The organism is Mucilaginibacter boryungensis (assembly GCF_015221995.1).
GTDB lineage: Bacteria > Bacteroidota > Bacteroidia > Sphingobacteriales > Sphingobacteriaceae > Mucilaginibacter > Mucilaginibacter boryungensis.
In genome coordinates this window covers 1,152,209-1,209,879 of the sequence record NZ_JADFFM010000002.1, presented here as the reverse complement: position 1 = coordinate 1,209,879, position 57,671 = coordinate 1,152,209, and the positions used below count along the sequence as shown (strand labels likewise).

52 protein-coding genes, 1 tRNA gene and 1 pseudogene (2 of these 54 running past the window's edge) are annotated in these 57,671 nt (G+C 41.9%); 32 read left to right on the top strand and 22 right to left on the bottom strand.

The window, feature by feature from the left end:
* Both IRJ18_RS18245 and IRJ18_RS18240 read left to right on the top strand, forming a co-directional pair.
* Positions 1-655, top strand: partial view of a hypothetical protein gene (locus IRJ18_RS18245; RefSeq protein WP_194107727.1) — the 3' portion only. It extends 47 nt beyond the left edge of the window; the window shows 655 of its 702 coding nt (coding positions 48-702); its start codon lies beyond the left edge, outside the window; its stop codon occupies positions 653-655.
* A gap of 174 nt (positions 656-829) precedes the next feature.
* Positions 830-2,269: a DNA/RNA non-specific endonuclease gene (locus tag IRJ18_RS18240; RefSeq protein ID WP_194107726.1), complete on the top strand. Its 1,440-nt coding sequence runs from the start codon at positions 830-832 to the stop codon at positions 2,267-2,269.
* A 50-nt stretch (positions 2,270-2,319) separates the two neighbouring features.
* On the opposite strand, the gene IRJ18_RS18235 is transcribed toward IRJ18_RS18240, so the two are convergent.
* Together IRJ18_RS18235 and IRJ18_RS18230 are read right to left on the bottom strand one after the other, a co-directional pair.
* Complete coding sequence (locus IRJ18_RS18235; protein ID WP_194107725.1) at positions 2,320-3,345, bottom strand: ligase-associated DNA damage response exonuclease; 1,026 nt, start codon at positions 3,343-3,345, stop codon at positions 2,320-2,322.
* 114 nt (positions 3,346-3,459) lie between these two features.
* Positions 3,460-5,634, bottom strand: coding sequence for a carboxy terminal-processing peptidase (locus IRJ18_RS18230; RefSeq protein ID WP_194107724.1), 2,175 nt, complete (start codon positions 5,632-5,634; stop codon positions 3,460-3,462).
* 368 nt (positions 5,635-6,002) lie between these two features.
* Here IRJ18_RS18230 and IRJ18_RS18225 point away from each other — a divergent pair, with 368 nt between their 5' ends.
* The 7 genes from IRJ18_RS18225 to IRJ18_RS18195 all read left to right on the top strand — a co-directional run bounded on the left by IRJ18_RS18225 (position 6,003) and on the right by IRJ18_RS18195 (position 12,041).
* Complete coding sequence (locus IRJ18_RS18225; protein WP_194107723.1) at positions 6,003-6,470, top strand: response regulator transcription factor; 468 nt, start codon at positions 6,003-6,005, stop codon at positions 6,468-6,470.
* A 113-nt stretch (positions 6,471-6,583) separates the two neighbouring features.
* Positions 6,584-7,096 carry a DUF4199 domain-containing protein gene (locus IRJ18_RS18220; protein WP_194107722.1) on the top strand — a complete coding sequence of 171 codons (513 nt, stop codon included), beginning with the start codon at positions 6,584-6,586 and terminating at the stop codon, positions 7,094-7,096.
* Between the two features lie 11 nt (positions 7,097-7,107).
* The gene (locus IRJ18_RS18215) at positions 7,108-7,488 is read left to right on the top strand and encodes a VOC family protein (protein ID WP_194107721.1); all 381 of its coding nucleotides are present in this window, start codon (positions 7,108-7,110) and stop codon (positions 7,486-7,488) included.
* 118 nt (positions 7,489-7,606) lie between these two features.
* Positions 7,607-8,980: a DNA recombination protein RmuC gene (gene rmuC, locus IRJ18_RS18210; protein ID WP_194107720.1), complete on the top strand. Its 1,374-nt coding sequence runs from the start codon at positions 7,607-7,609 to the stop codon at positions 8,978-8,980.
* Positions 8,981-9,677: 697 nt separating this feature from the next.
* Entirely contained in the window at positions 9,678-10,745 is a 1,068-nt protein-coding gene (thiL, locus tag IRJ18_RS18205) for a thiamine-phosphate kinase (RefSeq protein WP_194108278.1), read from the top strand.
* A gap of 72 nt (positions 10,746-10,817) precedes the next feature.
* Complete coding sequence (locus IRJ18_RS18200) at positions 10,818-11,534, top strand: TMEM175 family protein (RefSeq protein WP_194107719.1); 717 nt, start codon at positions 10,818-10,820, stop codon at positions 11,532-11,534.
* 9 nt (positions 11,535-11,543) lie between these two features.
* Positions 11,544-12,041 (top strand): GNAT family N-acetyltransferase, encoded by a 498-nt coding sequence (locus IRJ18_RS18195; RefSeq protein ID WP_194107718.1) that lies wholly within the window; start codon positions 11,544-11,546, stop codon positions 12,039-12,041.
* A 68-nt stretch (positions 12,042-12,109) separates the two neighbouring features.
* Here IRJ18_RS18195 and IRJ18_RS18190 read toward each other — a convergent pair whose 3' ends face one another.
* Both IRJ18_RS18190 and amaB read right to left on the bottom strand, forming a co-directional pair.
* Positions 12,110-13,789 carry a S8 family serine peptidase gene (locus tag IRJ18_RS18190; protein WP_194107717.1) on the bottom strand — a complete coding sequence of 560 codons (1,680 nt, stop codon included), beginning with the start codon at positions 13,787-13,789 and terminating at the stop codon, positions 12,110-12,112.
* Positions 13,790-13,883: 94 nt separating this feature from the next.
* Positions 13,884-15,428: an L-piperidine-6-carboxylate dehydrogenase gene (gene amaB, locus IRJ18_RS18185; RefSeq protein WP_194108277.1), complete on the bottom strand. Its 1,545-nt coding sequence runs from the start codon at positions 15,426-15,428 to the stop codon at positions 13,884-13,886.
* Between the two features lie 230 nt (positions 15,429-15,658).
* On the opposite strand from amaB, the gene IRJ18_RS18180 reads away from it, so the two are divergent.
* Both IRJ18_RS18180 and IRJ18_RS18175 read left to right on the top strand, forming a co-directional pair.
* Positions 15,659-17,065 carry a tetratricopeptide repeat protein gene (locus tag IRJ18_RS18180; RefSeq protein ID WP_194107716.1) on the top strand — a complete coding sequence of 469 codons (1,407 nt, stop codon included), beginning with the start codon at positions 15,659-15,661 and terminating at the stop codon, positions 17,063-17,065.
* 149 nt (positions 17,066-17,214) lie between these two features.
* Positions 17,215-17,982 (top strand): phosphosulfolactate synthase, encoded by a 768-nt coding sequence (locus IRJ18_RS18175; protein WP_194107715.1) that lies wholly within the window; start codon positions 17,215-17,217, stop codon positions 17,980-17,982.
* Positions 17,983-18,032: 50 nt separating this feature from the next.
* Here IRJ18_RS18175 and IRJ18_RS18170 read toward each other — a convergent pair whose 3' ends face one another.
* The 5 genes from IRJ18_RS18170 to IRJ18_RS18150 form a co-directional block, all read right to left on the bottom strand.
* Positions 18,033-19,478, bottom strand: coding sequence for a hypothetical protein (locus IRJ18_RS18170; RefSeq protein WP_194107714.1), 1,446 nt, complete (start codon positions 19,476-19,478; stop codon positions 18,033-18,035).
* On the bottom strand, positions 19,459-20,034 hold the full coding sequence (locus tag IRJ18_RS18165) for a hypothetical protein (RefSeq protein ID WP_194107713.1): 576 nt from the start codon (positions 20,032-20,034) through the stop codon (positions 19,459-19,461). The genes IRJ18_RS18170 and IRJ18_RS18165 overlap by 20 nt, the downstream gene beginning before the upstream one ends.
* A complete protein-coding gene (locus tag IRJ18_RS18160; protein WP_194107712.1) occupies positions 20,031-20,609 on the bottom strand; it encodes an RNA polymerase sigma factor in 579 nt (192 codons plus the stop codon). The genes IRJ18_RS18165 and IRJ18_RS18160 overlap by 4 nt, the downstream gene beginning before the upstream one ends.
* A 157-nt stretch (positions 20,610-20,766) precedes the next feature.
* A complete protein-coding gene (locus IRJ18_RS18155) occupies positions 20,767-23,097 on the bottom strand; it encodes a TonB-dependent receptor (RefSeq protein WP_194107711.1) in 2,331 nt (776 codons plus the stop codon).
* Positions 23,098-23,164: 67 nt separating this feature from the next.
* Entirely contained in the window at positions 23,165-23,482 is a 318-nt protein-coding gene (locus IRJ18_RS18150) for a hypothetical protein (RefSeq protein WP_194107710.1), read from the bottom strand.
* A gap of 244 nt (positions 23,483-23,726) precedes the next feature.
* On the opposite strand from IRJ18_RS18150, the gene IRJ18_RS18145 reads away from it, so the two are divergent.
* The 4 genes from IRJ18_RS18145 (at position 23,727) to ruvC (ending at position 29,021) form a co-directional block, all read left to right on the top strand.
* A complete protein-coding gene (locus IRJ18_RS18145) occupies positions 23,727-25,718 on the top strand; it encodes a DUF3857 domain-containing protein (protein WP_194107709.1) in 1,992 nt (663 codons plus the stop codon).
* A gap of 13 nt (positions 25,719-25,731) precedes the next feature.
* Entirely contained in the window at positions 25,732-27,669 is a 1,938-nt protein-coding gene (locus tag IRJ18_RS18140) for a DUF3857 domain-containing protein (RefSeq protein ID WP_194107708.1), read from the top strand.
* 11 nt (positions 27,670-27,680) lie between these two features.
* Positions 27,681-28,307: a leucyl/phenylalanyl-tRNA--protein transferase gene (aat, locus tag IRJ18_RS18135; RefSeq protein ID WP_194107707.1), complete on the top strand. Its 627-nt coding sequence runs from the start codon at positions 27,681-27,683 to the stop codon at positions 28,305-28,307.
* A gap of 123 nt (positions 28,308-28,430) precedes the next feature.
* Positions 28,431-29,021 (top strand): crossover junction endodeoxyribonuclease RuvC, encoded by a 591-nt coding sequence (gene ruvC, locus IRJ18_RS18130; protein ID WP_194107706.1) that lies wholly within the window; start codon positions 28,431-28,433, stop codon positions 29,019-29,021.
* A gap of 160 nt (positions 29,022-29,181) precedes the next feature.
* Here the strand turns inward: ruvC and IRJ18_RS18125 are convergent, their stop codons facing one another.
* From IRJ18_RS18125 to IRJ18_RS18115, 3 genes are all read right to left on the bottom strand, one after another.
* A complete protein-coding gene (locus tag IRJ18_RS18125; RefSeq protein WP_194107705.1) occupies positions 29,182-29,595 on the bottom strand; it encodes an HIT family protein in 414 nt (137 codons plus the stop codon).
* 87 nt (positions 29,596-29,682) lie between these two features.
* Positions 29,683-30,156: a transcription elongation factor GreA gene (gene greA / locus IRJ18_RS18120; protein WP_194107704.1), complete on the bottom strand. Its 474-nt coding sequence runs from the start codon at positions 30,154-30,156 to the stop codon at positions 29,683-29,685.
* Positions 30,157-30,358: 202 nt separating this feature from the next.
* Positions 30,359-31,294: a 2-hydroxyacid dehydrogenase gene (locus IRJ18_RS18115; protein WP_194107703.1), complete on the bottom strand. Its 936-nt coding sequence runs from the start codon at positions 31,292-31,294 to the stop codon at positions 30,359-30,361.
* A 78-nt stretch (positions 31,295-31,372) separates the two neighbouring features.
* On the opposite strand from IRJ18_RS18115, the gene IRJ18_RS18110 reads away from it, so the two are divergent.
* On the top strand, positions 31,373-31,930 hold the full coding sequence (locus tag IRJ18_RS18110) for a penta-EF hand family protein (RefSeq protein ID WP_194107702.1): 558 nt from the start codon (positions 31,373-31,375) through the stop codon (positions 31,928-31,930).
* On the opposite strand, the gene IRJ18_RS18105 is transcribed toward IRJ18_RS18110, so the two are convergent.
* Both IRJ18_RS18105 and rsmA read right to left on the bottom strand, forming a co-directional pair.
* Positions 31,923-32,678, bottom strand: a complete 756-nt coding sequence (locus IRJ18_RS18105) for a hypothetical protein (RefSeq protein ID WP_194107701.1) — start codon at positions 32,676-32,678, stop codon at positions 31,923-31,925. The two genes, IRJ18_RS18110 and IRJ18_RS18105, sit on opposite strands and share 8 nt — an antisense overlap.
* A complete protein-coding gene (gene rsmA, locus IRJ18_RS18100; protein WP_194107700.1) occupies positions 32,675-33,454 on the bottom strand; it encodes a 16S rRNA (adenine(1518)-N(6)/adenine(1519)-N(6))-dimethyltransferase RsmA in 780 nt (259 codons plus the stop codon). The genes IRJ18_RS18105 and rsmA overlap by 4 nt, the downstream gene beginning before the upstream one ends.
* 173 nt (positions 33,455-33,627) lie before the next feature.
* On the opposite strand from rsmA, the gene pdxA reads away from it, so the two are divergent.
* The gene (pdxA, locus tag IRJ18_RS18095) at positions 33,628-34,680 is read left to right on the top strand and encodes a 4-hydroxythreonine-4-phosphate dehydrogenase PdxA (RefSeq protein ID WP_194107699.1); all 1,053 of its coding nucleotides are present in this window, start codon (positions 33,628-33,630) and stop codon (positions 34,678-34,680) included.
* Between the two features lie 81 nt (positions 34,681-34,761).
* Positions 34,762-36,222: a cysteine--tRNA ligase gene (cysS, locus tag IRJ18_RS18090; RefSeq protein ID WP_194107698.1), complete on the top strand. Its 1,461-nt coding sequence runs from the start codon at positions 34,762-34,764 to the stop codon at positions 36,220-36,222.
* A gap of 79 nt (positions 36,223-36,301) precedes the next feature.
* On the opposite strand, the gene IRJ18_RS18085 is transcribed toward cysS, so the two are convergent.
* Positions 36,302-36,745 (bottom strand): LIC_13387 family protein, encoded by a 444-nt coding sequence (locus tag IRJ18_RS18085; RefSeq protein WP_194107697.1) that lies wholly within the window; start codon positions 36,743-36,745, stop codon positions 36,302-36,304.
* Between the two features lie 246 nt (positions 36,746-36,991).
* Complete coding sequence (locus tag IRJ18_RS18080) at positions 36,992-37,636, bottom strand: hypothetical protein (RefSeq protein ID WP_194107696.1); 645 nt, start codon at positions 37,634-37,636, stop codon at positions 36,992-36,994.
* Positions 37,637-38,066: 430 nt separating this feature from the next.
* Here IRJ18_RS18080 and IRJ18_RS18075 point away from each other — a divergent pair, with 430 nt between their 5' ends.
* The 4 genes from IRJ18_RS18075 (at position 38,067) to IRJ18_RS18060 (ending at position 42,610) form a co-directional block, all read left to right on the top strand.
* On the top strand, positions 38,067-38,936 hold the full coding sequence (locus IRJ18_RS18075) for a hypothetical protein (protein WP_194107695.1): 870 nt from the start codon (positions 38,067-38,069) through the stop codon (positions 38,934-38,936).
* 195 nt (positions 38,937-39,131) lie between these two features.
* Complete coding sequence (locus IRJ18_RS18070) at positions 39,132-40,583, top strand: circularly permuted type 2 ATP-grasp protein (RefSeq protein ID WP_194107694.1); 1,452 nt, start codon at positions 39,132-39,134, stop codon at positions 40,581-40,583.
* An 87-nt stretch (positions 40,584-40,670) separates the two neighbouring features.
* Entirely contained in the window at positions 40,671-41,609 is a 939-nt protein-coding gene (locus IRJ18_RS18065; protein WP_194107693.1) for an alpha-E domain-containing protein, read from the top strand.
* Positions 41,610-41,638: 29 nt separating this feature from the next.
* The gene (locus tag IRJ18_RS18060) at positions 41,639-42,610 is read left to right on the top strand and encodes a transglutaminase family protein (RefSeq protein WP_194107692.1); all 972 of its coding nucleotides are present in this window, start codon (positions 41,639-41,641) and stop codon (positions 42,608-42,610) included.
* Between the two features lie 658 nt (positions 42,611-43,268).
* Here the strand turns inward: IRJ18_RS18060 and IRJ18_RS18055 are convergent.
* Positions 43,269-43,760 (bottom strand): annotated as a pseudogene (locus IRJ18_RS18055) (magnesium chelatase subunit ChlI family protein); the annotation flags it as partial.
* Here IRJ18_RS18055 and IRJ18_RS21245 point away from each other — a divergent pair.
* Complete coding sequence (locus tag IRJ18_RS21245; protein WP_317174102.1) at positions 43,664-44,194, top strand: helix-turn-helix domain-containing protein; 531 nt, start codon at positions 43,664-43,666, stop codon at positions 44,192-44,194. The pseudogene IRJ18_RS18055 and the gene IRJ18_RS21245 overlap by 97 nt on opposite strands.
* 79 nt (positions 44,195-44,273) lie before the next feature.
* Entirely contained in the window at positions 44,274-44,441 is a 168-nt protein-coding gene (locus IRJ18_RS21310; protein ID WP_194108276.1) for a helix-turn-helix domain-containing protein, read from the top strand.
* Positions 44,442-44,627: 186 nt separating this feature from the next.
* Here IRJ18_RS21310 and IRJ18_RS18040 read toward each other — a convergent pair whose 3' ends face one another.
* The 3 genes from IRJ18_RS18040 to IRJ18_RS18030 form a co-directional block, all read right to left on the bottom strand.
* On the bottom strand, positions 44,628-44,990 hold the full coding sequence (locus IRJ18_RS18040) for a hypothetical protein (protein WP_194107690.1): 363 nt from the start codon (positions 44,988-44,990) through the stop codon (positions 44,628-44,630).
* A gap of 23 nt (positions 44,991-45,013) precedes the next feature.
* The gene (locus IRJ18_RS18035; protein ID WP_194107689.1) at positions 45,014-45,760 is read right to left on the bottom strand and encodes a hypothetical protein; all 747 of its coding nucleotides are present in this window, start codon (positions 45,758-45,760) and stop codon (positions 45,014-45,016) included.
* A 141-nt stretch (positions 45,761-45,901) separates the two neighbouring features.
* Positions 45,902-46,960 carry a hypothetical protein gene (locus IRJ18_RS18030; protein ID WP_194107688.1) on the bottom strand — a complete coding sequence of 353 codons (1,059 nt, stop codon included), beginning with the start codon at positions 46,958-46,960 and terminating at the stop codon, positions 45,902-45,904.
* Between the two features lie 273 nt (positions 46,961-47,233).
* Here IRJ18_RS18030 and IRJ18_RS18025 point away from each other — a divergent pair, with 273 nt between their 5' ends.
* The 8 genes from IRJ18_RS18025 (at position 47,234) to IRJ18_RS17990 (ending at position 52,715) form a co-directional block, all read left to right on the top strand.
* Positions 47,234-48,190, top strand: a complete 957-nt coding sequence (locus IRJ18_RS18025; protein WP_194107687.1) for a fibronectin type III domain-containing protein — start codon at positions 47,234-47,236, stop codon at positions 48,188-48,190.
* A gap of 7 nt (positions 48,191-48,197) precedes the next feature.
* Positions 48,198-48,695, top strand: a complete 498-nt coding sequence (locus tag IRJ18_RS18020) for a hypothetical protein (protein ID WP_194107686.1) — start codon at positions 48,198-48,200, stop codon at positions 48,693-48,695.
* On the top strand, positions 48,692-49,303 hold the full coding sequence (locus tag IRJ18_RS18015) for a toxin-antitoxin system YwqK family antitoxin (protein ID WP_194107685.1): 612 nt from the start codon (positions 48,692-48,694) through the stop codon (positions 49,301-49,303). Before IRJ18_RS18020 ends, IRJ18_RS18015 begins: the two co-directional genes overlap by 4 nt.
* A gap of 5 nt (positions 49,304-49,308) precedes the next feature.
* Entirely contained in the window at positions 49,309-50,562 is a 1,254-nt protein-coding gene (locus IRJ18_RS18010; RefSeq protein ID WP_194107684.1) for a hypothetical protein, read from the top strand.
* Positions 50,550-50,906, top strand: a complete 357-nt coding sequence (locus IRJ18_RS18005; RefSeq protein WP_194107683.1) for a hypothetical protein — start codon at positions 50,550-50,552, stop codon at positions 50,904-50,906. The genes IRJ18_RS18010 and IRJ18_RS18005 overlap by 13 nt, the downstream gene beginning before the upstream one ends.
* A 22-nt stretch (positions 50,907-50,928) precedes the next feature.
* The gene (locus IRJ18_RS18000) at positions 50,929-51,402 is read left to right on the top strand and encodes a hypothetical protein (protein ID WP_194107682.1); all 474 of its coding nucleotides are present in this window, start codon (positions 50,929-50,931) and stop codon (positions 51,400-51,402) included.
* A complete protein-coding gene (locus IRJ18_RS17995; RefSeq protein ID WP_194107681.1) occupies positions 51,389-52,534 on the top strand; it encodes a type II secretion system F family protein in 1,146 nt (381 codons plus the stop codon). Before IRJ18_RS18000 ends, IRJ18_RS17995 begins: the two co-directional genes overlap by 14 nt.
* 109 nt (positions 52,535-52,643) lie before the next feature.
* Positions 52,644-52,715 (top strand) — tRNA-Phe (locus IRJ18_RS17990).
* Positions 52,716-53,880: 1,165 nt separating this feature from the next.
* Here the strand turns inward: IRJ18_RS17990 and IRJ18_RS17985 are convergent.
* Together IRJ18_RS17985 and IRJ18_RS17980 are read right to left on the bottom strand one after the other, a co-directional pair.
* The gene (locus tag IRJ18_RS17985) at positions 53,881-54,180 is read right to left on the bottom strand and encodes a hypothetical protein (RefSeq protein ID WP_194107680.1); all 300 of its coding nucleotides are present in this window, start codon (positions 54,178-54,180) and stop codon (positions 53,881-53,883) included.
* 13 nt (positions 54,181-54,193) lie between these two features.
* Positions 54,194-57,671: the 3' portion of a DUF6443 domain-containing protein gene (locus IRJ18_RS17980; protein WP_194107679.1), read on the bottom strand. Its footprint extends 68 nt past the window's final position; 3,478 of the gene's 3,546 nt are visible here — the last part of the coding sequence; its start codon lies off the right edge, out of view; it ends in the stop codon at positions 54,194-54,196.

The following is a 57,671-nucleotide window of genomic DNA, read 5'->3' as shown; positions in this document are numbered from 1 at the left end:
TGCTTTGGCGCAAGGAAAAATAGGACAGTTTAGATATACAACAAGCGATGGAATATCTTTTGCCACTTTAAGTATAAGCGATAAGGGCTTTCTTGTTGATGGGATTACTTCGCTTCTTAAGCCTGAAAATAGTAGTAATATTTATGATTTTGCAACTGATGGTACCAACAGTGTCGCCATGTTATCAAGTATACCAAACTACCTTGGTTCCGATATGTTCCGCGTTGATACCGCTCATTTATTACATAATTGCGTTATGATAAAAATAGATACAATTTATCATCCGGAAGATATTGTGATAAACGGATTTCACTGCCATAAAGTAAGTATCAATTATTTGTTCCATCCTAATCTTGATGCACCTGGTGCTAAGCAAATAATTACTACAGAACTTTGGGTTAGTGAGGCCTATGCACTCAATAATCCATTTGCTTTCCAGTCAAAAAATTTGAATGGGCTGATATTGCGGTTCGAGCGACGCTATGAACGTGGCGGTGATTATTATAATATCACAACGGAAGCATTACCAGGTGTTGAAGATCATGCTCTATTACAATTACCTCCTAATTGTAAAATTTGCAAAACAGAGTCTGATTTTGATAAAATTAGCGAACCGATATTAATGCAAAAAATAACTCAGCTTACTAAACCGTAATTATATCTTCACCTTATTCAGCGCCCTGCAATCCATATCGTAACCAGCGAAAATACCAAACCGTTTATTTGCTTCTGGAAGATAACTTCTGAGCAAATTAAACGCTCGTAATTTTGTTAACAATAAGTTAATTTTAAATTCCGACCTTTGCATGAAAAATTACTATACGTAAATATGAAAAAAGTATTACTCATTTGTGTTGCGGCTGTTATGGTGCTTGCTATTGGTTGTAAAAAAGGCAACGATGGCTTTATCAGGTATACCGATACTGCTAAATTTGTTATCCCTAAGGCGTATGCCATAACCGAAAATTTTGAGCAAGGCTCAAAAGGCGCTTATGCTGCCGGCGATGTACAGCTAAGCACCGGATCGTGGAACTTTGACGACGCCCTGATAGGCAACCTGTCTACCGACTTACGAAACGGCACATGGAGCGTTAGGCTGCGTAACGGTAAGATCACCATGAACTTTGACGTTTCAGGTGTTTCTAAGCTGATCATTAAACACGGCAAATACGGCGCTGACCCGGCTGCCGGCTGGACACTTTATATCTCACGTGATAAAGGGGCAACCTATACACAAATGGGAGCGGAATTTAATGAGGCGAGTACTACACTTGTAACCGACTCATTCAACGTAGCTACTAACGGCCCGGTACGTTTCCAGATACGCCGCACTTCAGGTGCGACTACTTCGCGCACCAATTTTGATGATATTACTTTTAAAGGCATAGGTGATGCCGGTGTTGTAGTCGGTACTCCAGATACGCCACCGGTTGATACTACCGGTACATCAAAAGCTGCTACCGGCAGGGCAATTGTTGTTGGTCCCGATGCACCACCAGCAACTGGTGATAATAGCAACCTGCTGTTTGGCAATCCCTCGGGGGCGGTAACAGCTTTAACATCCAGCGATAATTATTTGATAGATGCAGGTTATTACGTAGAATCGTATAGTGCAAGCCGCGGAGAACCCAACTGGGTAAGCTGGCACTTAGATGCAAGTAATACCACTAACGCAACAAGCCGTTTAGATAATTTTGCGGCATGGAGCGGCTTACCTGCTACTTTCTTCGCAGTACAAAGCAATAGCTATTCCGGTTCGGGATTTGACCGCGGACACAATTGCCCGTCGGCCGATAGGACAAGTTCGGTAGCTGCCAACAGCGCAACCTTTCTGATGACCAACATGATACCGCAAGCGCCGCAAAATAACCAGCAAACCTGGGCAAACCTGGAAAATTACCTGCGCCAGTTAACCGTACAGGGTAACGAGGTTTATATTATTATGGGTAGCTACGGTGCCGGCGGTGTTGGTTCATTAAACACAACCGTTTATAACAGCATAAAAAACGAGGGGAAAATAACCGTACCCGCGTATGTTTGGAAAGTAGCGGTAGTTATACCGGTTGGTAACGGCGATATTTCACGTGTTAGCGCTACTACACGGGTAATTGCAGTCAACACACCAAACATCAACAGCATTAATTCCGACTGGACCAAATATATTGTTACCGTGCGCGATATTGAACACGCTACGGGTTACAACCTGCTATCGGCTTTGCCGCAGTCTGTACAGGATATTATTGAGAATGCAAGGGATTCGGGGATCTAATAAAAATCTGAACCATTAACAAAAGGCCTGGTATTAATACCAGGCCTTTTTTATGCAGTAATATCCCCGGCCTGCTCTATTAGTTCTTCCTCTTCTGCACCATACAGGGTGTGCACCTCGTGAGCGTCGAAACCTATAGTGTTAAGGTAGCGCGAAAAGCTGGCGGTATAGCCGTGGGTGAGGTAAACTTTCTCGCAGCCAGTGGCATCTATAGCACTGATGAGGCCATCCCAGTCCGCATGGTCGGAGAGGACGAAACCCCGGTCGGCAGCGCGGCGGCGTTTAGCGCCGCGTATAGCCATCCAACCCGAGCAATAACCAAAACTGTAGGGCTGAAACTTCCGCATCCATGGCGTGCCAACCGATGATGGCGGTGCTATGATAATACCTTTACGAACTTCTTCTTTATTCGATTCGGGTATAATGCGCTCGGTAGGGTGCAGCACAACCCCGTTGCGGCGTAATGCCTCGCAAGTGTTTTCTATTACGCCGTGGGTGTATACTTTGCCTATGGTCAGATCAAGGTTTTGCAATATGCGCTGCGCCTTGCCCAATGAATATCCCACAATCACTGTCGCCAGGTTATGTTCAACATTGTGCCGCCACCAGCTGTTTACTTCATTAAACACCTGGAGCTGTGGTTTCCATTTATAAACCGGCATGCCAAAAGTACATTCGGATATAAAATGATGGCAGGGCACAGACTCGAAAGGAGTACAAACCCCATCATCTTCTACTTTATAATCACCGGATACTACCCAAGCCTCTCCCTGACTAACCACCCTAACCTGTGCCGAACCTATTACATGCCCCGCTGGGAATAAAGTGACCTCCACCCCGTTCTTTGTTATAGTTTCGCCATATTCAATGGTCTGCAAGTTAATTTCGCCCAAGCGGTAGTACAACACCTCGCGCGATAGATGGTGCGCCAGGTAGCGCTTATGCCCCCAGTACGCATGGTCGGCATGGGCATGGGTGATCACTGCATCATCCACCGGTTTCCACGGGTCGATATAGAATTTCCCCTTGTCACAGTAAATCCCCCGGTCGGTAAATTCAAGCAGTGGTTTTTTCATAGTCGGTGGTTAGAGATTGGTTAACGCCTGAATATGATTTTAGTTTAAAACAAAATCCCGCCGAAGCGGGATCTCTGTCTTGTTTCTTGAACCTTAACTCCTTGACTTTATAAATTACGGGTGCATTACGCGTGTGTATTTATTATCAAAGGTAATATAGTCGGTCAGTATTTGGCCGGCCTCTGTTTTCAGAAAGTCAAGATCAGTTTTGTTTTTGGCGCTTGGCATGGCTTTGTCGGCTTGCTTGGCAGTTTCGCCTTTTTTAAGCGGCGGTAATCCTAAAGCTATGCGTTTTAAATTAGTGCGTTCAAACGTTTTTTGGTCGTCGGCTTCGCGCTCTTTTTTCAAAGCAGCTTCGTTCAAAGTGGTGCTTTTTTCCTCATCGCGCTTTTTGTAATCCGCAATGTCTTCCAGCAGGTACTTATAGTTAGGGTTTGTAGCCATACGTTCCTCGTGCTGTTTATTCAGTTTAGGCAGTATGCTTGAAAAATCGCCAACTTTAGTATAATTACTTTTGTTGATCATATCAAAAGGCAAGGCTGATGGTTCGGTATCCTCACCATACTTATCCATTGGGATAACCGAAGGGAACGTTACATCGGGCATTACGCCTTTGTGCTGGGTTGAGCTGCCGCTAATGCGGTAAAACTTAGCGATAGTGAGGTTCAATTGACCAAAATTGCTTTGGCTGCCAGTTGCAACCTTCGCCGGTGTGCCCGACCCTTTTCTGATCAAACTGGACAATAGGTTTTTAACATCGGGACTGATCACCTTATCCAGGTCGATAGCATTTTGTACGGTACCCTTGCCATAGGTTTGTGTGCCGATGATCAATCCCCGACCGTAATCCTGTATCGCGCCCGAGAATATTTCTGATGCTGAAGCACTAAAGCGGTCAACCAGTACAGCTAATGGGCCGTTCCAGGCTATAGCCGGGTCCTCGTCTTCATCTACTTCTACCTTATCGCGTGTATCGCGCACTTGCACAACCGGGCCCGTTTTAATGAACAGGCCTGTTAATTCAATGGCTTCCATTAACGATCCGCCACCATTCTGGCGCAAATCTATCACTACACCGTCAACATTGGCCTTTTTCAGGGTGTCCAAAATCAGGCGCACATCGCGGGTGGTGCTTTTATAGTTAGGGTCGCCGGCTTTATAGGCGTTAAAATCTACATAAAATGCCGGTACGGATATAATACCAATTTTAACCTGCTTACCATTGCTGTTGTAGGTTTTTATCTCTTTTTGTGCCGATTGGTCTTTAAGGATGATCTTCTCGCGCACCAGTTCAACGATCTTAGGTTTATCCGTTGCCGATTTACCCTTTGGTAAAATCTTCAGGCGTACAATGGTGCCTTTGCTGCCACGTATTAAAGCAATGGCATTCTCAATCCGCCAGCCAATAACATCGCTAAACTCGCCGTCTTTACCCTGGGCTACCCCAATTATACGGTCGTCAATATCAATCTGCTTGCTTTTATCGGCAGGGCCACCCGGAACTATGGTTTTAATCGTTACATAATCGTTAACGGTTAATAGTGTAGCACCAATACCTTCCAGCGAGCGCGACATATCGATATTAAAATTGGCTGCGTTGGCCGGGTTAAAATAGTTGGTATGCGGGTCGATAGTTTCGGTGAAAGCATCCATAAAAATCTGGAACACATCCTGATTATTCAGCTTGTTCGAATTGCTTAACAGGTCTTCATACCGTTTTTTCAATTTGGTGCGGTTAGCTGCCATATCAGGGCTGGCCAGCTTCATGTTCAACAAGTCGTATTTTACGCGCTGGGTCCATAAAGCATCCATATCGGCTTGCGATGCAGCCCAGGGCAATTTATCCCGATCATAAGTAAATGTTTCATTTTTATTAAAATCAAAGTTTTTATCAACCTGCGCCAGCGAGTATTTTACACGCTCGTTATAACGCTTTTGGTAAACGTTAAAAATATAGAAGGCGTCGTTCAGGTTACCTTCTTTCAGGTCGTCATCCAGCACGGTTTTGTACTTTTGAAAATCGGCAATGTCCGATGCCAGCAAATAGTTATGGTTCTCATCCAGCGATTTAACGTATTTATTAAAGATCAGTGTAGAGATAGAATCGTTCAGCGGTACCTTCTTGTAATTATAGCCCGATATTAATTGGGTTACCGTTTTACAAACTACGCTCTGCTGCTCATCCGGCTGTATATCGTTTGATCCGGGTACTCTGACAACTTTGTGCGGCGCCGCTTTACATGCCAATGCTGCGCCAAGTATCAGTACTATATATAATTTCTTAAACATATCCTTTGTTGTCTTTAAATCAGGGTTAATATTAAACATCAATAGTTGTGCCTTTATTGTTACTTGCTAATGTAAAAAAAGAAAGACAGCCTGTTAGCGCCGTCTCTACATTCAATAACAATAATACAAATTATGTTTTATTATTTTAATAATGGCAAAAGTATTTTACACAGGGATAACCAATGCCAATACTGTGTAGCATAACCTTTACACGGTTTAGCAGATAACCGGTAAATTTTGATGTTTTTCGCATACAACTTTATAAAATGGAAGCCAGCGAATGATCGGGAAAAACAGATTTGGTAATGTCTGAAAATAGATAGAAATTGCTGGAAGATAACACGTTTTACTGTCACTCCAAATCACGTATGGCTTTCCGGATAATAACAAAGAACAGGCAAATTATACTTTATGGGGTATCGCTTGCGCTGTTATTAGTGTTATTGAAATGGCTGGAATGGCACTTTATTATTATTGGCCATGCTTTTGAAATTTATGCCAGCGCTATAGCTGTTATTTTTACCGCGCTGGGCATATGGCTGGCTATCAAGTTAATTACCCCCAAAGTAAAAACGGTGATAGTTGAAAAAGAGGTATTTGCAAATACGGATTTTGTTTTAAACCAGGCCGAAGCAACCCGCCTGCGCCTAAGCACCCGCGAACTGGAGGTTTTGCAATTAATGGCCAATGGTTTAAGCAACCAGCAAATTGCGGAGCGGTTGTTTGTATCGTTAAACACCATAAAAACGCATGCCTCAAATTTGTTTATCAAACTGGAAGTAGAGCGCCGTACACAGGCTATTGAGACAGCAAAACGCTTAGGACTGATACCCTGATACGCATCATTCTTTAGTATGATAAACTGCCTTTTTTTAAAATCACCCGAAAGTATGACCCGAAAAACTATTGCATAACTCAACTTTGACTGAAATTTAAACCCAATAACAAAATGAAAAAATTAATAATTACCTGCGGCATCATCAGCGGTTTGATAGCCGGACTTTGGGGCACATTTAGCGAACTCGTATTACCTAAAAGTACCAGTATGGATATGAGGCTGCTGCTGGGGTATACCTCAATGATTGTGGCCTTCTCACTCATTTTTGTAGCCATTAAAAATTACAGGGATAACTTCGGCAGCGGTCATATCAGTTTTGGCAAAGCTTTAAAAATAGGCTTGCTCATCACCCTCATCGCATCTACCGTATACTTAATAGTATGGCTGGTGGGTTCACACTTCCTTTACCCCAACTTTTTAGAGAACTACATGGCGCAGTTAAAACACGAAATGCAGGCCCAGGGAAAAAGCGCGGCAGTTATTAACCAAAAGATGGCCGAAATAGCCCAGTTCAATAACCCGGTATATAAAGTGCTGGGGATTTATGCCGAAATTGTACCGGTTGGTGTGGTAATATCATTAATAGCCGCACTTATCCTTAAAAACAAACTGAAAACAACCTAACATATAAATTTATGAAAAAAGTAACAGGCATTGGCGGTGTATTTTTTAAAAGTGATAATCCCAAAAGCATGAACGAATGGTACGCCAAAAACCTCGGCTTGCCTACTGGCGCATACGGAACAACCTTTGAGTGGCTGGAGGCCGACGATCCATCTAAAAAAGGTTCTACCTCATGGTGCGCGTTTCCGCAGGATACCAAATATTTTAATCCGTCGGTAAAACCGTTCATGATCAACTACCGGGTAGAAAACCTTGTGGCGCTGTTAGACGAATTAAAAAAGGAAAACGTGACCATTGTTGACGAGGTTGCCGAATATGATTATGGCAAGTTTGTCCATATACTTGACCCGGAAGGGAACATTATTGAGCTTTGGGAGCCAAAAGATGATTAGCGTACAGTAACCGGCTTATTACCCCTGGTATAATCAGCTAAAAATGCGATTACTATAATTAATAGCACGCGTGGTATTTTCAACTTTCTTTGTTAAATTTGCTAATATTTTTATCAAAATGGATGCGATAATATTGGCGGGTGCTATTGTTATTTTACTAATTGCGGTAGTACTATTTATAAAAAAGCCGAAAGCAATGGACAGTCTTTCGGCAGATGAGTTGTTACGTTTAAAGGCCGAGAACGACCAGCTTAAAATAAGCGTAGCCCGTGCCGAAGAGCGCGCTACGAGCTTAACGCTTGAACGGGATAAAACCGACTTGCACCTGCAGGATGAACGCCTGCGCTACGAGGCCAACCTGCGCGAACTGAACCAGGAACTGGTAGCTGAGAAGGGCCGGATGGCTAAAGCCGAAGAATCGTTTAAAGCCCAGCGCGAACGGTTGGCCGAGCAGGAATTGTACATGCAGGAAATTCAGCAAAAGTTTAAGCTGGAGTTTGAAAATGTGGCTAATAAGTTGCTGGAAGAAAAATCGCAAAAGTTTACGGAGACGAATAAAACCAATCTCGATCTGTTGTTAAACCCGTTAAAGGAAAACATTAAGCAGTTTGAAGAGAAAGTGGAAAAGGTTTACAAAGCCGAATCGGACGAGCGAAATGTATTGAAGGGGGAAATTTCCAAACTGATGGAGCTGAACAAACAGATAAGTGAAGAGGCCAATAACCTTACCCGCGCGCTGAAAGCTGACACCAAAAAACAGGGCAACTGGGGCGAGGTGATACTTGACCGCCTGCTGGAAGCATCGGGTCTGCTGGAAGGTGAAAGCTATACCAAGCAGGGCAAAGGCCTTAATTTGGCTGATGAGGAAGGCAACCGTTTCCAACCCGATGTAATTATTAACCTACCGGATAACAAACACATTGTTATTGACTCGAAAGTATCCTTACTGGCTTACGAACGCCTGGTAAACTGCGAGCTTGAGGAAGAGCGCGAAACACATTTAAAACAGCATATCATTTCTATTAAAAGCCATATTAACGGACTTGGTGGTAAAAATTACCAAGACCTTTACGGCATTAACTCGCCCGATTTTGTTTTGCTTTTTGTGCCGATAGAATCATCCTTTGCCATAGCTATACAAAAGGATATTGAACTTTTTGACTTTGCCTGGAACAAAAAGGTAGTGCTGGTTACGCCTTCAACCCTGTTAGCTACCCTGAAAACGGTAGCCTCTATTTGGAAGCAGGAACAGCAAACCCGCAACGCTATTGATATTGCCACCAAAGCAGGCGCGCTGTACGATAAGTTTGTAGGCTTTATTAACGATCTGAAAAAGATTGGCGATAACATAGACCGTTCTAAAGATGCTTACCAGGATGCTTTTAATAAACTATCTGCAGGTAGCGGCAACCTGATTGGCCGTGTGGAAACATTGCGCAAGCTGGGGGCCAAAACAACCAAGCAAATAGACCAGAAGTTTATTGAGGAATAATTAATTCATATTACCGTTGACTTTAGTCAACGGTAATTATTTGGCATGCCGTTGTTGTCACTAACAACTAACCCATGGGCCACGGGCATGCTATTGGAGGCAACTCCAACAGCTGCTTACACCATCTTGAATTTCTATTCCTCCTGGGCATTACCGTGCGGGCATATCTTTTACAGACACTGATGCCATTGTTGGTGTTGTCACCAACAACTAATTCACCGCGGCATACAAAGCTGTTGGAGACAACTCCAACAGCGGCTACAGCAAATAGACCAGAAATTTATTGAGGAATAATATTTTTATATAAACACAAGCAGCTGATTTATTGTAGCATCTGTACAAAAAGTAATTACTTAAATTTATTTATTATTATTCGATAAGCCCGGTAATTTATTCCAAATTATTCAAAAAATTCGCTTTTTATTCGCCCTGAAATTTAGTATATTGTAGTAAGTTCTTTGAAAGCTAACCGCGTGTTTAAAAGGCCGCCTGATACTCAAATTTAACCGGAATAGGCCGATACTTCACCCAATAGACGAGGTTAAGGCCGCATAAATATTAGCGCTGAACACCGGTTATTTACAGTCAACCATCAGAAAAATCTTATAGCGACACCTGGATTTTAAGTCAAGGGCAATGATTTTTATAACAGCCAAATTAAAACGCCTCTTAAGTTTTGTACTTTTGCCAAATGGATATGTTTAATAATAAAGGAACAACAGGGATTGAACAATTAGGCGAGTTTGGCCTGATAGACCACCTGACCAAAAATATAGAAATAAAGCAAAAGGGCACTATAAAATCGGTTGGCGATGACGCCGCCGTGCTTGATTTTAGCGGCAAAAAAGTATTGGTATCCACCGATATGCTGCTGGAAGGCATCCACTTCGATTTAGCTTATACCCCTTTCAAGCATTTGGGCTACAAAGCCATACAGGTAAACCTAAGCGACGTGTACGCCATGAACGGCACGCCGGCGCAGGTAACAGTTTCTATCGCAGTATCCAGCAAGTTCCCGCTGGAGGCTATTGAGGAATTATACCAGGGCATTTACCTGGCCTGCGATAAATATAATGTTGATCTGGTAGGTGGCGATACCTCTGCATCAAAACAGGGGCTCATTATCAGCGTAACCGTTTTAGGTTATGCCGATGAAAAGGATATTGTTTACCGCAACACCGCGCAGGAAGGCGACCTGATCTGCGTATCGGGCGATTTAGGCGGGGCCTACACCGGCCTGCAATTGCTGGAGCGCGAAAAACTGGTTTACCTGGAAAACCCGCAAATACAACCCGACCTGGAAGGCAAGGATTACATTATAGAGCGCCAGCTAAAACCTGAGGCCCGAAAGGATATTATTGAATTGCTGAAAGCCTGGGAAGTATTGCCAACTGCTATGATCGACGTATCGGACGGATTGGCATCAGAAATTCTGCATATCTGCACCCAAAGTAATAAAGGCTGCAATTTATACGAGGAGAAGATACCTATTGACCCGATGACCTATGATACGGCACGCGATTTTAACCTTGACCCCACCGTGTGTGCCTTAAGCGGCGGCGAAGACTACGAATTGCTGTTCACTATAAAACAAGCCGACTACGATAAGATCAAAAACCACCCCGATATCAGCATCATCGGCCATATTACCGAGGCCGCAGCCGGCCGCAACCTGGTTACAAAAAGTGGCATGGTACATGAATTGAAAGCACAGGGATGGAACGCGTTTAAGGGGCCGCAAACAAATACCCAAGGGGCAGAATAGGAATAAATGGGTTGCTGGACAAATTGCCACTTTTCCAAAATCGAACAATAAATATTATCTTCCCGCTACGTTATGAAAACTGTAAAGCACGAAGATAAAGATCTGAAGAAGGAGTTCCAGATTGAGCGGCTGGTGTTGTTTAGCGATGCTGTATTTGCCATTGCAATTACCTTGTTGATTATTGAAATAAAAGTACCGGAGCTTAATCTTGCCGAGTTAAGAAGAAACAACCCCGAGTTTATCCAGCATCCGGATAGGGCTTTGCTTGAACTGCTGAGCAGCGAAATGTTGGCCAAGTTTATTGGCTTTGTAGTAAGTTTTGTTGTAATTGCTTTATACTGGATAAACCACCACCTGTTGTTCGGTATGCTGCACAATTATAGCCGTAAGTTAATTTGGGCTAACCTGCGTTTTTTGTTCACCATTGTGCTGATGCCTTTTACTTCGGCATTTTACAGTGATTATTGGATGAGCGGACTAATTACCCCTATCGCATTTTATTCCATTAATATTTTACTTAGCGGGTTAACCATTTTGCAATTATGGCGCATGATAACCAACCCGGCTAATAATTTATGTGTTTCGCCGCCGCCACCCGCATTGGTATCGTATTACAAGGCGCGATCTTTAACTGCCGCTATCGTATTTATGGTATCGTTTGGCATTGCCTATATTAGTGTAAACTGGGCTTATGGTACGCCTATCATTATCCCGCTTGTAATGTGGGGGATCAAAGCATATTATCGTAAAAAAGCCCCCCAAATTTTCACTAAAGGATCAGACCATTAACTTTTTATAATGTATACTATACGAAAGGCCACCGTTGCAGACACCGAGACCATCCGGCACCTTGCCGAAGAAACCTGGTGGCCCACTTATGGCCCAATATTAGCCAAAGAACAGATTGCCTTTATGCTGACTGAAATATACTCAGCTGAGAAAATAAGCAGGCAGCTGGAAACAGGCGAGCAAACCTTTTTATTATTACTGGAAGATGATGAGCCCGTGGCTTTTGCCGCTTATTCGCCACGAGAAGAAGACCCCGAAATATTTAAACTACACAAACTATACTGCCTGCCCAAAACCCAGGGCAAAGGTTATGGCAAGGTTTTAATTAACGCGGTTATTGAACAGGTGCGTAAAGCCGGTAAACACACTTTGGATTTGAATGTAAACCGCCATAATAAAGCATTGACCTTTTACCAGAAAATGGGTTTTGAACCGGTGTATGAAGAAGATATCGCCATTGGGCCATATTGGATGAACGACTTTGTTATGCGCAAACACTTACCTTAGTAAGCAGTCTCTATACCCCAAGCATAAAAAAGCCCCGGTAGAAATTTGCCGGGGGCTTTTATAACAGCCTATCGTTCTGCCGGTAATTTAATGTTGGTTTTGCTAATATCTTTCCGCTCGCCTTTCATTTTCGAGGCTGCAAGCAATGCGTCGTACGCATTTACAATGCCCCCGGTTTTGCTCAGGGTGCTAAAATCAACTTTTTCGGTTTTACTACCGGGTTTCAATACCATTAAGCCCGTTAACGGGTGTGCCGATTGCAGGATAGCTTCTTTAATTTGTTTAGAACTTAAATTTGGATAGTGCGCTAATATTAGCGCAGCAATACCTGCGGTAATTGGCGATGCAAAGCTGGTGCCGTCCTCTGTATTTGTTTCATCATCCATGGTAACCGATGTTACCTTTACGCCCGGCGCGAAGATATCTACATTCTTTTTGCCGTAGTTACTAAAATCGGCAGCCAGCTTCTCATTCTTACGCGGGCCAGAGGCGCCAACGTTAATTACGTTATCAGCGTCTGCGGATGACCCATCTTCAAAAGTATCGTTCGGGTAATCCGGTTTAGCGTCTACATCTTGATTATCATTGCCTGCAGCCGATACCAGCAGCACATCGTGCGCGGCGGCATATTTAAATGCGGCATCAACCCAATCTTTATGTGGTGATATCTTTTTACCGAAGCTCATGTTGATGATCTGTGCGCCGTTATCTACCGCGTAGCGGATGGCGTTGGCAATATCCTTGTCATACTCGTCCCCGTTAGGCACAGCTTTAATGGCCATAATACGCACGTTATCGGCCACACCATCAATACCATAGCCATTGCCCCGCACAGCGCCTATAAAGCCCGCTACCATGGTACCGTGCATAGCGTCGGCAAACTTTAGTTGGTTGCTGCCATATTTCTTATCATTGAAATTATCCGGATCATCGCCTACTATGCGTTTGCGCGCGTCAAGATCGGGCGTAATATCGTTGTTCAGCTTGGTCATATAGTCGTTCAAATCTTTAATGATCTTGGCGCTGTTTGAAGTTGGGCCTTCTTCCTGAAAGAAAGACGCCCAAACATTCTTGCATTCCTTAACCGTATCATTAGGGTTGGTGATCTTGTCCAGATCCTTCATGTTAAAGGTATCGCCGGGTTTTAAATGCAATTCGCGTTTAATATAGCCACTGGTGCCTACCAAAACATTCATTAGCGGGGCAAGTTGCTGCAATTCATTTGTCGATTTTGCCAGGGTCGAATCGTGCGTGGCTTTTACTTTCAACCAGTAAGCATATTCTTTAGTGTTTGCTGCTGTTGTAGCCGCATTTAAATATTTACCCTTTAGTTTGTTGTACTCGCGTATCTCTTCAGTAGTCTCGGTGTAATCGCATTTACCGCCGGGGCCACCTAAAAAGTTCCAGCCGTGTATGTCGTCGATATAACCATTGTGATCGTCGTCAATACCGTTGCCGGGAATTTCCTTTGTATTAGTCCAAAGTATACTTTTCAGGTCTTTTTGCAAGGTATCTATACCGCTGTCAATAGTAGCTACAACAATAACTTTGCTTTTTTTGCCTTTCAAAAACTCGTACGCCCGGTTAAGACTGATACCATAGTAGCCATCAGCTTTCAGGTCCATCGTATGCCAGTTTTTGAGTGCTGGTGGCGGGAGGACAACAGGTATTGCCTGTGCTTTTACGCTGATATTTATAGATAGCGCGGCAATAAAAGTGCCCGCTAAAACACTTTTTATTAAATTCATTTATACGTTTTTAGTCAGTTAATCAATTATCTAAAAATAGGTGATATCCCTATTCCTGTTATCACCCTAATCAGGGGAAATTTGTTTTTTATGCTTACAGGTCAAATTTTATACCCTGTGCTAAAGGTAACGTAGTGCTGTAATTTATAGTATTGGTTTGCCTGCGCATATAAACTTTCCAGGCGTCCGATCCGGATTCCCTGCCGCCACCTGTTTCCTTTTCACCACCAAACGCCCCGCCAATTTCCGCACCCGATGTGCCGATGTTCACATTAGCTATCCCACAATCTGAACCTGCATAGGACAAGAATTGTTCGGCCTGGCGTAAATTATTGGTCATTATAGCCGATGATAAACCCTGCGGCACACCGTTTTGCAGCGCAATGGCTTCATCCAGCGTTTTGTATTTGATGAGGTATAATATCGGTGCAAAGGTTTCGTGCTGCACAATAGCAAAGCTGTTCTCTACCTCGGCAATGCAGGGTTTCACATAACAGCCAGATTCATATCCCGCACCTTCCAGTTTACCGCCTTTAACCACAAACTTGCCCCCCTCGTTTTTGCATTTGACAATGGCATCCAGGTATAGTTTAACCGCATCTGCATCAATCAGCGGGCCCATGTGATTATGTTCATCCAGCGGGTTTCCTATGCGTATCTGGGCGTAAGCCTTAACTAATTTCTGCTTAAAGCTTTCGTACACACTTTCGTGGATGATCAACCGGCGGGTAGTTGTACACCGTTGTCCGGCAGTACCCACCGCGCCAAACACTGCCCCTATCAGCGCCATATCCAGGTTGGCATCCTCTGTAATAATTATCGCGTTATTGCCACCCAGTTCCAGCAGGCTTCTACCTAACCTGCCCGCCACTGCAGTCGCCACAGCCTTACCCATGCGGGTCGATCCGGTTGCCGACACCAACGGTACACGGGCATCATTAGCCATCAGTTCGCCAACCTCGCGGTCGCCAATTACCAGGCACGATACGCCGTCGGGTATGTTATTCTGTTTAAACACCTCCTGTACAATATGCTGACAGGCTATAGCAGTTAATGGTGTTTTTTCCGATGGTTTCCAAATGCAGGTATTACCGCAAACCCAGGCCAGCGCCGCATTCCAGCTCCACACTGCTACCGGGAAATTAAAGGCCGATATAATGCCTACCACACCCAGCGGATGGTACTGTTCGTACATGCGGTGTTGTGTCCTTTCCGAATGCATAGTCAATCCATATAACTGGCGGCTTTGCCCAACAGCAAAATCGCAAATATCTATCATCTCCTGTACCTCGCCCCAGCCTTCCTGCAGGCTTTTGCCCATCTCGTAGGATACCAGCCGGCCAAGGTCGTCTTTATATTTTCGCAAGGCATCGCCTACCTGGCGAACGATCTCGCCGCGTTTAGGTGCAGGCATTGTTCGCCATACTGTAAATGCCTGCTGTGCGGCGTTTACTGCTTGCTCATAATTGGCTGTTGTAGCCATTTTTACAGAGGCAATAACCTTTCCATCAACCGGCGAGGTTATTTTTTTAACAGTTGCACCGGCGCTGCTGCCCCAGGTGCTGCCGCCTATACTAAATGCGTCGTTTTTGGCGTTAATATGTAAACGCTCTAAAATGGTGGATATATTAAAATTCATCATAGGTCAATTTTTCAAAGTTAGAATCTTACCCGCAAATTGCTGACCGTTTGCACGGCAATATCCTAAAATACTTTGCATTTATTATCAATTAGTTAACAATTTTACTTGTTAAAAACGTTGACATGTTGAAAACTTATTCATCCAAATGGAGCTTATTTAAGTAATTTAATCACAGGGAAGACTTCTAAATAAACTTTTCTGTTGTTTTTATATCTAATTAACGTTGCATGGAAGAAGATTTTGAATTTGATTTTAGCGAGGATCCGAAGTTCTCTGTCGAACGTTACGAAGAGATGATCCGAAATCATGATCAGTATTTTTTTGACGCGCAGGCGTTTGAAAACATTATTGATTATTATATCGAAAAGAACGATCCGGCCCGCGCCCTGCAGGTAACAGAATATGCCCGCAACCAGCACCCATTTGCCGCCATTTTTCTGATTAAACAGGCCCAGCTACTGGTAGTAAGCAACCGCATTGCCGAGGCATTAACCTGCCTTGAAAAGGCTGAGATGCTGGAAGCCAGTGATGCCGATATTTATATCATCCGTGGTAATTTATTTGAGAACCTGGAGCGGTTTAGCGAAGCTTTAGAGAACTACGAAAAAGCGCTTGACCTGGCCGAAGAAACCGACGATATTTTACTGCACATTGCCTACGTTTATCAAAACATGGGCGATTATGATACCGCCATTACCTACCTGAAACTGTGTTTGGAACAAAACATGGAGAACCAGGATGCTTTATACGAGCTGGCTTTCTGTTACGATGTGATGGACAACCAGGAGGAAAGCGTGCAGTTCTATCAGCAGTATATTGATAACGAACCGTACAGCTATGCGGCCTGGTATAATCTGGGCAATGCGTTTACCAAGTTAGGCCTGTTTGAAAAAGCGATAGATGCTTATGATTATGCCATCCTGATCAAGGACAGTTTTGCATCGGCTTATTTTAATAAAGGCAATGCGCTGGTAAACCTGGAGAAATACCAGGAAGCTATTGACGTGTACCGTCATACTTTTGAGTACGAACAACCCAATGCCGATACTTACTGCGCCATTGGCGAATGTTACGAGAAGCTGGAACAGATGGACGAAGCCCGGGCTTTTTACAAAAAGGCGGTAAAGATGGATAATAAGCTGGCCGATGCCTGGTTTGGGATAGGTGTAACGCTTGATTTTGAAGAGCGTTATTTTGAGGCTTTGCATTTCTATAAAAAAGCCTTAGACCTGGATATTGCCAATGCCGACTACTGGTTTGCCATTGCCGATGCCGAGTATAAATTAGGCCACTTGCCCGAAGCTGAAGCAGCTTACGAAAAAGTAGTGGAACTTAACCCGCTTGATGTGGACGCCTGGCTGGATTATTCATCTATCCTGTATGAACAAACCCGATTGGTTGATGCTATTGAGGTGATTGCCCAGGCTATAAAAAACAATCCCGAAGCGGCCGAACTGTATTACCGTATGGTAGCCTACCTGTTTGCCAAAGGCGAGTATAACGAGGCACTTAGTCAGTTGGAACTGGCCCTGGCATCCGACCCTGAGAAACATTATATATTGTTTGACTACTTGCCCCAATTGCAAAAAAATAAAGTGATACTGGATATTATTAACCGGTACGCCAATAAGTAGCTTTCCATAAAAAGCCTCCAGTTTAGTGGAGGCTTTTTATCTATAATCCTCGTTTATATAAGCCCTGTTACATCGTGCTTTCTTGTAAAGAAATAAAAGATATTTTATCTAAATTTGTTCAGTAAAACTTATTGTTATAGCTTATAACCATGAATTATATTATTAATAACTTGCCTGAGCGTACCGTTAAGCCGCGCCAAAGCGGCCTTACAATGGTAATGGATAAAGGCCTGAGCTTGCGTGGAGTGGAAGACCTGATAGAAACTGCTGGTGCTAATACTGATATTGTAAAGCTGGGTTGGGCTACATCCTACGTTACTCCAAATCTTGATGAAAAACTAAAGCTTTATCGCGAAGCTGGTATCCCTGTATATTTTGGCGGAACACTATTTGAAGCATTTATAGTACGCAACCAGTTTGATGACTATTGCCGCTTACTGGATAAATATAAATTGCAGCACGCCGAAGTATCTGACGGATCGATCACCATCCCGCACGATGTGAAATGTGAATATATCCACAAGCTAAAAAATCAGGTTACCGTAATATCTGAAGTAGGATCAAAAGACGTGCAAAAGATATTTGCCCCATACAAATGGATCCAGCTGATGAAGGCCGAACTGGAAGCCGGTAGCTGGAAAGTAATTGCCGAAGCCCGTGAAAGCGGCAACGTAGGCATCTACCGCGATTCAGGCGAGGTGCGTCAGGGCTTAGTGGATGAGATACTTACGCAAATACCCGAAGAAAGTATTATCTGGGAAGCTCCGCAAAAGCCACAGCAGGTGTGGTTTATTAAGCTATTAGGCGCCAATGTAAACCTGGGTAATATTGCTCCTGCCGATATGATCCCTCTGGAAACAATTCGTTTAGGGTTACGTAGCGATACTTTTGATCATTTTTTGGGGCAGGAGGTATAAACACAAAGGGCCGCATTTGCGGCCCTTTGTGTTTTATATAATGGAACGTATTATTGATCAAACTTTACGCTGCTGTAATTTGATTTGATAGTGATCACTTTATCGCTGCTGCCTTTGCCTACATGACCTTTGTAGGTTTGTGTAGTGCTCCAGCGGTGCTGATCATCTGACGGACTTTTGCTGATTACGCTTATGCCGTTATCGTAGCTGAAACCACCGTTGTGCACGGTAACGTCAAAGTCAGCGTTATCGTTGCTTAGCGAGCTTAATTTTACCGGGGCAAAGCTTGAATTAACCGACAGTGTTTTCAGCCCTTTACCCAGGTTGACAATTTGCAAGCCATCACCGTAGCGCACATTAATAGTACCCGATGTGCTGATGGTGCCAATTTTAGCTGGACTGGAGCTTATGTCGGCATTCAGCCTATCAGCCGATTGCAGGTTAAGGCTGCCGTAGGATACTTTCAAATCGCTGCCTACCAGGCTTTCAATATCGGCAGCGCCATAGCGTACTACAATATCGTTATCAGGATTTGTTAGCGCCTTAGCGGTAAGGTTACCCCAGCTGTTTCTAAGTGTTACTTTTCCTGATAGTTGTGGCAATATAACCGCGCCATAGCTGTTGGTAAGGCTTAACGAGCTTTTAGCCGGCATATACACCACGTAGTTAACCACAGTTTTGCGGATAGTTGTTTTACCATTGCTGGTCCAGGTGCCCCAAAAATTGTTTTTGTGGTCTTCGTCGCCAATTGTGGTGGTGAAACTAACATTATTGTTGTCTTTACTGTCCTTAATATTTACCTGGTCAAGCAGTTTTTGCGCGTCGGCATCTTCATTAGCATACGCTTTTATTTCTACATCAACTTTAACCTCGTTTTTGGCCCAGGTGTTTACGGTAACTTTGCCAAATTTATTTTCTATCTGTATTTTGTCGTTAGCATCGATATTATAGCTTTTGCTGTACGATTTTGTTTTTAGTTTGTATTCCCCGCTTTGTACTTTTTTATCTAAATCAGCATCCGATTTTTCAAAGTTGAAGTGCTGGCCAAAGTTCTGGAATTTCTTATCAAACCCTTTAAAAGCTTCTGCATAAACCTTGCTTTGTTCGGCATAGCGCTTGCGCATTTCTTCGCTGTTCTTTTTCATTTCCTCGGTACGCAGGGTGCTCATTTGCTTTTGCAGGTCGCGCATTTCTTCCTGTAGTTTCAGCATTTTTTTACGGTAGGTAGAGTCTTGTATACCCGCTAGGTCGAATGCCATGGCCATAGGTGCATTTATGCTTGCCAAACCATCTAAATGTGGTGCTATGTAGGTAAAAAGTGAACCATTAGTTGAAGCTAAACCAGAGCCATGTGCAGCCGCCGCAGGGGTTGGTGATTGTGCTATAGCCGGCGCATTAGAACCGGAAGAAGATGAGGATGATTGCTGTGCGTTACTTTTAACGCCGACAGCCATCAGGCAGGCAAGTGCCGCAATTTTATATACTCTTAGTTTCATGTTGTTGTTGATTTTTAAGTTCGTTAAATTGTTCAATTACGTTTAGTTGCTGGTTCAGCACCTCGGTTTGTATTTGCAAGTTCCGGATCATTGCACGTAAAACACGTTCCTGGTTGGGACTGGTAGCTAAATCATGATTTAGTTTTTTATAAGTAGAATCCATTTTGGCTATCTCGGCGCTAAACTCATGGTAAAGCTCGGGGTTAGATTTTGTAAGCGTTTTTAATTCGCTGCGTTTGGTTTGCACCAACGATGCATATTGCATGCGCTGTTTAGCAAACTCGGGGTTAATTGCTGCATAGTCAACAGTATTTGCCCTTTGGTTTTTTATATACAACACAAAGCTGATACACATTACCATGATGACGATGGCGGCCACCCGCAAAACATAGCCTAATGAAAAAGTTTTTGTCTCGCGTTTTTTAGGCAGCTCAATTACCGGCTGCTCTTCTGTAAATAATTTCGATTCAATGTTATCCCACAAACCTTCGCGTGGTTCCAGATCGTCAAACTCAACTTTATTGTTCCTGATAAAATCTTCTAATCGCTTGCTCATGCCACTAATCCTTTCTGTTTTAGTATTTCACTTAATTTTCTTTTCGCCCGCAAAAACTGTGTCCTGCTGGTGTTTTCACTTATATTTAGTATCTGCCCTATCTCTTCGTGATCGTACCCCTCCAGTAAATAAAGAGAAATTACTACACGGTAGCCTTCAGGCAATTCTTTCATGGCGGCTTTTACCCGTTCCACTTTGTAAAGCATTTCTTCCTGGTCGTCCGGTTCTTCATCGGCAATATTCTCCAGTTCCCCCTCTTCCAGTTCAGCCCATTCCATTTTGCGCTTGCGCAGCAGGTTTATGGAGCGGTGCACCACAATTTGTTTAAGCCATAAGCCAAATGTTGTTTCCTGCCTGAAATCCTTTATGCGGTTAAACGCGTCAAGGAAAGCTTCCTGCAAAACATCCTCGGCTTCGTCCATATTTCCAACCACCCTAAAGGCAATGTTCAACATTGCTTTAGCGTACAGCTTGTACAGCTCGAAACAGGCCTTTTTACTTCCTTGCTTGCACTCTGCAACAAGTTGATAGTGTTTGTCTATGTATACAGCTTCCAATTGTGAATCAGCTTTCATGTTAAATAGACGCAGGGAGTTTCCCGGCGTTGCACGCAGGCCTAAAAAAATTTAATATTTATTTGAAGATAGGCAGATTTAGCTATAAAAACTCCCAAAAGCAAAAAGCCCCATACCATCGGCACGGGGCTTTTTGCTTTCATAGGAACTTATATGATCAATTCATTTTGGCTAACACAAAAGGGATATTAATACCAAAAGTAATGTTCCGGCCCGGGTTATATACACCAAGCGTAGGGTTAGTTTGATCCAGGCGGCCCGGTTTAAGGCGGCTTAAGGCATCATAATATTTTTTATCGCTCAGGTTATTGCCCGCTACATAAATTTTAACTTTTTGCTTACCAAAAGCAACCGTTGTGCCTACAGATGCATTAATGAGCGTATAAGCGCTGGTTGGTGTTTCAAAAGCGGCATCAAAGCGGTTTTGAGCAAAATAATTATCCAAACCGAAAGAAATATAACTGTCTTTCAGTTTACCAATTTTCGGCTCAAAACGGATAGTGTTGTGCATATTACCTGCCGGTATGAACGATAACGGTCTGCCCAGCGTTGTATTTTGCGCATGGGTATAGCCAAAAGTGTTATCTAAGTGGATATACCTTACAGGATGTAGGGTAAGGCTGGCTTCCACTCCATATAGATTGGCATTTACCTGCGTGTAGCGATAAATGGGATATAATTGTGGGTTGCCGTTATTGTCGGTAACCGTAATATTATCGCCCGCGGCATTTGCCGCGTAAATAAAATTATGGATATAGTTATTGTAGATTCCCAGGCTGGCTGACACTTTATCATTATCGTATTCAAAAGCCGCATCAGTTTGATAACTGCGTTCGGGGCTTAAATTGGGGTTGCCCACCTCGTAACGGAAAGTCCCTTCGTGCACACCATTCGATCCTAATTCGGCTGTGTTTGGCGCACGGAAAGCGGTACCTGCATTTGCTTTGAAACTTAAACGATCGGTAAACTCGTGGGTGTAGCCAATAGCAGTACTTACGTTTGATGCATTGTTATCAAAAGCGGTGAAACGTGTAGTGCCATTTTCAACTAAGCCTTTGCCTTTATTATCGCGGTAGTCGTAGCGTAAACCAAAGTTCAAGGTGTTTTTATTCCAGGTTTTTTTCAGATAAGCAAACGCGCCGCCGCCATGGGTATCGTAATCGGGGATCAAAAACTCGGTGCCTTTGTTTACGCTATGACCGGCATCAATACTGAGACCAAAAACAGGTTCCCAGCCATTTTTCTCGTTCAGGTAATATTTGGCATCGCCCGAATAGGTGTTCAGATCAAAAAACAATGAGGGTGTTGGGTTGTCCAATTCGCGGCGCTGGTTATTTTGAAAACCCAGGTTAAGCTTTAGCGAACCTGAACTGAACACGATGTTATTATCCAATGCTATTTTAAAATGGCGGATATCCTGACGGGGGAAATCAATAGTACGGCTTTTGTAATCCTTATCGGTAAATGCCACGCCACTTTCATTTACATATTGCCCCGCATTGTTAAACTCAGGGTCGTAAAAACCTATGTTATTTTTAAAGTACGAAAAAATAAGGTGCGAATAGCCCCAGCTTTTATTAAAGCCAAGCATGCCATTCAAGTCGGTTTCGTTAAAGCCCGAGTTAGGGAAATAGCCAGTTGGTGTGTTGAATGAATAAGCATTTTTGTATGATCCGCGACCGCGCCAAACAAAGCCATTCTCATTGCCGGTCAGCATCAGCGAGTTGCTGGTTAAACCATTGTTGGTTGAATAGTTTGATACTAATTCGCCACGTACTTCACCATCCGGCGTGGTTAATGGTTCTAACAGGTTAAGCACCCCGCCCAATGCATCCGAGCCATACATTAACGATGCTGCACCTTTCAGCACTTCAACGCGTTCAATTTTAAACTGGTCAATCTCCACACCATGCTCATCACCAAATTGCTGGCCTTGTTGTTTTACACCATCATCCAGTGTCACCACGCGGTTGGCGCTTAAGCCCCTGATCACCGGTTTTGATATGGCCGGCCCGGTGCTGATCTGCGAAAAACCAGGCACCTGCTTAGCAATAGCATCAATTAAATTAGTCGATGGGCGCAGTAACTCCTCGCGGTTAAGCGTAGATACCGAGGTGCTGTTTTGCTTGTTATTCGAACTTGTAGGTGTGCCGGTAATTACCACCTCTTTGGTTTCAATACTGGTGGGCTGCATCTCAAAAACAATGGGGGCGGTAGATGACATATCAACCACCTGGGTCAATGTTTTGTAGCCTACATATTGCACCTGCATAATCAGTTTGCCTCTTGGCGGCAGCGACCTGAAAGTAAAATTGCCATTAGCATCGGTAGCTGCAGTAATCTTTAGGTCGGGGATAGAAATTGTGGCCCCGGGCAGCGTCATTTTGTTGGTAGCATCAATTACCTTTCCGGTCACATTGCCAATATCTGCTTTGGCTGCTATAAATATCAATTGCATCAGCAAAAAGCTGAATATCTTAAATTTCATAATAATAAACTTTAATTAATAAATACCAACACTTAAGTGCGGGGGAAGAACAAAAAACCTGAGGGAATTATGAAATTGCAGATGGAGGTGCCCTGCCCGATGCCAGGACAAGCTGTATAAGCGTTATATCAGATTTTTTATACTGATAGTGGCATAATACAGCAATTGCGGGGGTAAAATATACATGCTGTGTAAGCAACATATGCGAGTGGTGCATTACAGCGCAAACATCGCACTTCTCTTTTAAAACAGGCAAGCCCGATTTGGTTGATGTTGCTATACTACCCTGCTTGTAATGCGTGTGTGTAAATGCTAAATATTGGCCTGCTATAAAAAAAAGCAGCAGTACCCAGGTATAAATGATATTTCTGTTATTTCTTTTCAAACCAACACGCAAACGTTGTTACACCACAAAGTTAATAATTAAACACGCAGATACATATAAGGTTCGTAACAATCGTGTTAATTGGGCAAAGGCTATCAATTATACTACAGTATGACGATGGCCCCTATAGTTTAGTTATTACATTTTTACAATATGGTTCAGTTCCCTTGCTATAGAGTAATTCCCGATATAAATTTTATTTAAAAGAAATTTGCATTATATTTAGTGCTACCAAACCCTTGCAATGAATAAAATTTTTACTGCCCTGTTACTGTGTGGCTTAGCTACTACAATAACCAATGCCCAAAAGAAAACTGAAGTTCCGGGTATCCCTACAACACAACCTTATGGCAAAATTGATATAGCCGACCTGGAGCTAAAAGCCTGCGATTTTGAAAAAGATGCCAACGCTATGGTGCTTTTTGACAAAGGCGATACCTATTACGATGACCAGTTTAACATTATGATGGAGCGCCATAAACGTATAAAGATATTTAATGATAATGGCAAAAATGAAGCTAACATCCGCATTGAATATATTAGTGGCAACCATTATGAATATATTACAGGGATAGAGGCCGAGACAATTAACCTGGTAAATGGTAAAATTGAAATAACCAAACTTGACAAAAAGGTACTTTATAATGAAACCATCGACAAATCCCGTTCGGCTTATGTTTTTTCATTTCCTAATGTAAAGCCAGGATCGGTAATAGAATATCGTTATAAATGGACCACACAATCATTTTCTAATGTTCCTGACTGGTATTTTCAAAGTAAAATACCTACCCGTTACAGCGAGCTTGACACCTCCATTCCCGATCTGTTGTATTTTCGGGAACAAAGCCATGTAATAGACCCTTATTTGTTGAACAAAGAAAGTACAGAATCAAAAAGTGTTGGTACCGGCACTGATGTGGTTTCCTACTCATTACTGGAGAAAAAACGGGCTTTAGCAAATATCCATTCCATGCCAGATGAACCTTACATGACATCGGCTACGGATAATATGCAATCACTTTTTTTTCAGTTAACTTATATCAAGCCTATAAATGGTTTTACCCGATCATTCTCTGACACATGGGCAAAGGTTGGTGCGATATTAGCTGACGATGAGGATTTTGGTGCACAATTAAAGCGTAAACTGGCCAACGAAGAGGCCATTATTACTAAAGCCAAAGCCATGAAAACCAATAAGGAAAAAATGACCTATGTTTTTAAAGAAGTGCAATCGGCCATGAAATGGGACGGTGTTGACCGCTGGTATACTAATGATGGTACCGTTAAAGCATGGGAGAAGAAAACGGGGAACTCAGCCGAAATTAACCTCATATTATATCATCTTCTTAACAAGACCGGTGTAGAGGCTTACCCCATGGTAGTCAGCACGCGCGAACACGGTAAGGTTAATCCGGCATATACATTTTTATACCAATTTAACCGGGCAGTAGTTTATATTCCGGTTGATAGTACCCTCCATTATATTCTGGATGCTACCGGAAAATATAACAGTTATAATGAAATACCGGATAACCTGCTTAATTCTACCGGTTTATATATAGACAAAGAAAACAAACGCTTTAATACAGTATTCTTAGACAAAAGCACTCCATCACAACAGGTTATTTTAATTAACGCCGATATTAACCCCGACGGAAAAATGGCAGGGAAGGCAGAGATGACCGCGTATAGCTATAATCGGATAAATGGCATAAAGCGATACAAGACAGACGGCGAGCAAAAGTATATTGACTATTTGAGGAACAATGATAATGCGATTAAAATAGCAAGTCTTAAATTGGAAAATATGGAAACGGATACTTTACCGTTGTCGCAAAGTATGGATTTTAAAATGGACCTGACAGGCAGTGATGGTACCTATATCTATTTTATTCCATCTGTTTTCGCACCTTTGCGTACCAACCCGTTTTTAGCTGAGAACCGGATGTCGGATATTGATTTTGGGTACCGCGATAATTTCTCGCTTGTAGGCAATTACAAAATACCCGATGGTTATAAAGCTGATGCTTTACCTAAAAACATCATTTTGCAAATGCCCGATCAAAGTATCACCTTCCGACGTATAGTTGGCGAGCAAAACGGATCAATTGTAGTAAGATATTTAATGGACCATAAAAAAAGCATTTACTTCAAAGAAGATTATGGGCAGATACATGAATTTTATAAGAAAATGCATGAAGCCATAAATGAACAAGTGGTGTTGAAAAAATCGTAAGGCTTATATAATTATGAACAGGATAACTATAGCAGTACTAAGTACTGCTTTATTTTTTTCATTGGGTTTAGCAAGCAGCTACGGCCAGGATAAAACACTACCTAAAGAGGTTTATCTGGCATCGGGCATCCCCGATTCACTAAAAGAAAACGCCAATGCTGTAATCCGTTATACCATGAATGAGATTACAGTAAAAGCACCGGGTAAACAGGTGTTAAAACATCATAGCATCACCACGGTATTAAATGAAAAAGGGGATAAGGCGGGTGAAGTAGTATTAATGTATAACCGCAAGTATGATACTTATTCGAACATCGAAATTAAAGTATATAGTACTACAGGGCAGTTGTTAAAGAAATATCATAAGAGCGATATGTATGATCGTTCTGCAACGGACGATGAAACTATTGTTACGGATGACCGCCTTTTAGCCGTGCAACATGCTATAGCAAGCTATCCAACTACTATAGAGGTATCCTATGAAGAAGATATATCAAGCTTTACAGATCTGGGCGCGTGGATGATAAGGCCAAAGGCTGAAGTAGCTATTGAAGCCGCTTATTGCAAGGTGACAGTAAACCCAACTGTTGGCTTTAGATACAAGGCACAAAATATAGCTTTAACCCCAATAAAGGGCACACAAGGCGATATGGAAACTTACAACTGGCAAGTAAAAAACCTGAAAGCAGTTAAGCCCGAAGACAATACTTTAAGCTGGCAATTACAGCAAAAGATTGCGATGGCTACTAACAATTTTGAGTATTATGGTATCCCAGGGGCTTTTGATAGCTGGCAAAATTTTGGCAAATGGATAGCTAAATTGAATGCGGATGTAAGTACCCTAAGCCCTGAGCGGTCGGCTGAAATAAAAAAGATGACCGACACCATAAAAAGCGACAAGGATAAGGTGCGGTTCCTTTACAGATATTTACAGCAGAATATGCGCTATGTGAGTGTGCAACTTGGTATTGGTGGTTTAAAACCATTCCCGGCAATGTTTGTAGACCAAAAGAAATATGGTGATTGCAAAGCCTTATCAAATTATATGTACGCATTATTAAAAGCTGTAAATATTCCATCGTATTATGCTATTATAAATGCGGGTGTTAACGAAAAACCGGCCGATCCGGACTTCCCTGATAATGTATTTAACCACGTAATATTATGTGTGCCCTTAAAAGGCGATACCACTTGGCTTGAGTGTACCAGCACCACTCAGCCTTTTGGAAAATTGGGGACTTTTACCGAAAACCGCAATGCCCTGCTAATTACCGAAGACGGCGGCAAATTGGTTAGTACGCCAAAAAGCGTTTTGCAGGATAACCTGTTTGATAGCTATGTCCATGTGGCCATCAATCCCGATGGCAGCGCTAAGGCACAATTAAAATTCCTTTCAACCGGTGAATATCGAAGCATGTATGTGGGACTGGCATCTATTAAGATGGATGAACAAAAAACTTACTTAATAAAATACCTTAACCTTAAACAACCATCGGCCTTCAATTTTAATTCGGCACCCGATAAAGATGGTACTAAGGAAATAAATATAGATTTAGACTACGATAAATTTTGCGACTTGGCCGTTGGTGATAAGCAGTTTTACAAACCCAGCGTATTTGATATTTGGCGATTAACCTTGCCCGAAATAGAAAAACGCAAAACCGATTACTATTTTGAACATCCCATGCAAAAATCGTGTGTTACTGCGATAGATTTGCCCGCCGGCTTTGAAATGGAAACCCTGCCTGCCGATGTAAAACTAAAGTTTAGCTATGGCAACTATGAAGCCAGTTACCAATACGACAAAACAAAAAACCAGTTAACATCCACGGTAAAATTCAAACTTAATAACCAGATAATACCTGCGGCCCAATACAACGAAATGCAGAAGTACATGGATGACATTGCGCGGGCCCAGAATAAAAAAATGGTGATTAAACGAAAGGCGTAAATTTGCCCCTGATGATATTCAGGCTTGATGAACGTTTACTGTTTCCCGCCCCTCAACTGGCTGAAGAAGACGGCCTGCTGGCTATAGGCGGCGACTTATCGCCAGCGCGTCTGTTGTTGGCTTATCAAAACGGCATATTCCCCTGGTATAGTGATGATACCCCTATTTTGTGGTATTCGCCGCATCAGCGATTTGTGCTTTATCCCCAAAGGCTGAAGATATCCCGAAGCATGCGGCAGGTGCTGCGGTCGGGCAAATTCAGTGTAACATTTGATACCGCCTTTGAAGATGTGATACAAGCTTGTTCTACTGTTTATCGTGAGGATCAGGACGGTACCTGGATAACCAACGATATGATAACCGCTTATACCGGATTGCACCGCCTTGGCCATGCGCATTCGGTTGAGGTTTGGGAGCATAATGAATTGGTTGGCGGCCTATATGGCGTTCAGGTTGGCCGGGTATTTTGTGGAGAAAGCATGTTTAGTAAAACAAGTAATGCCTCGAAAGCGGCATTGATCGCCCTTTGCCAAACCAACAGGTATGATTTGATAGATTGCCAGGTGTATACCGCGCACCTGGAATCGTTAGGCGCTGAAATGATAAGCAGGGAAGAATATATGGAGGCCTTGTTTTAATGTGCAGATATGCAAATGTGCGTATTTGCAGATGAATGAATATTGTAAATTCTATCGATTTTAATTATCTGCACTTTTGCATATTCGCACATTTGCACATCAAAATGGTTAGCTTTGCAATACATGCAGCAACCCGATAAAAAAGAGCGGATAATTTTAGGGATAGACCCCGGCACAGCGGTGATGGGTTACGGATTGGTGAAGGAAGTTGGGTCTAAACTGGAGTTGATTAGCCTTGGGGTAGTAAAAATGGCTAACCTTGACGATCACAACTTAAAACTGCAGCGCATTTTCGAAAAAACAGTAGCCCTAATTGATAACTACAAACCCGATTGTTTGGCTATTGAGGCTCCGTTTTACGGCAAAAACATTCAGGTGATGCTTAAGCTGGGCCGGGCGCAAGGAGTGGCTATTGCCGCTGCCTTATCGCGTAGTTTAGTTATATGCGAATATGCCCCGCGTAAAATAAAGCAATCCATCACCGGTAATGGTAATGCTACCAAGGAGCAGGTTGCCGCCATGCTTAAAACATTATTAAAATTTGAAGAAAGCCCCGAGTTTTTAGATGCCACCGACGGGCTGGCCGTAGCCGTTTGCCACAGCTTTCAGCGTATTACTACCGGGCGTGGCAATAAAATATCTTATTCGGGTTGGGAAGCCTTTGTAAAGGACAATACCCAGCGTGTAGCCTCGCCGTTGAAGATTAAGAAGTAATTTATTTATAATTTGTCATTGCGAGTGATAGCGTGGACAACCGACCAACGGGAGCTCATTAATGCCTTAAAAATAAATGCATTATTAATAATCTCGTAGTTCGTAAATCAAGCTATGAGATTGCCGCGTCGCGACGCTCCTCGTAATGACAAAAAATATATTACTCTTCTTCCCGTTCTTCCCTCAATGCTTCTTTTATCTTTTCCAGTGTAGCCTCAAATTGTTCAGCAGTAAATTTCAACTTAGGATTTGTGAAATTAATATCGTTAGCCTCGTTCATGGGTATCAAATGGATGTGCGCATGCGGTACCTCGAGGCCCATTACTACTACGCCAATACGCTCGCAAGGGATGGCTTTTTTTAAGCCAATAGCTACTATTTTGGCAAATAATTGCAAGCCCGCATAAGTTTCGTCATCCAGGTCGAATAAATAATCCACTTCCATTTTGGGGATCACCAACAAATGGCCTTCAGTAAGCGGACTAATATCCAGGAAAGCCAGAAAATCGTTGCTTTCGGCTACTTTATAGGCGGGTATATCACCGGCTACTATTTTTGAAAAGATGCTTGGCATAATCTAATTTTGAATTAGTGAATGAGTGATTTAGTGAATAGGAAATGTGATATTCACTCATTCAAAACTCACTCATTCACTAATTGTTTAGCGCGAAATTTCCAGTATCTCAAATTCCATTTTACCGGCGGGCACCTGTATCTCGGTTTTATCGCCTACAGATTTACCCAGCAGCCCTTTGGCTATGGGCGATGCTACCGATATTTTACCGGCTTTAAGGTCGGCTTCCGTTTCTGATACCAGTTGATAGCTCATCGTGGCGCCGTTTTTTATGTTCTTTATTTTTACAATAGACAAAGCCAGTACTTTTGAGGTATCCAGTTTAGATTCATCCAGTAAACGGGCGCTGGATAATACCTCGCTTAGTTTAGCAATTTTGGTTTCGTGCAGGCCTTGTGCTTCTTTGGCTGCATCATATTCAGCATTTTCAGAAAGGTCGCCTTTATCACGCGCCTCGGCAATGGCTTTAGCAATTTGCGAACGGCCTTCTGTTTTTAAATACTGTAATTCTTCTTTTAATTTTTCTAAACCCTCTTTGGTGTAATAGGTTACTTCTGCCATAACTCACTATATAAATAATACTTTAATTCTTTACGGTTTGCCAAAAAAAACCGCCCTCCCATTTTTAAGAAGGACGTTAAGGCTTTTATTAAAAACAAACAAGACTACGTTGGCCTATTAGCCCGCATAGTCTTGCTTTGTTGTAAAACGAAGATAAGTGATTTAAGTTTTAATATCCAAATTTTTTTACTGCCTGAACTTTTTAGGGAAGAAGCTTAAGCGCCGCCAGCTTTTGCGCCAACACTTCGCTTAGTTTCCGGTACGAATCGAATGTCCAGCCTGCTACGTGCGGGGTTAATAATATCTTACCATTTTGTTTTAAATCGCTAAACCAAGGCTGCTCGCCAAGCACCGGGAATTTTTCTACCTCCAGCACATCAAGTCCCGCGCCCAATATTTTGCCCTGTTTAATTGCGTTAAGTACGGCTTGTGTTTTTACTACTTTGCCCCGCGCGGTGTTCAGCAAAAATATCGGCTTTTTAAAATGAAATAAGTATTCATCGTCAACCATCCCTTTTGTTTCGGGTGTGAGCGGGATATGTAAGCTTAATACATCACTATGCTTTACAATTTCCTCCATACTAACCTCCCTGGCATAATGGTCGCTAAAACCGGTGCGATATTTATCGTAAGCAATTACGTTCACTTCGAAACCACTTAATTTACGGGCAAAACTTCGACCCATGTGGCCATAACCAATAATGCCCACGGTTTTGCCTTTTAATTCGAACCCCCTGTTGGCTTCCCGCTTCCACTCGCCGGCGCGTATTTCAGCATCGGCGCGGTTAAAATTGTTCATCAGCGCCAGCAGCATCCCTATAGCATGTTCGCCAACCGCATCCGAATTACCTTCGGGAGCATTGAGCAAATGAATCCCTTTTTTGATGGCATAATCCTCGTCGATATTATCCATCCCCGCTCCGGCACGGCAAATGAAGCGCAGGTTAGTAGCTGTATCCAGCGTTGTTTTATCAACCTGGAACTTTGAACGGATAAGCAGCCCTGTATACTGAGAAATAATACTTAATGCTTCAGCGGGTGTAATATCGGGCTGGTAATTGCAGGTATAACCCAGCGCCTCGGCCTGTTCAATAAAAATGGGGTGTATATCGTCGACAATAAGGATATTATTTTTCAATTTAATAGCAATTTGTACAAACGTACAAAATAACTTGGCACGTAAATAGTACTATTCTGTGCAACTAAATATCCAGCTATGAAACTATTTAAATACCAACAGATAAATGCCGCTTTAAAGCAACAGATTGCCAACCTATCCGGCGAGGGCTTTAAGCAAATATTTGACCGCATAGATCAGTTCGGCATAAAAAAAGGCGTAGATAAAATGGGCCTGGATAAGTACATAGAGCAGTGCGCCATTGTGGCAGCTACATCGGGAGCTGTATCCGGTAGCGGCGGTATGATTACCATGCTTATTGGTGTACCGGTAGATATGGTGAATCTCATTACCCAGCAGTTTCGTGTAACTATGGCAGTGATGTACCATAATAAGGGCAGTTATAATTTCGGCTTTGAAGAGTTTATGACTATGATAGCTACTTCCTTAAAAGTTGAAGCAGGTGTAGCCCTCACTAAAACAGTAATGGAAAGCGTTGCCGAAAAACTGCTGTTAATGGTGGGTACACGTACAGCCGAACGCTTAGTACCGATAATAGGCGGCGTGATAGGCGGCACCACCAATTATATTTTTATTAAACGCGTAGCAGCAAGAGTGAAGGAACTGGAAGCAGCCGGACAGATCATCGCTATTTAATAACCAATGCGCCAGGTTTTTTAAACTGACGAAGTTTAGCACAAGGCACAAACCAGTCGCGGCTTGGTTCGTAGGATTGTCGCATATGCGGCAAAATGCGTTCAGTAACAAATGTCACCCCTTTTTTAGTGAACGCATAATGTGTAAACATTTCTTTTTTACTCAGAGTATCTATGGAATGATATAATTCATTATAAAAAAGTTTTTCTTCATCTATATCCCTTTTATACTCCTCATCCTTTTTTTCACGCCAAGCCTGGTCTTCATGAATGGCTTTTTTATATTGTTGTTTGTAGGTCCGGAATACCCAATTTAGCCCAGTCTGGTTAATTTCATTACTGATGGGATATGGCTTTCCTGTATGGATGTTATAAGTATCCCATTCCTGGTATTCTTCAGGGTGGGCTCCCATGCTTTCGTAATATAAATGGATGGAAAGGATATCTTTACTTTCAAAAGGTATCTCATAATCCAGCCAGGTAATACCAGTACCGTCAGTTTCAAAACGTTTAACGTTATTAATTATCGGCTCATCGTTAACAAGGTGCTCTTCCGATAAAGTTTTTTTTAATTGGGGGTATTTATCTGAAACTATGGGAATGATCAGACTATCGGGGTTTAGGTTATCCCGATATTTCATATAGATCTTTTTGGGATGGATGATGTGGCTTTTCCTGAGGGCTTTATCTTGCGCCAATGCGCCGATAGAACATAATAGCAATACTGATAAAAAAGCCCATGGTTTCATCGTGCTGCTACTATTTTATTGGTCAATTCCACAAAATCAGCTACGCTCAACCGCTCTGCACGCAGATCAAGCATAGGTTCGTCGCTCATTTTTTCTTTATTAATGAGGGATGATACCGCGTTACGCAAGGTTTTACGGCGCTGGTTAAACCCTGCTTTTACTACCTGCCAAAACAGTTTTTCATCGCAATCCAGTTTTTCGGTTTCATTGCGCGTTAAGCGGATTACTGCCGAAAGCACCTTTGGCGGTGGGTTAAATACACCGGCTTTCACTGTAAACAAGTATTCAACCTTATAGTAAGCCTGCAAAAAAACGCTCAGTATACCGTATTCTTTACTCCCAGGTTTTACAGCGCAGCGTTCGGCTACTTCCTTTTGGAACATCCCCACAACCTCTATCACCTTATCACGGTTATCCAGTACTTTAAAAAGTATTTGCGAAGAAATATTGTAGGGAAAATTGCCAATTATCCCGAATGGCCCCGTTGATACCTTGCTGAAATCCATCTCAAGAAAGTCGCTGTTAATGAGCCGTTCACCCAACTGCGGGTATTTTTTTTGCAGATATTGATACGATTCGGTGTCAATGTCTATCAGGTATGTTTCCAGGTCAGTTTTTTGCAACAGGAAGTCGGATAGTACGCCCATTCCGGGGCCAACTTCCAGCACACGCGAATATCTGCCCTTATATTGCAGACTGTCCACAATTTTTGCAGCAATGTTTTTGTCGGTTAAAAAGTGTTGACCAAGATGTTTTTTAGCACTAACCAGAGACATGCAACAAATAACGGTTTTTTAGCTGAAAGGCCAAAGCAGAAACCGAAAAGCAGGAAAAATGGTCAAAAGTTATAGCTTTGCATATTAGTGAGTTCGCGTGGTGGACTTGACAATGATAAACAATGCGGGGTTTCAGGCTTTGCGCTTTGAGCCTCCACTTTCAGCTTATAAAAATGGAGAAAATAAAAATAGGGATCAGTATTGGCGATGTCAATGGCATTGGCCTTGAGATCATCATCAAAACCCTGGCCGATGCGGCTATAATGGATTATTGCACTCCTATTGTATACGGACATACCAAGGTGGCTTCGTTTCACCGCCGCACATTAAATGTACAGGACATGAATTTTAACGTTATTGCCGAGGCTTCGCAGGCACAGCACCGCAAAGCTAACATGATCAATTGCTGGGAAGAGGATGTGAAAATAGACCTGGGCCAAAGCAATGAGACTGGCGGCAAATACGCGTTGCTATCATTAGAACGCGCTACCACCGATCTGCTAAGCGGACACATAGACGCATTGGTTACAGCGCCTATTAATAAAGATAATATCCAGAGCGACACGTTTAAATTTCCTGGGCATACCGAGTATTTACAGGAACGCGATGGTGCAGCCGAATCGTTAATGTTTTTGGTGAGCGATACTTTGCGTGTTGGTGTTGTTACCGGCCATATCCCGGTTTCGCAAATACCACAGGCCATTACAACCGAAAAAATATTAGCTAAGCTAAAGTTAATGAACAGTAGCCTTAAAACCGATTTCTGGATCCGCAAGCCCAAAATAGCAGTGCTGGGTTTAAACCCGCATGCCGGCGATAATGGGTTAATTGGCGATGAAGAACAAACCATAATTGCCCCCGCACTGGAGGAAGCCCGTGCTGCCGGTATACTGGCCATGGGCCCGTACCCTGCCGATGGTTTTTTTGCAAATGCCACCTATACCAAGTTCGATGCCGTATTAGCGATGTATCACGATCAGGGCCTGATCCCTTTTAAACAGATCTCGTTTGAATCTGGCGTAAATTATACGGCAGGGTTAAGCTTTGTGCGCACCTCGCCCGATCATGGCACGGCATACGATATTGCAGGGCAAAACAAGGCATCTGAAGTATCCTTTCGCGAAGCCTTATTTTCCGCGATACACATTGTAAAACACCGCCGCGAATCGGCCCAGTTGAATGAAAACCCTCTACAGTTTACCAAGTTAAGCAGGGACAGGGATTAGCCAGTATCATAATAATTCAATTTTATCGGCAACGCCCTGTTGTATTTAGTCCCGGGTGTAAAAAAATCGTAAGTTTGCCCCATGGAACAAAATATATTTGTTTACAACACTTTAACCCGCACCAAAGAAGTATTTAAGCCACTTAATGCCCCAAATGTGGGCATGTATGTATGCGGCCCTACCGTATATAGCGATGCCCATATGGGCAATTGCCGCACTTATATCTCGTTCGATCTTATCTTCCGGTATTTAACCCATATTGGTTATAAAGTGCGTTACGTACGCAACATTACCGATGCCGGGCACCTGGAAGGCGACGCCGATGAGGGTGAGGACAAAATTGGCAAAAAAGCCAAGCTGGAACAATTAGAGCCAATGGAAATCGTACAACGGTATACTATTGGTTTTCATGATGTAATGCGCGAGCTAAATATTCTGCCGCCAAGTATTGAACCAACTGCGACCGGCCACGTGATAGAGCAGATTGAGCTGGTAAAAGAGATAATAACGCGCGGTTATGCTTACGAGGTTGAAGGTTCCATTTATTTTGATGTTGAAAAATACAACAAAACGCAGGATTATGGCATTTTGAACGGCCGTAAGCTGGAAGATCTTTTAACCAATACCAGAACGTTAGGGGGACAGGACGAAAAACGCGGCAAGCTTGATTTTGCCCTATGGATAAAAGCAAAACCCGAACACCTGATGAAATGGCCCTCCCCATGGGGAGTGGGTTTCCCTGGCTGGCACCTAGAGTGCTCGGCCATGAGCAATAAATATTTGGGACATAAGTTTGACATCCATGGCGGCGGTATTGACCTGGTACCTACACACCATACTAATGAGATAGCCCAAAACGTAGCCAGTTGCGGTGAAAATCCGGCTAACTACTGGATACATACCAATATGCTTACTGTGAACGGGCAAAAAATGTCTAAATCGTTAGGCAACAGTTTTTTGCCACATGAACTATTTACCGGTAATAATAAAATATTGAATAAGCCGTATAGCCCTATGGCTACGCGCTTTTTTATGCTGCAGGCACATTACCGCAGTACACTCGATTTTGGTAACGAGGCTATGGAGGCATCCGAAAAAGGTTTTAAGCGCCTGATGAATGCATTTGGATTACTGGATGGATTAAAAGCATCGGCTACAAACGAAACTGATATTGCTGCATTGCGCCAGCGTTGCTATGAAGCCATGAATGATGATTTTAACAGCCCGGTGCTAATTGCCGAATTATTTGAAGCATCGCGCATTATCAACTCCATACATGATGGAAAGCTAAACATTGATGCGGCAAACCTGCAATTGTTAAAGGATACCATGAACAGTTTTGTACTGGATGTGCTGGGCCTGAAAGCTGAAATAGCCGCCAATGATGACCTGCCTAAAGTAATGGATATGATAGTTGACCTGCGCGGCGAAGCCAAACGCAACAGCGATTATGCTACATCTGATAAAATACGCGATGGCTTGCAAAAAATAGGGTTTCAGTTAAAAGACAGCAAAGAAGGCACCACGTGGAATAAAGCGTAACTATAATCCATTCTGAATGTCTTATCCGTCGCTATTAATGAAATATAATAGGATAAAAAGCAATCTCCACAGTTCGGAACTATCTTTTTAAACTATATTCAGGATGTTTACGTAATTGTATCATTGCAACGATGATCACAATACAAATAATTAAACTGGTTACTGTAGGTATCATAAAAACGTACAGGTAATCGGTAACCGTAAACCCAATGAAGCATATTAAAATGGGCCAAAGCAACATATAAACTACCTTGGGGTATTTTTCCACCATCTCTGAAAACATCCAGCATATAACAGCAAAACCAACTAACACTATAACAGAATCCAGGCTTAACGCTTCATAAAAATTGTCCCAGCTTCGCATATAACCATTAGCGTTAAACTTATATTGCTCCATCTGCCGAATTAATTCTTTACCGGCAGGATCAGTTGTTTGCTTACGGGTAAGGTGCCCCATAATGTGGCCAAACGCATAAAATAAAGTAACAAAAACAGCAATTCTGAGTAGGATTTTAGGTTTCATTTTCAATTGTTTGTGGTTGAAGATTATTGCGAATTACCCAATTACTTATATTAGCTTAAATATATCATGCAAATTTTTTATTATCAATAGGTTAGTGTAATGATATTTATGGCTTCGCAAGGTTTAGTTTCGTTGACAGAGAATAGCTTAGCTAAGTGATAAAAGCTATTGGGGTATATCTTTTAATGCAAAACATCTGTACATTGATTCTAAAGCCATATATTAACTTCAATCCGGCCTATTCAATTATAGGCTGTTATACTTATCAAATAACTGGCTTAGGTCGGCATCATTTTTAAAGTTTACTTTGTTGTTTTTAAGATAATCTTCCATTTGGCCCGCCTTATCGGCCATTACGGCCATCACCGCTTTCTTGTCGGGTTTTATTGCACTCATTTTATCATCTTTAAATACATAATAAGTCGCGGTAGCCACATATGTACGGTTCGCCGTGGCCGATCCATAGGTTTTAGTTTCCTCAATATGCTTGGCCAAATGTTTTAACAACTTAGTTTTACCATCAGAAAGCACCTGGTAATACGAGTCTTTCACTTGTGCGCCAATAGCAGGGAAACCACTTGCAAATTTCATCCCGTCAATAATGAACCGGGTAACAGGTTCGGCAAAACTCATGGGCACATTGTCTTTAGATGCAAATACCACCACATCATTTTTAAGGTCGTACTTTAATTTCATATTATCATACGTACCTTTAGCAATAGTTGCCGACCCGATACCCCAGGTATCTTTTAAGTATGGCGACCCCTCCGCTTCGTCAGCCCGGTTTTCTTTTAATACATTACCCTGAATATCCGAATAATAGTTTTGAGCCTTTGCTGTAACGCTAACAAATAGTGCGATAGTTAATAATGAGCTAACAAATTTTTTCATGTTAAATGGATTTAGTTTCCCAAAATGTGTCCATTTAATAAATAGCCAGTTACCCGATGGAACGGGCGTCAGAATAATAGTTAGTTAAATATACATTTTTTAAAATATATGATTAATAGTTGTGGGATTTTAAGAACAAAAAATTATTTGCTTGATATAAAAGCAATCTAACACCTATAGAAATAATGACAAGGCGCAGCAGCCCGATAAAATAAAGCCACATAACCATCGTTAAAACAAAGTAAATGCATCAACGGCAAACATGTGTTAACAGCATTTGTTATGATGCCGTATTTTACATTAAAACTTGCAGCTTGATATTTATTATTAAATTGCCCCACAACTATTTAAAACAACACGCAAGCAACAAGCCATTGTGCCGCATTATTTACATTTCATGCTTATAAAAAGAACAAACTTATCCTTGAAAATGAAACGATTCACATTAACCGCAACTTTAGTAATTGTTTATAGCTTTGTAGTATTAGCCCAAAACGCCCCCATAGCCAAAGTACAATCTGTTATATCAGCCGAAGAAAATTTTAATAAACTGGTTGCCCGCAAGGGCATTAAAGAAGGCTTTTTAGCGGTAGCCGACCCAGCTGGCATTGTATTTAAACCCGATGCTAAATTAATTACCGATTTTTATGGCAGTATTGATAAGCAACCGGGCACACTAACCTGGAAACCAAAATTTGCCCGCATATCAGCCAACGGCGACCTGGCTTTTACGGCAGGGCCGTACGTATACCAAAATGGTAAAACAGAAGATGATAAAGTGTATGGCGATTATGTTTCCATATGGCATAATGATGGTGAAAGTGGTTTAAAATTATTGATAGACCTGGGGATACAGCATCCCGAACCCGAAAGCGAAGTTTTAACCGATTTTAAAGAACCCGATACTGCAAAACATAAAGCGCCAAGCAAAGACCCATTTAATGGGAAAAAGGTGATCCTTGATAACGACAAAATGTTTAATTACGCGTTAAGCAAATCTACGCTGGGTACTTACAAAGAATTTTTAAGTCCTGAAGGCCGTTATTATTTCCCCGGGTTCGACCCAATAATAGGTGTTGATAAAACCCTGAAGTTTTTAGATAACGAGGCTATAACCATTAGTGCAGAAACTGTAAATGCCGGCCGGGCAACCAGTAACGATTTGGCCTATAGCTATGGTACTGCGCGTATAAAAAAGGGAAATATTGTTAGCGCTTATAACTATGTACGCATTTGGGAGGTTGACAAATCTTACAAATGGAATGTACTGTTAGAAATTTTTTCGGCAGTGGAAAAATAAATATTTTTTTAGCACTTAAGGCAATTACGCCTCATCAAAAGCAGGTCAGGAGATGATTTATTCTCTTGACCTGCTTTTTTTATTTTAATATCATCTGTTTTTTAATGAAATCCGAAAAATATTTAATTGATTTTTATAGATTTTGTTAAAAACACTTCATAAATTACAATAATTTATAAAACAAGGTTTAATTATATGCAGGAATCGGGCTATTTTAACAAGTACAACCCTATTGATGGGGTTTGGGACGAAATGTTTGGCGCTGATTCTAATATCCGGGAGCATTATAGCAAGGTAATTAATTACTTATCGCTTGAATCGCCGGACGAATTAAACAAAAAGGAAGAATTGGCCAAACGCCTTTTCATGAGCCAGGGCATTACTTTCACTGTATATAATAGTGGCGAAGGCATCGAAAAAATATTCCCGTTTGATATTATCCCCCGCATTATTACCGCGGCCGAATGGGCTTTTGTAGAAAAAGGGATCAAACAACGCTTAACTGCATTAAACCTGTTCCTGAAAGATGTTTATCATAATCAGTTCATCATAAAAGATGGCATCGTCCCTATAGATATCATTTACTCGTGCCCGCATTTTTTGCGCGAAATGTACCAGTTACAGGTACCCTACGATGTATATGTGCATATAGCAGGTATAGATCTGATCCGCGATTTTGACGGCACCTTTTACGTACTTGAGGATAACCTGCGTACCCCATCGGGCGTGAGTTATATGCTGGAGAACCGCGAGATCACTAAACGCTTATTCCCCGATCTGTTGCCGCAATGCAATGTGCGCAGCGTTACCGAATATCCGGCATTGCTATATAAAAACCTGCTGGCGCTTTCACCCCGGCCGGTTAGCAACCCTACTATCGTATTATTAAGTCCGGGTATATATAATTCGGCTTACTTTGAGCATACTACACTGGCCCGCCTGATGGGCGTGGAACTGGTAGAGGGCCGTGATTTAGTAGTGGACAATCACAAGGTATACATGAAAACAACTAACGGCCTGCAACAGGTAGACGTGATTTACCGCCGGGTAGATGACGAGTATCTTGACCCGTTGGTGTTTAACCCATCCAGCATGCTGGGTGTGGCTGGCCTTATGGGAGCTTATCGTAAAGGCAACGTAGCTATTGTTAATGCCATAGGCAATGGCGTAGCCGATGATAAGGCTGTATACGTTTATGTACCGGCTATGATCAAATATTACCTGAATGAAGAACCTATACTGAAGAACGTGCCTACCTACCAATTAGGTAACCCCGACGAAAAAGAATATGTGTTTGCCAACATTAACAAAATGGTGGTTAAAAAAACCAACGAGAGCGGTGGTTACGGGATGTTAATGGGGCATGCATCAAGTGAGGCAGAAATAGAGGAATATAAAAATCAAATATTAAAGGCCCCGCGCAATTTTATCGCACAGCCAACCATCAGTCTGTCGGCATCGCCATGTTATATCCAGGGAGAACTGGCCCCGCGCCGGATAGATTTACGGCCTTATGCTCTTTGCGGCCCGCATGGTATTGAAATAGTGCCCGGCGGATTAACCCGGGTGGCGCTAAAAGAAGGATCGTTAGTGGTAAATAGTTCGCAGGGCGGTGGCAGTAAGGATACATGGGTGCTGGGAGATTGAGAAGTCTATAATGGGAGTGAATTAAGACAAAAATTGTTAGAATAAATAATAACCATGGACTATGGGCCATGGACTATGAACTAAAAAATGTTAAGCAGAGTAGCCGCAAGTTTATATTGGAGTAGCCGTTATGTGGAGCGTAGCGACGGTTTGCTGCGTATGCTAAAAATCAATTACGCATCGTCTCAGGATTCGGTACAGGAATTTACCTGGGAGCCTGTTATACGGCTTTATGGCGGCGCTGACAATGATGAGATCATATCAAAACTTGGTAATGATAGCCGTATGGTGCTGAGGCATATGATCACATCAAAAGAGAATCAAAACTCTATTCTTAACATCATTACCCTTGCGCGTGAAAATGCCCGTGGCGTGCAGGAGCATATTACCAAAGATTTGTGGCAATGCCTGAACGAGTATTATCACACAGTAAAAGACAGCAAGCTTGAACGTATGCTACAGCGTGAAGACCCGATAAGCACACTGGATGTATTGATTAAACAAGTAATGCTTTATTATGGCACGGTTGAAATTACTATGGAACGTGGCGAAGGACGCAGCTTTATGAATATTGGTAAATACCTGGAAAGAGCAATACAATCGGTAGATATTTTGGATACCAAATTTGGCACATTGAACGACAACCCCGACTTACTGACCGATACCACTTATTGGAAACATTTATTGCTATCTATTGGTGGGTATGAATTGTACCTGAAAACCTATCGTTCGGGGTTTGAAGCCAAAAATGTTTTAGAACAGGTAGCCTTGAATAATGATTTCCCCCGCTCGGTCATTTATGCTGTAAACCATATTCAGCGGTATTTTGACAGGCTAAAAGGCGATCATGAACGCGAAGATTTTCGCAAAATGTCGTTCCAGATAGGGAGGTTACAAAGCCGGATAAAATATAGTTCGGTAAACAGCATAAGACAGGAAGGCCTGCATACTTATCTTACCCAGATAAGGCAGGAGCTGTATGGTATTGGTAACGCCCTGAACGAAAATTATTTTGCCAACTCATAAGCTAATTTTATAAATTTTAAAATTGCAGTATGCCCGAATTTAAAATACAGCACGTTACCAAATATACTTACGAAGGCCTGGTGCGCGACAGTGCCAACCAGATTATTCTATACCCTATACAGGATGCGTACCAGGAGGTGCTGAAGCAGGAACTAACCATAACCGGCGACCCGGTAGTAGATACCTTTATTGATTATTATGGCAACCAGGTAGGCAGCTTTACGCATCGCGACCCGCATAGCCAATTGATCATTAATTCGCAAATATGGGTAAATACCAAACATCGACCGCTGCCCGTAACCGATATTTTCCCCGAACAGCAGTGGCAGGATTATGATCGTCTGCGTTACATTGTACCTTATATCGATTTTCTGAAACAAGAGTATTTTGACGGGCAGGCCGAGCTACAGGCTATTGTAAATAAAGAACTAAAAAAAGAGGATACCCCTTACCAGGCCATCCTGCGGTTTTGCCAGTATGTATACGATAATTTTGAATATATAAAAGGTATAACTACAGTTGAAAGTACGCTGGATGAAGTATGGAAGTTAAAAGCCGGCGTCTGCCAGGATTTTGCCCATATATTAATGGTGATGCTGCGCCTGATCAATGTTCCGGCGCGCTATGTAAGTGGTTATATTTGTCCAAACCATAATGGCATGCGCGGCGAAGGGGCCACCCACGCCTGGGCCGAAGCCTACCTGCCCGACTATGGCTGGCTGGGCATTGACCCTACCAACAACGTGGTTGCCAACGAAACCCACGTACGCCTGGCCGTAGGCCGCAATTTTTCAGATTGTTCGCCGGTTAAAGGCACTTACAAAGGCCCTCACGGTCATAAACTTGAAGTAGCCGTATCGGTAGGTTACAATAAAGATAACCCTGCTTTAGCTAATGGCGAGATACTGGAAGTTTTTGATGAACCGGTAATTAAGCCCGCCCCTGATTTTTCTAAAAATAGTTATCAGCGGTATATGGAGATGATTCAGCAGCAACAGTAGTAGTTAGCGCGAGCTATAGTACACGCGGCACGCGTTCGCCAGCAGGGGAAATTGAATGACCGCATATCGATTTTACGGCCGTGATCATCATAGTCATCGCCCCCTGATTAGCACTTATTTCTTTGTTATGATTCTGGGTTTTCCGTTCTTAAACTCAATAGTTTCCCGCAAAACCAAATCACCATTTTTCTTAGGATAAAACGTTCTTTTAATTGAGTCGATCCATGCCGAGTTATTTTTATAGTAATAATAGCATTGGGTAAATTCAATTTTATTATTATACAGTAAATAATGCCCTTTTACAAAAGTTGAATCATTCCGTTTTGCAGTTAGATATGAACTGCATAACCTTTTTGTTGTATCTGACCTGTACACTTCGAAGAATTCAGCATTCCAGTTATCATCATGTAAATATTCGCTTTCTTTATAGATTGCGTATGAAAATTTCCCTATTGAGAATTTTTTACAAGTTCTTTCTTATGGAATCCCAAAGAACCGCAAAAAAGGAAAACGAAGATTATTGTTAAGACTTTCATATTCTTTAATTATTTAATCATGGAAATAGCCAAAGATGGGCATTGGTTAATTGAGCTTATGGAGTTGGACTAAAATAATCCCCGTTTGCTGGCGCACGCGTGCCACGTGTGCTCTTTAAAACTTACCCCGCCCAACCCTCTCTATCCAAACTCCTGAAATGAATAGCTTCGGCAAGGTGTTCTAATAGTATATCTTCGGTGCCGGCAAGGTCGGCAATGGTGCGGGCTACTTTCAGGATGCGGTCGTAGGCGCGTGCACTGAGGCCCAGCTTTTCCATGGCTTTCTTCAGCAGTACCTGCCCGGCGTTGTCGATCTTACAAATATCACGCACCATTTGGGGGCTCATTTGCGCGTTGGCATGCAGGTCGGGCTTGTTGCCAAACCGCACCGATTGTACATCGCGGGCTTTCATCACCCGTTCGCGGATCAGTTCACTTTTTTCAGCTAACCGGTCGGATGCCAGTTCGTTAAAGTTTACCGGCGTTACCTCTACGTGTAAGTCGATACGATCTAACAATGGTCCTGATATTTTACTCAAATACTTTTGCACCATTCCTGGCGGGCAAATGCATTCTTTCTCGGGATGATTATAATAGCCACAAGGGCATGGTTCTGTTGCCTTTTTACACATACCGCAAAATAGCACAAAAACCCCATACAACAGCGTACGCTCTTAATCCGCAAACATTGGGGGAACATATCAAGAAGAAGCGAATAGAAAATGACGAATTGCAAAAAGACGTTGCACTTGTCATTGGTGTATCAGAAGATACTATCACATATTGGGAAAATGATAGGACGCAACCGCAAGTGTGTTACTACCCAAACATCATTGCGTACTTGGGGAATTATCCTTTTGTGCATGATGTGGATACTATTGCAGGCAAGATTATTAAGATGCGCTATTGCAATGGGTGGACACGTGAATATCTTGCTGAAATGGTTGGAGTTAATACGTCAACAATTACCCGCTGGGAAACGACGACATGCACAATATCACCTAAAAAATTAAAAGTGCTAAAGGGTATCATAAACCGTTTTTTATAACACAAACCGCCCAAAATGGGCGGTTTTACTATCTTAACGCTATTTAATATAAAAAATGAAATTATTATAAAAAACTTGAATAAACCGTATTCGTGAGGAACGAGGCTTAACACAGCAGCATATTGCTGACTTGATAGGTATGCACCGATCTAACTACTCTAAGATTGAGAATGGCCAACGTGAGATTTCGGTTACGGCCATCGTTAAGATTGCTCAACACTTCAAGATTACTATAGATGACTATTAAACGTTGATGGCAGTAAAACTGATGATGCGCTTACTCAATCTTTTAAGTATAAGCTAAACCTTATTCAAGGCCTCTCCGAAGCTGACAAAGAAGTTGTTTACAGAGTAATTGATATTCATCCTTATTTAGCACACGCGGCACGCGTGCGCCAGCAGAGGTGTTGTTTGGCGCAACTATCTTGTTACATTACCTTTGCCACCATGCCCTGTTTAAATGTTTAGTCAGTTTTTTATAATCCAATATCAATCGTCGCCCATCTTTTTTGAATACTCTTACTTTCAAATCACCTTTTGTCTTAGAAAGAGAATCATTCAAATCGATATAATCTTCCCAATCAGCATACACCCCATATTTATACCCGTTGGATAAAATAACATATTTCGCATTATGATTCCTTTCATCGCGATAAACAGAGTCTACTTTTCCGTGAAATTCCAGAGGTGACGCATCTCTGAAGACCTCCTCTTCCAAAGTAGGTGCAAAATATTTTTTCCATACAATAAAAAAGACAATCACACTGATAATGACAGCAATTTTAATTAATCTCATTTTTTTCAATGTTTGATTTTACATTATTTACTTACCCATGTATCCGATACCTGAAAAATTGCGCCAACATTCATTTTTCCACCAGGGCTAAAACCCACCTGCTGAGTGGTATATCCCGTTGGCCCGGTACTTACACCACCCGAATAACCAACACCAACTACAGGAGTTGTAAGGCCAACTGAAAATGTGGAGGAATTTCCTGAAAAATTACTGTTATAAAATTGCCGATTTCCTGTTGGGGTTATGGTGCCCAAATCCAAACCAGCGCCACTACCAAGACCAACTGTCGCTCCGACTGAAAAATACATGCTGTTTTGTCCTGTTGCATCATGGACCATACCAGCACCAATACCAAATCCACCAAGCGCTGCAAATGAGGCAGAAAGACCTACGAAACTTCCGGTTGTTTGCTTACTCATAAATTCTGATCCATTAGAGTTGGTAATAGTTCCCGATTCTCCTGCCTTTAACATCCCTTCATGTTCCCAAGTCGCAAACCCTTCTGTTTGACTCGATTTACTTACTGAGCCATCTTTACCTAGAGAAACCCTCTCTGTGTGAACCCGGCCACTCCCTAGACTTGCTGTCCATTTTGAATAGATTGTAGCTGATTTTCCTATATATTTTGCACCTTCCCCCTCATATTTAATGGCTGTTTTCTGATCGACAACACGGTCATCATTAACGTATTTATTACCTCTTTTAACCCAATCATTCACTCCCATCCCATCAGGATCGGTAACCCGCAGTACCACTTTGATTAGCATCATAGAGAATTCCCAAACCGTAAGGGTTTCCGTGCTTTTGAAACAAAAGGGATCAAGGAAAAGACAGCAATGGCTGCCAGATAGTTTTTTTTCATGAGGTGATAAGAGTTTATGATAGATTGCGACTGAAGCAATCTGATACTTTTACGATTTCTTTTTCAATAAGGTTTCGACTTGCCTGCGCAAGTCATCAATTTGTTGCTGCTGTGCTTGGTTCTGCGTTTGTTGTAGTTTTACTTCTCTATCTTTCTCAATGAGGTATAGTGTCAACTCCTCAATCTTTTTAAGTAGCAGGGCATTGCTTTCACCAACGTTAAGCCCATTCTTTTCCACCTCAGCCGCTGAGGGCACATCAGGAAGATGTTGGTTGGCTTTTATGTATTTTGCTACCTCCGAGATTGGAAGAAGTTTATAAGTGGAATAGAATACGTAATCCGACCAGCCTGTTTCAACTTTAATTTCTTTAGCTCTTATATTACCATTTACAGCTAATTTGTAACCTTGCGGGTCGGCTGTTCCAATTCCCATATTGCCGGACGCATCAATCCTCATTCTTTCAATGCCATCTGAAGTGTTTGACGCCACTCCAAATATTAAAGCACTGCCAGTATTGGTATTAGGGCCAGTAACTATGCCCTTTATCCAATTTACCGCACCGCCATTATTGAAGTTCAATCTTACGGCACCATTTTGGTTGCCATAACCATTACTAATTGTTAGTTGGCCTCCCAATGTTGATAAATTATCTTCATTGATATAGGCGGCCCCACCTTCTACATGAAGTTTATAAATTGGATTGGTTGTACCTATGCCAACATAAGCATTACCTGTTGAACCAGCTTTGGCTGTAATTGACAATGCATCCGTCCAGGCGGTTGAATTTCCCCGCGTCGCTATACGTAAGGTAGTGAGCCCGTTACCCGAATCGACACCATATATTTTTGCTCCAAATCCACTCCCGTATGTCGAATTCAAAAGCTCTATATTGTTTTGACCGACGCCTAAGGTAATTCCGTTACTTGATTGCACAGTTCCGGCATAGCCTATTGTCAGTGGGCTAACAGGCGTATTGGTAGAAATTCCCACATTACCCGAATTATAATAGATATCCCCGGTGGTGGCACCATTAGGTAACCATTGTGCTTTTGAAACAAAAGGGATTAAAGAGATAACAGCAATAGCTGTCAGAAAGACTTTTTTCATGATGTGATAAGTGTTTAGAAGTTGCTACTAATTGCAATTTAGTATTTTTACGGTTTCTTTTTCAATAAGGTTTCGACCTGCTTGCGCAGTCGTCGATTTCCTTTCATTGTGATAATTTTAAGTATTAAGCTGCGTTTGGGACAGCGATGGAACTAAGCTAAACAAGTTTTTTTATTTTACAATGCTCCTAGCCTATAGTTTATATCAATGTGATTCAAAACTTTTTTATCAAAACCCCGTAAACGGTATGAAATAAAATCCTTATTTTGTTTTATGAAACCAAACCTTACTTTTTGCTTTATAATCGCTGCATTAGCTATTGGATGCTTATCCTCCTGTAAGGATATTATTGAACCCGATATCAGCAAAAAAATTGTTGAGTTACAGGCACCAGGTGATAAATATAAAAGCGCAGTTTATAGTACCGTATTTTGGTGGAATGATGTAGAAGATGCATTAAGCTACCACTTACAGGTTGTTACCCCTAAATTTGATTCTATTGGCGGCCTTGTATTAGATACGCTTGTTAAAACTACTCGTTTCACTATTAATTTAAGCCCCGGAAATTATCAATGGCGTGTACAAGCTTCGAATGGGAGCTATAAAACCGCTTACAGCGTGGCGCGCAGTTTCACTATTTTTCAATCATCTATCAAACAGCAAAAGGTTCAATTATTAAGTCCAGGCAATAACACCACCACTAACCAATCATCAGCTAATTTTAGCTGGGGAGACCTGTATGGCGCGACAAAGTTTCATTTAGAAATTGATACGAACAACTTTGTAAACGAAAACGCTTTGGTTTATAACCAGTCTATCCCCGGCCAGCAGATCAGCTTTACTTTCCCTAAAGATCAAATTTATCAATGGCGCGTCCGGGCAGAGAATGATACAGCGCAGGCGCAATGGTCAGTTATACAAAATATTGTTTATGATCATACACCGCCAAATAAAGTTACTTTAATATCTCCTGCCAATGACCAACCCACTTCATTACCGGTTAATTTGCAATGGAATACAGCAGCTACAGCTTCTAAATACAAACTTTATGTGTATAAAGCCGATGGTGTAACCCTGTATAATTCTGCATTTCCTGTAAGTATTAATACGCCCGGTTATAGCTTTAACTTAGGCACCTTCAATGAAAAAATTTACTGGCGGGTCACCGCAATTGATGCTGCGGGTAACGAGAGTGTGATGAGTGACAGCAGGGATTTTATTGTGCAATAGCATTTAAATGAAGAGTAAAAAAATGACATATGTGTTGGGACTGCTGGTGTTGGTAGTTTGGGGAATGATCATTTATCGCATATTTACTTCTATCGCTGATCATGATGATTCAAAAACCGCTTCCACGGCACAATCAACCATTAAAGAACCATACAATGATTATTCGGCAACAAAAGATACCGGTAAATTAATGCTTAACTATAGGAACCCTTTTTCGGCTGTGGCAAAAGATACTGTTGTTTTACCAAAGCTAAAATCCCTTATAAACCCTAAAAACTTGCCTCAAACTGTTGTAAACTGGGGATTTATAAAATATTCGGGATTTATACGTAACCCTAAATCAAATAAACTAATAGCATTAATGGTTGTAAATGGGAAAAATATCATGCTGGCAGAAGGAGAGACGGCCGAGGATGTGAAGTTGTTAAAAAACTTTAAGGACTCGGTGAAAATTAGCTATAAAAACAAAACCCGGTTTATTACCATGAATAACGCATCATTATGAGAATATTATTATCGACCATATTACTATTGCTAATTCCGCGTATTTTACTTGCACAAAAACTACCTGAGATTGGAACCAACGTAAGGATAATTGAAAGCGATAAAACTATTGTAGCTGAGATCAAGGCCGTAAATTCAACACCGAGCATGAATCCGGAGAAAATATATTACTGGTATGGTTCTAATAATATCCATCACACACAAGGTGGTTATAGTGGCCACTTATTAAACGGTGCATACAATGAATATTACTTAAATAAAAATTTAAAAGAACAGGGCACTTATACTAAAGGACTAAAAAGCGGTGTCTGGAAATCATGGTCGGAAAACGGGGCATTGAAACAATTATTTACGTACAATAAAGGGGTAAAATCAGGGCCATTTTACTTGTATGATGATTTGGGAAAAGTTACCCAAGCGGGCAACTATGATGAAAACGAACTAGAGGGTAAGGTTAAATTTTACAGTAAAGATTCTGTAGCTGTGGTGAAGTACAAACACGGTAAACCAATGCCAAACCAGCACATCAAGTCGTTTTGGGATAAACTTAACTTCTTGAAAAAACACCCTAAAACCACCGAAAAGCCTAAGCTTAAGACAAATCATTAAGCCATATGTTAAAGGCATCCGCATTGTATATGGTCATTGTCATCGCGTTGGTGATAAGTGTACTTTGCTCGTCAATTATCGCGGGCGGGTATTATTACCGCACCTATTATCAGCAAAGCTTCCGGTACGACCAGTTAAGGAACAATTGCATTTCCGGTATAAACTTATTGTTAACCGCTGACACAGAATATCCGGAAGAAAAAAAAATCAGCTTGTATGGCGGGGGCGATGATAGTATCTTATTGCAAAAAAGGGACTGGGGTATTTTTGACGTTGGGACAGTGCAAGCTTACATACAAACTGACACAATAAAAAAAGCATTTTCACTTGCAAATGGTATCGATTCGGCTAGGTGGTCTGCCTTATATGTTATTGACGAAGACCGCTCTTTATCAGTCAGCGGAAACACTCACCTGCGCGGAAATGTATTTATCCCTAAAGCTGGTATCCGGGAAGCCTATGTAAATAACCAGGCATATACCGGCAATAAAAGAATCATTACCGGTGGTGTCAGAAACAGTGATAAGCAATTGCCCGACCTATTAGCACAACGCCTGCAAGGTATTAAGGAACAGCAAAAAAACGGCTTAGCCATACATAATGAGATGTCAAAAGTTGATTCACTCAGTGTCTCGTTTTTCAACCTTACAAAATCCTTTAACTTTAAAAAAACGCCTGTTTCATTAAGTAATATCACATTGTCTGGCAATATCATTCTATTTTCAGACACCAGTTTAATTGTGGATAGCACCTCCAAGCTTGATAATATTCTAATTTTCGCCCGCAGCATTACAGTTAAAAGCGGCTTTAAGGGTAATTGTCAGTTGTTTGCCACCGATTCGATATCTATCGGTCAGCGTTGCACGTTCACATATCCTTCATGCGCGGGCATCATAGGAATGGATGATAAAAGCAGCGTTGTAAAAAAAATCAGCGTACAGGATCATTCAATCTTTAACGGCTCAGTCTTTATTTACCAGAAAGATGAGCCAAAGTTTCCACCCATAATCAATTTAGGGAAGAATGTGAAATTATCCGGCCAGGTTTATGTAAAAGGCCTATTTAATCTTAAAGACGGTGTCGGCATATATGGTAGTGTATTCACCAACCGTTTCATCTATCAAACGGCTTATACCCGTTACGAAAATTACCTCATCAACCTGGATGTGGATGTGCTTAAAATTTCGCCTTATTATTTATCCAGTGACCTTTTTCCAGCTATTTCAAAAAAAAGAAAGGTGTTACAATGGCTCCGCTAAATAAAAAAGTGCAGGCATCAAGCGTGCTTGAGGTTATCATTTCAATGCTCGTCATCATTATAATTTTTGGTATCGCAATGATGATCTTTAGTAACGTTACCAACAGTTCTTTATCTATAAAAAAATCAAAAGCCGAAGCCTTAATAAAGCAACAAATGTTACTGCTCGCACGTTCCCAGCACCTTGCCGATGAAACATTACGGGCAGATGAATTCAAACTGGATGTTAAGGTAAGTGCTTATAGCGAAAATAAAAAACTGAACGAGGTCAGCATAACGGCTTTCGATGGTAACCAACAGCAGGTAGCAGTGTATAAACAGATAATGATAAATAAGGATGAATAAGCGGGTTAAAGCATTTACAATTATGGAAATAACGGTCGCTATGCTGATTACTGCATTGGTTATTGCTATTACCTATACCTGTTATACTATTGTTTATAAAAGCTATATCAGCTATCGGGTGCGCCAAAGCAAGCTAACCGAAGTAAACCAGCTTACGCAAACTTTAACAAGAGATATGGAGCGAGGTGAAATAGTAATACAACAGCAAAATGGCATACTTATTAAAGGAAAAACTGAAGCAATAACCTATCAAATCCAGCCTGAATATGTGTTGAGGTTAAAAGGTGCCACTGATACGTTCAAAGTAAATGCTACTGACTTTACCGGCTTTTTTGAAGGGCAGCCATTGGCCCGTCAAAACGAATCGGAGGAACAAAACCGGTTGGACGAAATAAGTTTCACCATCATCTTCGGCGACGATAAAATTCCGTATCATTACTTTAAGTCCTATAGTTCGCAAAACCTGATTAACAGAAACCCGAATGCCATCAATTGATATCAGCAGGTACCAGCAAAAGAAAACCCAGCGAAAGAAAACACCCGCTGGCGATGACTTATTCGCCTTTTTAAACAAAGACATGAGTTTTGGCAAAAAGGAACTTAACGACAAAAAGAAAGAACAACTGTACTTGGAACTAAGTTCACTATTGCACGCTGGCATTAATTTAAAAAGCAGCCTGGAACTCATCACTGCCGATCAATCAAAAGAACAGGATAAGCAGCTGTTCCTGACTATCCAAAAAAATGTCATTGCAGGCACAAGCTTCTCAGAAGCGCTGCATCAAACCGGCAAATTTTCACTGTACGAAACTTTCAGCATACAAATTGGCGAAGAAACCGGCAAGCTCATCGAAGTACTGCAGGACCTGGCCAAATTTTATCAAAATAAGATAAAACAACGACGCAAAATCGTTTCTGCGTTAACTTACCCTTGTATCGTACTTTCAACCTCATTGGGCGCAGTGTTTTTTATGCTGAAGTTTATTGTGCCCATGTTTGGCGATATTTTTAAACGCTTTGGTGGTCATTTACCCTGGATAACAGAAAAGATCATTAGCATATCTAATGCCCTACAAAGTAACTTTCTGCCCTTTCTTGTTTTAGTTATAGCTATTGCGGTCTTCGTATTTTTTGCCCGGACGAAAGATGCTTTCAGGCGCATATCTACCAAGCTATTATTAAAAATACCCATTATCGGTGGACTGGTGCAAAAAATATATTTAGCCCGTTTTTGTAACTCCATGCGCTTATTAATTAACGCAAAGTTGCCCTTGTTAAAGGCCATCGGGCTCATCAGGCAAATGATCCGGTTCTACCCACTGGAAACATCCCTAAAACATGTGGAAGAGGATATTATGAAAGGCAAAGCTTTGTACCAAAGCTTGCAGCAATTTGATATCTACCCGGCTAAAATGATACAACTGGTAAAAGTAGGTGAAGAAACCAACCAGATGGACTATTTCTTTGCTAAAATATCCGAACAATATATTGAAGAAGTGGAATACAAAACCACAACACTTAGCAGCGCAATGGAGCCGCTAATCATCATCTTCTTGGGTCTGATCGTGGGGGTAATTCTCATCTCCATGTACCTGCCGCTATTCCAAATGAGTAATAGTTTTAAATAATTATTGTCCTCTTGGGAAACAATAAACAAATAAAGCCCAATTGATGAAGTGTGTCTAGTAATTACTTTCTAAATAATTTATTTCTAATATACGCGGCATAGATATGCGCGTATCGTACCCCCGTCGGTAGAGCAAAGGACTGAAAATCTTTGTGTCACTGGTTCGATCCCAGTTGGTACCACAGCAAGCTTCTTAGAGAAATCTAAGGAGCTTTTTTTATGCGTTTAAAAGTGCTTTATAAGAGCATAACTGCTGATTTATAAACAGTTAATTATTAATAACAGATAGAAGTACGATTTCCTCTATCTTAGGCAAGATACCATATTTATAGGTAATATTCAATGCTTTTGGCGCAGTTTTGGCGCACTTTTAAGTTGAATTTGAGTATAACATTTGTATCTGATTTAAGTGAATTATGATGCCCTACACGTTTATAGCAATCAAGTGCAAGATGGCAAACGAATAAATGGCTATGTGAGGCGTTGACTTGTGGGTTTATGCGGGAAGCTCTTGCACGCTTCAGCAGCTATACAACGTAACTTTGCCTAATAATTCATCATTCACCTTTCTATTCCAGTTTCCAGTTTTTCATAGAAGTTTCTCTTTATAAGGGATATTACAAAGTTTTCAAACTTATTGGAAATGCATTAATCTGTGCTAATTCTATGGTTTAGCGATTAAATGTGCTAATTGGTAGGCTTTGCTACACTTACTTCGAAAAACGGGTTATTACCCCCTTTTTATCAACTGTCGAAAATATGTTAATGCAATGGGATACCCTTCAGCCTGACTTTTTAAAAGGTTAGACTTCCGTGTGCTATGCTTATGGACAGTTAATAAGCAAGGGTATATACCCTTCGTTAATAAGTGTCCATGGATGGGGGAGTGACTTCTTCCCTAATTTTTTACAAGGTAACGTTTCTGTCTAACCTCCTGAAAATTCTGCAATATTGCATCTATAAGGGAATTACAAACTTTTGAGATTTATTGGAAGTGATTTTGATAGTTACTTGCGAGGTACTTCGATGGCTAATACGAGGCAACATCCTGCTTTACCTTTTAAAGGTGAAACTGCTATATCCTTACCAACGCGAACCAACTAACAAAAGTAAAGCCCAACTGGTTAGGTTGGGCTTGGCATTAGTTTAAGGCACAAGTACACTCAAGTTCTTTGTCAACGCTGCATACTGGCGCAGGTTGGGGACAAAAGAACATGCACGGATTATTGCTAATCACGACACGGAAGGATTATCAATCCCTTATTAATAAATGTGCGCTACCAAACTACTTGGAATGAGGTGTTGTTATTTAAATGATATAGTCGAACTTATCATTTAACCTCCTCTTTAAAAAAAAACCAAAGTGTCATCTAAAGCGTTTCCTTGATCATCTTCAAAGTACATATACCTTCCTATTATTACAGATTTATTCCATAAAGTTAGGTTTATTTCCCAAGAACATCTTTCGTTGATCTCTTGAGAAAAAACAATCTTTATAGAAGAGTTCTTTATTTCAATCTGTTCAAGAGGTATTAAAATGTCTTCTTTTAAATAACCATTATCGTTATTCTGTAGGCATTTACGATACATTTCTCGAGCTTTATTATAAAGATTGTTTAATTCGTTTTTATTTATTTCCAAAATCATAACTTGAATTCTATTAGTGTCTCATTATTTTGTCGAAAAGTATATGTCCATTTTCCATTGGATTTCCATAAATTCGAATATCACCACCCTTTCCAAGTATTTTAATCTTAAACTTATATCCAGTCTCCGCTGCTTCGGTAGCAGTTAACCTAACTATTCCCTGTTGTGCAGTTGGTGCAACCACACCTTTTCCCACTGCTGCGATGATCTTTTTTTGAATAGCTTCATCCAGAGAATTAAACACCTTTTTTTTCACCCAACCTGAAACCTTACTTGCCTCGCCACCCGCAAAATCGAATCCAAACCCAAGACTGCCAAGAATGACTTTAGAATTATCATGATTTGCCATGCCTGTACTCATATTCATTGAGGGTCCGACAAGTGGCACGTAATCAGCATAATCCTGTAGATTTTGTTGTGCTTTTTGGAGCGAGGCAAAAGTGGCTTCCCTCATTGCTCCTCCCTCGCGCGCATCACGAATATCCTCTTCTGTTTGTGGTTGGCTTTCTACGTTAATGCCAAACATCGAAAGTATTTTTCTCCAAACACTTTTAGGATCATCATCATTTTTCTCTTTTTGATTCTCCTCCTGTTCCTTGTTTTGCTGCTGGAACTGTTTCTCTAAATTTCTGTCAACGCCTCCAAATCTAGAAGCTGCGATATATTGCTCATCTGTTAAACCATCAGCTCCAACAGCTTCTCTAGGAGCCTCTGTCATTCCATCAGGATCCATAAACCTCATCGGGTTGTTTTTAACATATGCATAAGGGTTCCATGACCTGTTAATCTCTGCCAACGGATCAACGCTATTCCACCTCCCAATTACAGGATCATAAAACCGCGCGCCATAATCGTATTGGCCGAGTTCTTCTTGCAATTCCTTCTTATTATAAAGGTATTCATTTTTAGGTGAAGCCGGCACGTTGTTAGCATGTTCCATGCCAAAAGGGAAGTAATCGTTGTTTTGTACCTGGTGGGCATAGCCTAAACTCGTATCAAATGTTACCCGGCTGTTCCCCAGATGATCGGTTAAGCTATATTCGTAATTAATGGTGCCATTCAGGTTAAGTACCCGGCCTTCTTCAGTTTGAGCGAATATATTGGCATTATCATAAACAATACCGTTATCGTAATCGGTGGTGCCCACGCCGGCAGTTGAGCTTATCCGTTTAAGCTTGTTACCGGTAGCATCGTAGGTATAAGTGATAGTGCTAGCGTTTCCTGCCGTATTTATGGTTTCGGGTAAGTTCAGATAATTATAAGTGATATCCCGGCCGGTGCGCCCGTCATGTTTGGCATTGCCGTTGTCATCATACACGTAATCGCTTCCGGTCAGGCCACTTACATTCTGTAATTGGTTACTACCGTTATTGTTAAAGTAATTGTAAGTATAATTATTAGTCATGTTATTGCCGATACGGGTTAACTGCAGGATATTCCCCAGGTAATCATAAGCAATGCCGCTCGGGTCGGTACCTGTTTCGCTATAACCGGTACTGGTAGATATCCCTTTCTTCAGTCGGTTCAGCGCGTCATAAGTGTAAGTATAGTGTTTCCCTAAAGCATCCTGTGTGCCCCAGTACTGGTTTCCGATATTGCCGTTATATTGTGGCGCGGCACCATCGTCGGCATCATCATACTTTAGTTGCATGGCAAATAGAGGTGCACTGCTGCTGCTTAACCAGCCACGCGGATTATAGGTATAGGCGACTTTTTGCAGGTAGGTGGTATCGGTGCCGCTGATGGTGCCATGCAGTTGCTTGCTGAGCAACTGACCAATTTCGTTGTAATTGAATCTGCTGATCACTACTTTTGAACCGGCACCTGTTTTTTGAAGGCTTCGTAGCTTGCGGCCCATGTGATCGTAGGTATATTCGTTAACGATCACCATATTGGTGAGCGTACTGCTGTTATGCGTACGCGTCGCTTTAACTAACTGCCCGGTAAAGTTATAATCGTTTATTACCCTATCGGTACCGCTGATGTTGTTTTGTGCAATGGTTTCGCGCGGGCGGCCCTCACTATCGTAATAATACTCGGTAAGCAGCATCGCTCCACCGACCAGGTTACGCACTTTAGTGCCGGTAAGCAACCCTTTTGTTTGGCTGGTCACCAGCGTTGCTGTCGAAGCATAAGTACTACCGCCGGGGAAAGTATAATCATCATAATAATTAATGGTATACAGCATATTCCAACTGTTTGGCCAGCTGGCGGTAGTTGTATAGCCGTCGCCTGTGGTTATCGGCGTTTCCCAGTTAATGGTTTGCGGTGCAATGGCGGCAGTGATCACGTCATGTGTGCGGCTGTCGGTCAGCTCGCCCGTCATAATGACCCGGCCTTGCGTATCATACTTAGTAAAGGTGTATTTATGGTCAAGCCGTTGCACAGCATCCTGCGTGGCTACCATTTGGTCAATATTGTTATACACCATATGTTCCCAACCCTTGCCGGGTAGTTTCTTTTCAGCTAACCTGTTGCGGCTGTCATAATGATAGGCATAAATATAATTACTAAATACGGCATCGCTTGGACTTTCAGTAAAGCTGGTCGGATAAGCGACAGCTGCTGGTATTGGTGGTATCACATAGGCCAGGTTGCCGTAATCGTCATACACATAATAGGTGCTGAGATAAGTACTGGCATCCAGTTGTGCCATTTTACAAACTACATGGCCTTGCAGATCTTTAAACTCTATAGTGCTGTTGCCATTTTCGTCGGTAGTTGCCGTTTTATAAAGCTGGCTAGTTAAATAGTTGCCGCTATTGGCCCCGCTGATCGCCGCACCTCCACCGGCAATAAGTACCCATAATTTCACTTCGCTGCCAGTGTTTGTAGCGTAAGTTATTTTTACTGTATGGCCCGTCGTGCTGTTAGGTACCGGCTGCCAAGTATCGCCTGGTGCTCCCTGCTCAACCGGACGGTTCAATGGCGAAGGTTCGAAATTGGTTAATGCATAAGGCGAAGGAATACGGGCGATACCATTGCCTAGTTGAGTACCGCTACTGCCTGTTGGGTTAAAGAAACTCAACTGATCAGCAATAGCTGTAGCCTGGTAACTGCCATTATTGGCGGCCGCTGAGGGTAATACGTAAGGCAGGTATTTGGTAGTTTCGCGCCCGTACAGGTCATAGGCCATGGGTTGCACTACGTCGTTACCGGCAGGGCTGCCTTTCACCTGGATGTTTTGTATCGGGCGGCCAAGTCCGTCAAAATATTGTATCTGGGTCATCACGTCACAGTCCTGCAAACTTAGGCTGGCAGGGTTGCTGATGCCTTCTTTCCTGGGCACATAGGTAACCACATAATTTTGACTGTTGCTGGGAGCGGTAGCCAGTGGCTGGCATTCGGGCACTTGTATAAACAAATGCACGCTCTGCCCCGGCCCGGCAATGAAAGAACTGGTGGGAGTTATCTTGATACTCGTTTTGTCATGGTATTCTCCAGGAGCGATATTGCCCGTTAAGGTGATCTGTGCGGAAGCGCTTAATCCG

Bases quoted from the DNA above. Each gene is read 5' to 3' on its own strand.
- IRJ18_RS21245 (WP_317174102.1), top strand. From the start codon at position 43,664: ATGGTCCTGATATTTTACTCAAATACTTTTGCACCATTCCTGGCGGGC.
- aat (WP_194107707.1), top strand. From the start codon at position 27,681: ATGATATTCAGGCTTGATGAACGTTTACTGTTTCCCGCCCCTCAACTG.
- IRJ18_RS18000 (WP_194107682.1), top strand. From the start codon at position 50,929: ATGGAAATAACGGTCGCTATGCTGATTACTGCATTGGTTATTGCTATT.
- IRJ18_RS17985 (WP_194107680.1), bottom strand. From the start codon at position 54,180: ATGATTTTGGAAATAAATAAAAACGAATTAAACAATCTTTATAATAAA.
- IRJ18_RS18170 (WP_194107714.1), bottom strand. From the start codon at position 19,478: ATGAAACTAAGAGTATATAAAATTGCGGCACTTGCCTGCCTGATGGCT.
- IRJ18_RS18165 (WP_194107713.1), bottom strand. From the start codon at position 20,034: ATGAGCAAGCGATTAGAAGATTTTATCAGGAACAATAAAGTTGAGTTT.
- IRJ18_RS18060 (WP_194107692.1), top strand. From the start codon at position 41,639: ATGCCCGAATTTAAAATACAGCACGTTACCAAATATACTTACGAAGGC.
- IRJ18_RS18040 (WP_194107690.1), bottom strand. From the start codon at position 44,990: ATGAGATTAATTAAAATTGCTGTCATTATCAGTGTGATTGTCTTTTTT.
- greA (WP_194107704.1), bottom strand. From the start codon at position 30,156: ATGGCAGAAGTAACCTATTACACCAAAGAGGGTTTAGAAAAATTAAAA.
- IRJ18_RS18005 (WP_194107683.1), top strand. From the start codon at position 50,550: ATGGCTCCGCTAAATAAAAAAGTGCAGGCATCAAGCGTGCTTGAGGTT.
- IRJ18_RS18235 (WP_194107725.1), bottom strand. From the start codon at position 3,345: ATGAAAAAACCACTGCTTGAATTTACCGACCGGGGGATTTACTGTGAC.
- IRJ18_RS17995 (WP_194107681.1), top strand. From the start codon at position 51,389: ATGCCATCAATTGATATCAGCAGGTACCAGCAAAAGAAAACCCAGCGA.
- IRJ18_RS18110 (WP_194107702.1), top strand. From the start codon at position 31,373: ATGAAACTATTTAAATACCAACAGATAAATGCCGCTTTAAAGCAACAG.
- IRJ18_RS18025 (WP_194107687.1), top strand. From the start codon at position 47,234: ATGAAACCAAACCTTACTTTTTGCTTTATAATCGCTGCATTAGCTATT.
- IRJ18_RS18080 (WP_194107696.1), bottom strand. From the start codon at position 37,636: ATGAAAAAATTTGTTAGCTCATTATTAACTATCGCACTATTTGTTAGC.
- IRJ18_RS18125 (WP_194107705.1), bottom strand. From the start codon at position 29,595: ATGCCAAGCATCTTTTCAAAAATAGTAGCCGGTGATATACCCGCCTAT.
- IRJ18_RS18035 (WP_194107689.1), bottom strand. From the start codon at position 45,760: ATGATGCTAATCAAAGTGGTACTGCGGGTTACCGATCCTGATGGGATG.
- IRJ18_RS18105 (WP_194107701.1), bottom strand. From the start codon at position 32,678: ATGAAACCATGGGCTTTTTTATCAGTATTGCTATTATGTTCTATCGGC.
- thiL (WP_194108278.1), top strand. From the start codon at position 9,678: ATGTTTAATAATAAAGGAACAACAGGGATTGAACAATTAGGCGAGTTT.
- IRJ18_RS18240 (WP_194107726.1), top strand. From the start codon at position 830: ATGAAAAAAGTATTACTCATTTGTGTTGCGGCTGTTATGGTGCTTGCT.
- IRJ18_RS18075 (WP_194107695.1), top strand. From the start codon at position 38,067: ATGAAACGATTCACATTAACCGCAACTTTAGTAATTGTTTATAGCTTT.
- IRJ18_RS18020 (WP_194107686.1), top strand. From the start codon at position 48,198: ATGAAGAGTAAAAAAATGACATATGTGTTGGGACTGCTGGTGTTGGTA.
- rmuC (WP_194107720.1), top strand. From the start codon at position 7,607: ATGGATGCGATAATATTGGCGGGTGCTATTGTTATTTTACTAATTGCG.
- IRJ18_RS18015 (WP_194107685.1), top strand. From the start codon at position 48,692: ATGAGAATATTATTATCGACCATATTACTATTGCTAATTCCGCGTATT.
- IRJ18_RS18190 (WP_194107717.1), bottom strand. From the start codon at position 13,789: ATGAATTTAATAAAAAGTGTTTTAGCGGGCACTTTTATTGCCGCGCTA.
- IRJ18_RS18030 (WP_194107688.1), bottom strand. From the start codon at position 46,960: ATGAAAAAAGTCTTTCTGACAGCTATTGCTGTTATCTCTTTAATCCCT.
- IRJ18_RS18230 (WP_194107724.1), bottom strand. From the start codon at position 5,634: ATGTTTAAGAAATTATATATAGTACTGATACTTGGCGCAGCATTGGCA.
- IRJ18_RS18220 (WP_194107722.1), top strand. From the start codon at position 6,584: ATGAAAAAATTAATAATTACCTGCGGCATCATCAGCGGTTTGATAGCC.
- IRJ18_RS18085 (WP_194107697.1), bottom strand. From the start codon at position 36,745: ATGAAACCTAAAATCCTACTCAGAATTGCTGTTTTTGTTACTTTATTT.
- IRJ18_RS18160 (WP_194107712.1), bottom strand. From the start codon at position 20,609: ATGAAAGCTGATTCACAATTGGAAGCTGTATACATAGACAAACACTAT.
- IRJ18_RS18145 (WP_194107709.1), top strand. From the start codon at position 23,727: ATGAATAAAATTTTTACTGCCCTGTTACTGTGTGGCTTAGCTACTACA.
- pdxA (WP_194107699.1), top strand. From the start codon at position 33,628: ATGGAGAAAATAAAAATAGGGATCAGTATTGGCGATGTCAATGGCATT.
- IRJ18_RS18010 (WP_194107684.1), top strand. From the start codon at position 49,309: ATGTTAAAGGCATCCGCATTGTATATGGTCATTGTCATCGCGTTGGTG.
- IRJ18_RS18065 (WP_194107693.1), top strand. From the start codon at position 40,671: ATGTTAAGCAGAGTAGCCGCAAGTTTATATTGGAGTAGCCGTTATGTG.
- IRJ18_RS18195 (WP_194107718.1), top strand. From the start codon at position 11,544: ATGTATACTATACGAAAGGCCACCGTTGCAGACACCGAGACCATCCGG.
- IRJ18_RS18175 (WP_194107715.1), top strand. From the start codon at position 17,215: ATGAATTATATTATTAATAACTTGCCTGAGCGTACCGTTAAGCCGCGC.
- IRJ18_RS18215 (WP_194107721.1), top strand. From the start codon at position 7,108: ATGAAAAAAGTAACAGGCATTGGCGGTGTATTTTTTAAAAGTGATAAT.
- cysS (WP_194107698.1), top strand. From the start codon at position 34,762: ATGGAACAAAATATATTTGTTTACAACACTTTAACCCGCACCAAAGAA.
- IRJ18_RS18200 (WP_194107719.1), top strand. From the start codon at position 10,818: ATGAAAACTGTAAAGCACGAAGATAAAGATCTGAAGAAGGAGTTCCAG.
- IRJ18_RS18140 (WP_194107708.1), top strand. From the start codon at position 25,732: ATGAACAGGATAACTATAGCAGTACTAAGTACTGCTTTATTTTTTTCA.
- amaB (WP_194108277.1), bottom strand. From the start codon at position 15,428: ATGAATTTTAATATATCCACCATTTTAGAGCGTTTACATATTAACGCC.
- IRJ18_RS18180 (WP_194107716.1), top strand. From the start codon at position 15,659: ATGGAAGAAGATTTTGAATTTGATTTTAGCGAGGATCCGAAGTTCTCT.
- IRJ18_RS18155 (WP_194107711.1), bottom strand. From the start codon at position 23,097: ATGAAATTTAAGATATTCAGCTTTTTGCTGATGCAATTGATATTTATA.
- ruvC (WP_194107706.1), top strand. From the start codon at position 28,431: ATGCAGCAACCCGATAAAAAAGAGCGGATAATTTTAGGGATAGACCCC.
- rsmA (WP_194107700.1), bottom strand. From the start codon at position 33,454: ATGTCTCTGGTTAGTGCTAAAAAACATCTTGGTCAACACTTTTTAACC.
- IRJ18_RS18225 (WP_194107723.1), top strand. From the start codon at position 6,003: ATGGCTTTCCGGATAATAACAAAGAACAGGCAAATTATACTTTATGGG.
- IRJ18_RS18070 (WP_194107694.1), top strand. From the start codon at position 39,132: ATGCAGGAATCGGGCTATTTTAACAAGTACAACCCTATTGATGGGGTT.